Here is a 56761-nt window from a genome sequence, read left to right on the forward strand (position 1 = left end):
AAGGCACCAACTTTACCGATGTCACCGACCAAGAGGTCGCCGAGGCGGAAGCATTGCTGAATAACCGGCCACGGGTATTGCTCGACGGGTTAACTCCCCGGGAGGTAATCTCTGGTGTTATCCATGATGCAATGACCGCCTGACCCTACCAGCCATTTTTCGGGCCATTTTTGTCATAAACGTAGTCAGTAACTCGGATTGACCCACTGCCCCCAGAAACACAAAAAACCCCACGCAGAAATTACTTTCCACGTGGGAGAATCAAGGCTCACCCCATGAACACAACATGGACCTTGAAAAAGCCAAAAATTCCGCGAGCCAAACTGAACAAAAGCCCAGTTCAGAACCGAACTCAGCCCCGAACTACTTAGCCTTACAGAGGCTTCACGTCCAGAGCCTGCGGACCCTTCTGGCCCTCACCAATCTCAAACTCGACTGCCTGGTTCTCTTCCAGCGTCTTGAAACCAGTGCCCTGGATCTCGGAGTAGTGAACGAACACGTCGTTGCCACCGTCAGCTGGGGCGATAAACCCGAAGCCCTTCTCCGAGTTGAACCACTTCACAGTACCCTGTGCCATTACAAAACTTCCCAACTTCAGGATTCGATAAAACAAGTATTCGCCACACACATTTGGCCACTCACGATGAAGTAAACACGGCCAAAGCACCCTTTCGCCTCGTGCGAGTTTTTGCTGGGTGCCCGTTGGCGGGCGATACACTCAAAAAGTCTGCCACGTTTGGGGCGCGAGCGCCGATTAGGAACAGCTTCTTGCCACCCCCGTAAACCCGTGTTCGAGACCCTGACAAACTGGGGTGTCGAATAGCGAGAATGTGGCTGATAGGAAGCGTCGTCAAGCATATGAAGTGCGCGTTTACAGGAAAGGGTGGTGTCAATGGAGTCGTTTGGGCGGGAGCTGCTGGGGCCGGTTATTCGTGCGCATCCGCGGGCGACGGTGACGCACATTGCGGATCTTCCTGCGCGCGCTGGCGTGACTGCGCCTTGGCCTGAGTGGGTGCCAAGTTGGCTGAGAGAAGTGCTGGTAGATCGCGGAATTGAGAACCTGTGGACTCATCAGGCGATAACCGCGAACCTCGCCCGCGAGGGCGTGCACTGCGTCGTCGCGACGGGCACGGCGTCGGGTAAATCGCTCGGCTACCTGCTGCCCGTGCTCACAGAACTGTCCGCCACCCCCGCGGCCACCGCGCTGTACCTCTCCCCGACCAAGGCGCTGGGCGCCGATCAGCTGGACACTGCACGCGCGATGGCACCGGCGTCACTGAGTTCGCTGATTTCGCTTTACGACGGCGACACCCCACAAGACGCCCGGCGCGCCATCCGCGACCACGCCCGTTGGTTGTTTACCAACCCCGATATGCTGCATGTTTCGGTGCTCGGCAACCATGTTCGGTGGACGCGGATGCTGCGCAACCTGCGCTATATCGTCGTCGACGAATGCCATGCCTATCGAGGCGTGTTCGGCGCCAACGTCTCTCAGATTCTGCGTCGCCTCCTGCGGCTATCCCGCGAGTACGGCGCCTCGCCGACCGTGATTTTTGCCTCTGCGACGACCAACGACCCCGCTGACCAGGCTCGTCGCCTCATCGGCGAGCCTGTCGAGGCCATCACCGAAGACGGCGCCCCGGTCGGCGAGCGAACGATCGCCCTGTGGGAACCCGGCCTGCTCCCCGACCTCCAAGGCGAGAACGGCGCACCCGTGCGCCGCCCCGCCCCGACCGAGGCCGCGGATATCATGGCCGACCTGCTTGTCGAGGGCGCCCGCACCCTGACCTTCACCCGTTCGCGAAGCAGTGCTGAGAAGGTAGCGCTCGGCGTGCGTGAGCGCCTGGAGAAGCGCCACCGCAGCGATATCGCTGAGCGCATCGAGTCTTACCGGGCCGGCTACCTGGCCGAAGAGCGCCGCGACATCGAGCGCATGCTCGATGACGGCACTCTGCTAGGTGTGGCCACCACCAATGCACTGGAGCTGGGCATTGACGTCGGCGGCCTCGACGCGGTGGTACAGGCCGGTTTCCCGGGCACGGTCGCTTCGTTCTGGCAGCAGGCCGGCCGCGCGGGCCGTCGTGGCCAGGGAGCGCTGGTGGTGTTGGTGGCTCGCGATGACCCCATGGACACTTACTTGGTCCACAACCCGTCCGCGCTGCTGGGCCGACCGGTGGAGAAGACCGTCTTCGATCCCCGCAACCCGCATGTGGTGTGGTCACATCTCTACTGCGCGGCTGTGGAGAAACCCGTCACCACCAGCCAGCTTCAAGCGTGGGGAACCATGCCCGTAGCCGAAGACATGGTGGCCGCGGGATGGTTGCGCAAGCGCACCTGGGACGGACAAGAGCCCGTCTACTACCCGACCGACCGCGATGAGGGACCGCGCATTGCCACTGCCCACGATGCCGTGAACGTCCGTGGCGGCGATGGTCAGGAAGTAGCTATCGTCGACCAGACCGATGGTCGACTGCTTGGCACCATCGATCTTGGCCGTGCGATGCAGCAGGTCCACGACGGTGCCGTCTACTTGCACCGCGGTGAGTCCTACCTTGTCGACCAGCTGGACTTCGACAGCCTCGTCGCCCTGGTCCACCCCGAGCAGCCACGCTATTCCACCAGCTCACGCATGGACACCACCATTCGCATCCTCGATGTTGACGACATGCGCCACTACCAGGGCTTACAGGTCGCTTCCTGCCAGGTCGAGGTTTTTCATCAGGTCACCTCCTATCTTCGTCGCTTGGATACCGGCGAGATTCTCGACAGTGTTGAGCTTGACTACCCTCCGCAGCGTTTGGTCACGCGCGCCGTGGCCTACACAATGCCCGAGTCCACACTGCGCTCGTGGGGCGTGGGCTCCGACATCGCGCCGGGGGCTCTCCACGCAGCCGAGCACGCGGCTATCGGCATGCTGCCGCTGATTGCCACCTGCGACCGCTGGGACATCGGCGGCGTTTCCACGATCATGCACGCCGATACCCAGCAGCCCACCGTTTTTGTTTACGACGGGCACCCTGGTGGTGCAGGATTCGCCGACCGTGGCTACGAGGCCTTCGCGCAGTGGATTCGCGCGACCCGCGATGCTGTCGCCGCCTGCGAGTGCGAATCCGGTTGCCCATCGTGCATCCAGTCGCCCAAGTGCGGCAATGGCAACGATCCGCTGGACAAGGCCGGCGCAATCAAGGTGCTCAGTGGGGTGTCGCGCGCGCTTAACGACGGCCAGTAGCAGCATCCTCCACCGCTACCGGCCCTGCTCTGGACGTGGCTTTTCTCTCCTTTCGTTGGACGCTGACCTGCACATCCTCCCCATCAATCTCACAGGTCACAAGGCGTGCGTGGTTAGCTTTTGCGATTGACCCCGCAGCTTTGCAGGCGTCGTCGCTCTCTTGCGCAGCCACGGCGCCGGCCACCGCGGCCAGGTCCGCTGCTACCGCTGCCTGCCGCGCCTGCACCACCCTCACCCCGGCCGTAACTCCGACCAAAGTCAGAACGACGAAAGCGGCGATGAACAGTGCGGCTGCGACCGTGGTGGAACCTTCTTCTTCGCGGAGAAGGCGGGCTGTCACGTTTCTCATGACGATGCCGCTCTTTCCCGCAGTGCGACCGCGCGTGCTTCCAGCGAAAATGGCCCCGCTGAGCGCCGAATGGTCACGCGCACGGTACCGGAGGTTTCCGATATCGCGACCTGCCCATCCGCGTCTGCGCGAAGCTCGGCTACTGTCTCCGCATCGCCCCGCGCCTCAGCCCGTGCGATGGCTCCGGCTGCGTCGGTAAGCCCTAGGTACATTGCGATGGTGACCAGCCCGGACAGAGCCGTGACCATGACCGTGACCAGCGCCGCGAGACCGAAAGCGGTTTCTACCGTCGTTTGGCCTTCGTCGCCGACGCACAGGCGATGAAGCGTAGAGCGGATGCGGCTAGACATCGGTGTTGAGCGCCCTTTCGATGATGTCGGTGAGCGCCTGGGTGATATCGCCGCCGGTCACGACGGTGTAGAGCAGGGCTCCGAAAGCGGCGGCCGCAATAGTTCCGAGAGCATATTCCACGGTTGACATGCCGTTTTCCTCAGTTACCAGTGCGCGCAGACGCTTGTGCAAATACGAGCGCAGCTGGGACTGCGCAGCGGTCAGCGGATTGGTTGAAGAGTTGGTTGGAAGGTTGGTCGGATGGTTGGAGTTTTGAGTGGTCATGAGTGTTTTCCCCTGTGTGGATGTCGAGTGACAGGTCAGTTGTGAGGTGTGATGTGCATTGACGCGCGTTGATGCGCGTTGATGCATGTTTGGATTGCAGCGCGGCAGGCGGCCCGCGCGCGCAAGCGAGTACGCAACCGAGAAAACAACCAGTACCGCATCCGGCGCGTGCCAGCGCGCGAGGCTGGGCGCAGAAGTGTCCACGCTTCATGACGGCATCAGTCCTGCAAACATTTCGTCGGCAAGCCCAGCGATGGTGGGCACCAAACCCAGCACCACAAACGCGGGTAGAAAGCACAACGCCAGAGGCCCGGCAATGAGGACACCAGCCTTTTCGGCGACGGCTTGCGCCGCATCGTGCGCTTGACTGCGGTACGTGGCAGCGGTGTCCTCCAAGGCCTGCGCCAGAACGGTGCCGGATTCGCTTGCGCGGCGCCCAGCCGTCGCCAGAGGCACGAGCGCGGGTGTGGCAGCAAGGCTGTCCCAAGCTGAGTGCGCGCCCACGGACAACCTGGCGGAACACTGTCGAAGTGGCTCGGCCAGCTCAGGGTTTGCACCATCGGCAGCTGCTGCCATGGCCTGCGACAACGGCATACCGGAGCTCAAACAAGCACCAATGATGTCGAGGGCCGCTGCGGCATCGAGCAGCACAGCCGGGCTGATGCGCTCACCGCCAATGACAGTTCGCACACGTTCCCGCACCTGTGCGGCAATCTGCGCCACCCGATTGGTCACCTGTCGGCGTACGCTTCCTCGCGCGCGAGCATCCGACTCGGCTACCAATTCGGGCAGTCGGCTGCGGACGGGATTGAACGTCGGCAAGCAGAGGTAGACGGCGATGAGAAGTGCGGCGGCAATCATTGTCCGGCCTCCGCACGATCGATGATGACGACCGCCCATTCGATGCCCGCGCACACCAGCCCGACACCGATGACCAGCACAATTCCTCCGATGCCGCGACTGAGGAACTCGAATGGGGAAGCCCCGAACGCTTGCCCCATGACCAAACCGAACACCGGCAGTGAAGCCAAGATGGCGATCGTCATGCGTGGCCCCGCCAGCGCGGCAGACGTCTGTGATCGATGCGCCTGACGAGCCTGCAAATCACCCCGCGCGCAGTCCAGCAACCCAGCCAAACTCAGACCGTGTTGCTGCGCCACCGTCCACATACGCCCAATCCGGCGCAGTTGCTCCGAAGATTCTTCGCCCTCCCACGGGTCGGCGAAGTTCGCGCGATGCGCCGCGTGCGCGAGATGATCAGCCAACACAGTCTCATCCCCTGACCTGCGCAATTCCGCTGCTGCCGCGTTGAGCGCTCGTGAAGCCGCCGCTCCTGCGCGCAACTGCGCGGTCAAGGTCTCCAGCACTACCGCAGCGCTGTCCGCTTCCCGACGTTCACAGCGCCTCTCCCCCACAGCGCGCACTACTGCCCCTGCGGTGCGACCCAGCAACAGCCCGGCTACAACACCTGGAATCCCGGCGAGCCACAACAACACGAGCGCCGGGCCTGCAGCGATGATGATTGATAGTCCTGCAGTTCTATTCGCACTGCCAGTGCTTACTGCACTCGACCCCGTGGAACCAGCACCAAGTCCAACCATGCGCTGCAACCACTTCAGCCCGCCGGACACCTCGCGGCCACGGCCTGCCAGTGCTCGCGAGCGCACCGCCGCCGAGCTGTCCGGCCAGATAGCGACCGCCGCAGCCGCTCCCCCAATGAACATCGCCACGCTAAACCCTTCCCCCATAGCTGTTAATCTCCCCGTCTAATCCCCTGACTTTTCCTCTAGTCATTCCATCGGGTATTCCACCGGTTATTCCACCGGTTATTCCCCGCCAACCAGCAACTTCTGCAACGCTTCCCAACCCGGCCCAGGCCCATCCCGAGCAGTCCAAACCTCCACCACCTCCGGTGGGTTACCGCGCAGCAGCCCGATCTGTGCCAGCCGGCGAACATCAGCACGTTCGACCACCAACACCACCTGCACCGCAGAGACCAACTGCGCATGCAGCCCGGCGCGACCAAGGCCACCGATCAGCCCCAGGGCCTCAAAGCGCGCGACGACATCCCCGATGCGGTTGGCGTGAATTGTCCCCGCCCCACCGCGATGCCCCGTGTTCAACGCAGCCAGCAGATCCACCACTTCGGCACCACGAATCTCACCGACGACAATGCGGTCGGGACGCATGCGCAACGCCTGCTTCAGCAACTCCTGCTGCCCAATCGCACCGGCCCCCTCCAAGTTGGCGGCTCTGGTCACCAGCTTCACCACATGCGGATGCTGCGGTTGCAACTCCGGAGTGTCCTCGATGCACACAATGCGCTGATCAGGATTAACTTCTGAGAGCATCGCCGCCAATAGCGTCGTCTTTCCCGCACCCGTACCTCCGGCGACAATAAACGACAGCTGTCCCGCCACGATTCCCCGCAACACCGGCAGAATCTCCGGTGGAAACAGCCCGACATCGCACAACTCCGCAAGCCCGCGACGAGCCGGACGCAGCACCCGCAGGCTAATCTGAGTGCTGGTCGCCGACGGTGGTGAAAGCACCGCATGAACTCGCACACCACAGCCGCCGACACCGCCAGGAATATGGCCGTCGGCCCAGGGTTGCGCGTCGTCAAGCCTTCGTCCGCACCGCGACGCGAGCCGCACCGCATACGCGCGCACCTCGCCCTCGTCCGCGAAGGAAATCTCGGCCCGCTCCAGTCCGTTGCCGGCATCGACCCAGACCTCGCCGGGCGCGGTGACCAGCACATCGCTGACACCCGGGCGGCGCAACAGCGCATCCAACACGCCCGCGCCCACTGTTTCCTCACGAATCGTGCGCAGAATCTCCAACACCTTCACATCGGAGACAACCCCCGCGGTCTCCGCGCGAATGATGTCGGCGACCTCGCTATGCGATGCCACCCCAGGCCGCTCCGCAAGCGCCGTCCGCACCGCCGCCAACAGCCTGACATCATCCATCGCCACCACCGCCGACAAGGGCAAACATCGCTTCCAATCCCCGCGTCAGCTTGCCGACGGCCCCAGCGAGCCCGCCCACATCTATCTCGTGAGCTACTTTCTTGCAGTACTCAATCTCACCAGCAATGGGCAGATCGAGCGCGTACTCAACCTCTTCGACACTGATATCGCGGTACTGCTGGTGCCGAACCGCAAGACTTGGCGTGAATCCTGCCTGTGCACAGACGCTGGCCAGGTGTCCACCGGCTGCGATAGCTCGGACAGAGGTGGGCAGGATGATGACGGTGTCATCGGCAAGCGCGCCGAGAGTGGTGACGTACTCCACTTGCTTCGGGCAGTCCACGATGACCGTAATTCCGGCATGAATAAGGCAACTAATGGTGCTGGCAATGTGCCGGACATCGTCGGGCCTGTCGATTCTGTCGGTTCTGTCGGCGCTGTCGAATGTGTTGTTCGCAGAGGCGTGGTTGTAAGTCGTCTCGGGCGTGCGACTGCGAGTCCACGTCAACACTTTCAGAGCGGGTGATCGCGGGCAGGATGGCAGTGCTTCGTAGAGTGCCGCTCCGTCGAGACGACCATCAGCAGCCGAGAAGTCCTGCCACCTCAGTCCCGGTTCCGTTTCCATCCCGAGCACCAGATCAATGCCTCCTGCCAGTGCGTCCGCGTCCACCAAACAGACTGGCTTTTCACGGGATAGAACCAATGCACTCGCCGCCGCAACAATGGAAGCCCCGGCACCGCCGACCGCAGGAACCAACATCAGGCACGTTGCCGTGGAGTCGGTTGTAGTCGCCGGCGTGTTCGATACGGGCTCTGTACCCGGTGCCGTAATCACGTCGGTGCTTGCAGGTGACGCTGGGTTCTGATGGTGGTTCAGGAGGCTCGAGCCGTTTTGGTGATTGGTGGGATTCGGAGCATCCGGGCGTACGTCGCCACGGCCGAGCAGCTCGACAATATCGACGTTATCCGCGGGCAAACTAGCACTGTAAACAGGAGCTAAAACCTTCGCTACCTGCGCATCTTCCGCCTCAGTATCACTGCGGACCAGAAAGATTGCTCCCTCACAATGAGGCCGCCCGGCTAATCTTCGGGCTGCCGGTGCATCGACGAACACCGCTGGTGCCCGACGCCACAGGGCCGATGAAACTCCCGCTCCTGTCGATACTGACGATGGGGAAGGCTCTGGGGCTGATGATGATAGTGATGCTGGCGGCGAAGCAAATGTTTGTGCGGCCACTGGCGCTGCAGCCACAGGTGGCACGGTCTCCTGCACACAGTCACGACCGGTAGCAGCGACTATGAGCGCAACCTCTTCACGCAGCGCCTCATCATCGACGGCGTTGACTACTGGATTTGCTGAAGCCTCGGTTCGCTGAGCCATGGACAGTTTCTTGATTGCCATGGCCATAGCGTGCACTACAGGGCGGATTCAATGATGCCCGCAAGGGGCCAAAACCTCGCTGTCTGTGGATAATTTTCAGACTGTGGATAACTGCAGAACGCCATGTCGCCTTTGCCTTATGGCTACTGCGCGGCATGACTACTGCGCGGCCTGGCCAATGCAAGTTAGTGACTGCGTTTATGACAAAAATGGCACGAAAAATGGCTTGAAAGTGTCATAAACTCATACAGTTTCACATTTGCAGCCTGTAACTTTTTCTACATAACCCTCAACATTGGGCAAAAAGGGGCGACGCCCCGCGCCGGGGGGGGATTGGCGCGAGGCGTCTTTAACCGGCTCGGGGGGGGGGATTGAGCCGGGGCGGCCTCGCAGTCTGTTTCTAAAAAGAACAAGAAGGGGCCAGCCACGTCCAAGTATTACATATCCCGAGGAATCTGCAAATACCTTTCAAAGGATTTAATGCCCAATATGTTCGATGTCACGTTTCCTCGATTAATCGCGCCCAGGAAATGCCGCGCCCCAATCGCCGCCAAGCCCCCACGACCGCCACCGCCCCAATCGCCCCAGTCCCCCACCCAGCAGTTAAACACTCATAATGCTCTCCCCGAGCCCGACATCCATGGGTAAGCTCGGAGTCTATGAACACCGGCGAGAACAAGGCTTCAACAACGCCGCAGCCGCGCGCTTCTACGGACACGAGCAGCTCTAAAGATGCCCAAATCGCTGCAGGCCTCCACGCCACCGCTGACTCTCGCGTCGCTGCGTTCTTTGACCTGGATAAAACCATTATTGCCAAGAGCTCGGCATATGCGTTCAACAAGCAATTCCTCGAGCGCGGCATCATTTCGCCGACAGACATGCTGCAAATGGCGCTCAGCCATGCCCTATACATGTCGCAGGGGCACGATGAGGCGCAAATGGAGGCCACCCGCGAGCAGTTTTCCGCCCTTATCGCTGGTCACAGCGCCAGGGAGCTGCGCCAGGTCGCCATCGAAACCCTAGAGCAGAACATCACGCCGTACATCTACGCCGAGGCATTGGAGCTCATTCGTGAACACCGCGCACAGGGGCATCAGGTGTTCATTATCTCGGCATCGGCTCGGCAGATTGTTGAGCCCATTGCGCAGGCGCTCGGTGTCTACAACGTGGTGGCCACCGAGCTGGAGGTCCGCGATGGGCTCTTCACGGGTGAAACGGAGTTCTTCTGCCGGGGCGAAAACAAGGCTGTGCAGATGCGTCGGATAGCGGAAAAGCGCCAGTTCGACCTGGCCGAATGCTTTGCGTACTCGGATTCCATCACTGATGAGCCCATGCTGTCTGCAGTCGGCCATCCCGTTGTGGTCAATCCCGATCGCGCTCTGCGCAAGATTGCGACGGAACGTGAGTGGCCTGTGCGCCAATTCCGGAATCCCGTCCCGTTGTTTCGCGCGCCGTCGAAACGCAATGCTGCAATTCTTGCCGGCGTCACACTGGTGCTTGGCGCGGGTGCGACGCTGTTGGCACTGCGCAACAACGACGACGAGTCAAAGGCCGACTAACCCACCATCCGGCAGCCGGCCCGCCTACACCGCTTCGGCGATACCGCGCGCTTCCACGGCACCGGCCTTCAGCCCCTCCAGGTGCAGGAGAATCCACGCACGCAGGCCATCGGCGCTTCCCGACGCAAACCCCTCTGCGGCCTCGACATACTCCTGGCGGTGGCGAGTCCAGTAGACCTCGGGCACGGCCAAGCCACGCGGATCCAGGCCGGTTGCGACAGTTGTCAGTCGCGAGGCGGCGCGGGCGATGATGCCGTTGTGATACTCGAAGGGGCGCAGAGTCAGCAGCTCACCGTGCACAATCGCCGAGAGCACGCCAGCATGGATCTGGCTGCGGCCAGTGATGAAGTCACCGAGCACGTGCAGACGCTGCTCCTTCATCGCGGACGAGAGCTTGTCGTCACCGACCGGACGGCCGGCCTTCATCCGCGCTTCGGAACCGTCTTCAGTCTCACCTGCGGGCGATGCGTTCAACGCAAACTTGGCCAGCACCTGCTGCGGAGCGCGCTGCCACACGCGGGTGGTCTCACCAATTGACTCCGGGGAAATGGTGTCGGCAACCCGAAGGGCTGCTGCGAGTACGGGATCGGTGATGTTGCCGTCGTCGGGAAGCGATGGCTCGCCGCCTTCTAGCCACGCCGATGCCCGAGCGCCACGCAGGACCGACTCGGAGCCGGTGACGTTGTGCTTGCGCAGGTTGGCCTTGTGCCTATGGACGGACTGGATGGCCTTGGCCGCGACATCAGCCGCGTGTGCAACGCCGTCGAGCTGCCACAGGGGCGCGAGGGGGTCCTTGGGGTCAAGCTGCGGAATAGCAGCGGCGGGAGCACTGTCAGCGCGACCGGCACCCGATTCAGATGCCTTCGCCTGCGCTGCCTCACGCTCTGCGCGCTTCTTCGCCGACACGGAGGACACACCCAGACTCATGCCAGCTAGGCCACCCTTTCCGACACCGGCGCCATTGCCGTCACCATTGCCAGCACCGGCACCAACTCCATCGGCTCCACGCACGTTCTCAGGCTGATTGTTCATATCCCACACCCTAATTCTTCACCGCTAAGTAAGTGACAAACTTATATAGAAATGGTCAAAGATGAGAAAAACTTCAACGAGTTCTTGGCTTTTTCGCCCTTATGGCGCGCCCTACCCACAATCAGAGGTAGTATGGCAGTTTGTAACTGCAGTTTTAAAGTTTCAAACCATCTTTTCCAACCATCTGCGTAGGAGGAAGTACACGTGAGCAACGACGATACGAAGGGTCTCTTTACCGACGGCACCGAACCGCGTGTTACCGCTATCCCGCTGAGTGATGTGGATAGCAACGCATCGGGTGATGCTAGCGTCGGCCAGCTCGTGTCTAATGCTTCTTCGCAGATTTCCGCTCTGGTTCGCTCTGAGATTGAGCTGGCCAAGGCCGAAATTGCTGGCGAGGCTAAGAAGGGCGCAGTTGGCGGTGGCTTCTTCGCGGTTGCCGGCGTCGTCGCGCTGTACTCCTCGTTCTTCTTTTTCTTCTTCCTCGGCTGGCTGCTGGATGTTTGGCTGCCAACCTGGGCTGCGTTCCTCATCGTTTTCGTTCTGATGCTGGTCATCGCCGGTGTTGCAGCACTGCTGGGTCTGAAGAAGGTCAAGTCGATCCGCAAGCCGGAGAAGACCATCGAGTCGATGCAGGAGCTGAAGGGGGTCGTGCCGTCGGGGTCCGCGAAGAAGTCTTCGCAGTCGAACGGCCTGTACACCTAAAGGCTTGAAAGAAAATGGGCGGGACTTTGTTGGTCTCGCCCTTTTGTTTTATTCAGTCCCGGTTCAAGCCCTTCGGATAAGGTATTTTCCCCTCATGACCTCCCTCAGCGATTCTCTTACCGGCCCCTGGCGTCATCGTCTCATTCACGTCCGCGGCCAGCGCCTACACATCGCCGAGTGCGGCCGCCCCTCCGATCCGCTCGTGTTGTTTATTCACGGCTCGACTGGCGGTTGGTTTGAATGGCGCGAGGTTTTGCCAATGCTTAACGACGACTCGGGAGACCCCCTCCCCGTGCACGCTGTGGCTATTTCTATGCGTGGCTACGGTCAGTCCGACCGAACACCGCATGGCTACGATCCGTTCGAGGCGGCCCAGGACATCGCCTCGTCGATTCGCTCGTTGGGGCACTCGACCGCACTGCTGGTCTGCCAGGGGTTCGGCACGGGGGTGGCATGGACGCTGGCCTCGCGGCAGCCGAATCTTGTTGCCGGAATTATTGGTTGTGGTGCTGCGCATCCGAAGGTGTGGCTCAACCAGTTGAAGAGCCCGTGGTCGGAGGACTTCCGCAATAGCCTTGCCCCGCTGCTGCGCCGTTCGTGGTGGGACTCGCGGCCACGGGTACCGCGGTTGCGTCGCAATAAGTTCAGCACGCAGGCCGCTGAGGCTCGCCAGCAGCGGCTCATTGAGCGCATCGTGCGCGAGTCCATGTCCACCGCCGGGGAGGGGTTCGCCGAGACCTCTGAGGGGAAACAGACCGCGGAACTCATGGCTGACAGCCTGGCCAGTGGTGCACTCCGCCCTGCACTGGCTCACATGAACTGGTGGACGCGACCGGCTCCGGCTGCCTTCCGCAAGTGGTTGGATGCGATGGAGGGTTCTTCGAAAAGCGATGAGCGCACTGTGCTGCTCGTCGGCGAGCAGGACACTCGTACCCCACCTGCGCTGGTGAAGCTCAGCTCCACCCACGTGCGCGTCATCCCGGGCTGTGGGCACTTCCTGCCGGTAGAAAAACCGCAGGCTGTGGTGCAGGCAATCAGGGATCACCTGCACTGGTTGCCGGAGGGATCTTAGGCTCCGGCTCGGCTGAAGCTAGCCAGAACTCTCCTGCGGCTGGGGCTGGGGGCTGCCCTGCCCACAGACACACAACTTGCCGCTTACCCCGCCACGCACTCTTGCGTGCTGATGGCCCCGTAGTTATCCATCGCCTCATCAATGTGTGGCTGGACCTCGGCGTGCGTCAGCGCGTAACCAGTCTGGTCATTATTCACACCGGCACCGAAGACCAAGCCCAGGATCTGCCCCTGTGGCGTAATCAGTGGTCCGCCCGAGTTGCCGTGGCGCACATCTGCCTTCAGAACATAGGACTGGCGCTCGTGTCGAGTCGACGAATAAATATCCGGGCCTCGAATAATGATGTTCTCCGTCACGCGCGCAGGCGTGGCTTTAAAGGGCCCGGATTCGGGAAAGCCCAGCACTACCGCGTCATCGCCCGGACTAGCTTCCTGCTCCGCCCACTGCATGGGTTCCAGGGGTAGGTCGGTGGTCCGGAGCAGGGCGACGTCGTCAAGCGGATCGTAGTGCACGACATTTGCGTCAGCCATGCCGACCACAGTTTCCAGCCGAACAGTGGTGGCGCCGGCGACCACGTGCGCGTTGGTGAGAATCAGATCCGGTGCGATGACAAAGCCCGTGCCCTGCAGCAAGCGTTCGCACTGCGGGGCCTCGCCCAAGACGCGGACGATGGACGGTCGAATACTGTCGACGACACCTTGTGAAATCACATTGGGGTCGGCGGGTTCATCGGGGACGTTCTGCTTGTAGCCGAATGGCGGAGCGATGGCGGGCATTCCATCGTCGCGGAGTTGACGGAGGATGCCACTGAAGCCGTCACTCCATTCGTCGGGAGCGACCTGGTCAATGAGGTTCATGCCCTTGGATTCACGCACCCAGTCGGCGAATTGCCCGGGCACGGCGGTGGCCAGGGGCACGGCGATCATCCATGTCACTACCAGCGCAGTCACGGACTGCACGATGGCACCGAGGCTCGAGTCCAGGCCGACTGCCAACGGCGAGCGAATGGTATTCCGCAGCGACTGCCCTGCCACTGTTCCCACCGCGTGACCAATCAGGGCGAACAGAATCACCGTGCCGAGGCCCAGAAGAACCTTTCCCGACTGGTTCTCGACCTGTGCCATAGCTAGCGGCGCCAAGGGCACACCAATAACCAAGCCCAGGACAACGCCCAAAATGGCCATAATCGACGAGACGGCGCCCTGCTGCCAGCCAACGACGAGCGCGAAAATGAAAACCGCCAGCAGCGCAACGTCAAACACAGCGATTGCAGGCATCATCGTCGGCCTCCCTTCAGTACGGACAGTTTTTCACCATTAGCGGAACGCGCGAGTACCGGCAAAAGTTTCTGCACGTTGGTGTCGTCCCACGGTTCCGACCAGCCGGCCACATCCAGCAAGTAGGACAGCACGCCGCCGGTAAAGCCCCAAACGACGAAGTCACCAACCTTAAATGCCGGCCCTGTCCAGCCGTGATACCCCAGCATCATGCGGTTGTCCGGATTTGTCAGGTGGCTAATTGGCACATTGAGCACCGATTCCGTCTCCCCCGGGTCGACTACACGCAGCGGATGCGGTGCGTGCCAATACGCCAATACCGGATTGACCGCGAAGCCCGTTCGCGAAATGTCAATCGAGTCCAGCACCCGCACCGGCGTCACAGTCTCTCGGTTCAGCCCAGTCTCTTCCTCGGCTTCACGCAACGCGGTATCGACCTCATCTACATCCTCGGGGTCAACGCGACCGCCCGGAAACGCCATCTGACCTGCGTGCTTACGCAGCGTTGTCGCTCTGTGTGTGAGCACCACGCTGGCATCCTCCGGCCGCTGGTGCGCCTCCGCATCACCGCTGAGCAGCACCAACACCGCCGACCGGGCAGGGTTCCGCAACGGTTTCTCCTGCGTCGAGGAGTCTCGCCGCAACTTCGCAAACGCGCGCTTCACGCTTGACGACGAATCGGAGCGACCGGCCACCTTCTGCTCCGAGTGGCCTGTTGCGTCGTGGCTGGCGCTGCTGGCGCTGCTGGCGTGACCTGCCGCGTCGTGATCAGCGCTGACCAGGTGCGGCGGCAAACTATTGGTCAACCATTTCGGCAGATACAGCCCCGAGCTTGCGTCACGATTCCACGACTGTCCCTGAGTCACTTCAATGCACCTCGCACGAGATCCGTAATCTGCTGCGCATCGGTGAATTCACCAGGATGAATGGTCGCCACCGTGCCATCTGCCTTAAACACCACGGTGATGGGCACAACTCGCGGTAGATTCAACGCTGGTCCGACCACGTCGACCGTGTCCGAGTAGGTCGGTAGCTTCACTCCGATTTCCTGCAGGAAGGCCTGGCCACGCCCCGCCTCGCGAGCCGCATGCACCGTCGCCACCTGCACGTCCGGATTGTCCTTGGCCCATTGCTCAATAAGCGGTAGCTCTTGGCGACACGGCGCACAGTTCCACGCCCAGACATTAAGCACTGTCGGCTTGCCCTCGACGACCTGGCCCATGTCTACCAGTTCCGTTCGGCCAGCCTCGTTGTCCTGGCCTGCCGAGTCTCCCGACTCCGCCAACAGCGGCAAGCGCACACCGGTCAGCGAGCCACTACCCGCTACCGCCGCGATCTCATCCTTTGACATCGCTGGCGCTGCCGGTGCACCATCCACTTCACCATCACTGCCAGCGCCATCACCATTGCCAGCGCCATCCGCACCGACACTCACACCAGATCCGGTCCCACCACCGTCGGCCTCGTCATTGCCATCAGTGGTATTCACAATCGCGAAAATCACCAGACCCACAATGCTAACTCCCGCGATGAGCAGCGTAATCAGCGATGCCGAACGGTTAACGTCCACCTGCCGATCCTCATAGTGGCCACCATTGTGACTATGACCGCCCTGCTCATTCACGAAAAGTGCTCCTCGACTAGTCCTGTGTCGCTGTGGTGTTGCGCGCGCTATCCCCGTCGTCAAGCGCGGAAAGTTCCTCCCCACTGTAGCCGTCATTAAGACCGGCCAGGTAGAGAAGCCATTCCCTGTCGTCTGACTTAATCAACTTCTCCGCAGTCTCCGGCTCCGCCGGACCCTCGACGCCATACGACGGGCAATCCGCCGCCAAGAAGCACGCCCCGCACGCCGCCCGGCGCGAATGGCACACCCGGCGACCGTGGAAAATCAGCCGGTGCGAAAACCACGTCCACTCCGCGCGCGGTAGCACCTCCATCATCTCGTGCTCAACGCGCACCGGATCTTCCTGCTCTGTGAGACCCATGCGCCGCACCAGACGCCCAAAATGCGTATCGACCGTCAAACCCGGCACCCCAAAAGCATTCCCCAGCACCACATTTGCCGTCTTTCGCCCCACGCCCGGCAGCTTCACAAGCTCCTCCAACGTGCCCGGCACCTCGCCGCCGTGCTGCTCCATCACCCCCTGCGCAAAACCGATGATGTTCGCAGCCTTATTCCTGTAGAAACCCGTCGGCCGAACGAGCTCCTCGACCTCTTCCTGGTTCGCAACCGCCAAATCGGCTGGGCTGGGGTACCTAGCGAACAGCGCCGGCGTGGTCATATTCACCCGCACGTCCGTACACTGCGCCGACAGAATCGTCGCCACCGCAAGCTCATACGGATTACGAAAGTCCAGTTCACAGTGCGCATTCGGGTACGCCACCGCCAGCGTGCGGTTAATCCGCCGCGCACGCCGCACCATGCCCAGGCGCGTCTCCTTCCCCCGCGCCGCCGGATGCGCCCCCACCGCCCGACGCTTCTTCGACGTCAGGGATCCCTGCGGGTGCGTGGGTTGGGGTTTGCTCGTCGCCTGGTGCTTGCTTATCTGGTGCTTGCTTATCGACGATGCCTTGCCGGTCGTATCCATGGTCGTAGTGTATCGGCTACCCCGGATTGCAATTCGCGTGCGCACCTTTCGCGGGCCGAATCCTTCGATTCGTCCGGGATGCGGATGGAACCGGTAGCAGCTCGGGCATATTCGGTCAAAAACCAAAGAAGTCATGCCCCACCACATCTTGGAACACCGTTAGCGAATTATTAGTTATAAATACACAGTTCAGCGGCTTTTCACCAGAATTCCCCACAGGCGCAGTGGCTCGTTTGCTACAGTGGTGCTTATCACATCTTGGTGACGGCGTAGTTTTGGGATGCATCTGTAGAGGCGATTTGTCGTGAAATTCGCCCAGGGATGAACCTGCCTTGAAGGCTGGCAGCGGCGTTACCGGGAAAGACCGAAAGTAGTGGGACTAGTGGGACGGGGTAGTTTCTCTTCCTGTTTGGCCACTGCAATCTGTAGTCGAGTGCTAATTTGGCGGCTGCTGGCCTGTATTTACGGTGGTTAGTGGCCCAAGACAGGAGAATTTTACCGTGGATGACGTCAAGGAGATTCTCTCCCGGGCCGGTGTATTTCAGGGAGTCGACCAGGAGGCTGTGCAGGCCTTGCTCGGCGAGCTCGAGACGGTTCGCTTCCCGCGTGGAACCACCATCTTCAATGAGGGTGAGCCGGGCGATCGGCTCTACATCATTATTGATGGCAAGGTGAAGCTGGCTCGTCGCTCAGCCGACGGTCGTGAAAACCTGTTGACCATCATGGGCCCGTCCGACATGTTCGGCGAGCTCTCCATCTTCGACCCGGGCCCGCGCACCTCTTCGGCGGTCTGCGTCACCGAAGTTTCCGCCGCGTCCATGAGTGCCGATCAGCTGCAGGAATGGGTTGGTTCGCACCCTGATGTTCCAGCTCAGCTGCTGCGCATGCTGGCCCGCCGTCTGCGCCGCACCAACAATTCACTGGCTGACCTCATTTTCACCGACGTCCCTGGTCGCGTTGCTAAGTCCCTGCTTCAGCTGGCCAATCGCTTCGGTGTTCAGGAAGGTTCTGCTCTCCGCGTGAACCACGACCTGACTCAGGAGGAAATCGCACAGCTCGTCGGCGCCTCCCGAGAGACCGTTAACAAGGCTCTGGCAGAGTTCGCCCACCGCGGCTGGATTCGCCTTGAGGGCAAGTCCGTGCTCATCTCCGATACGGAGCGTTTGGCCCGCCGCGCACGTTAGCTTGTTGCGCACGTTAGCTTGTGGCGCACGTTAGCTTGTGGCGCTTGCGGCGCTGCCCAAACGACTCACATCCCGCAGCCTCTGCTTTTGGATCCTCGGTTCCCGTAGGAGCACATGAAACGCATGAGGCTCGCGGGATTTTTGTTGTCTTCCCCCGCTGGCCTGGCATGCTGACCTGGTATGCCGGCCTGCCATGCTGACCTGGCATGCCGGCCAAGTTTGGCGCACTTATCGATGCTTTCCCGGCACCTATCGATGCACCATTCACCGATTTCTCCTTGCATCAATCACTTATCGATGCGCTGTTCACTTGTGCGCGCGCTATAGCTCATCGACAAGTGGATACCTCATCGATAAGTGATTGAGCTGGCCCCGACGAGGCCAACCCACCCAACCGGCACTAGCCCACCCCAACCAGCACTACCCCAAACAAAAAGCGCGCAACCCGCAAAACTGCAGGTCACACGCTCTTTTCATGCGGTGAGTCAAGCTCAGCTTCACTCAAGCTCGGCTTCAGCCAAGCCTCAATTAAGCCCAGCCCAGACCAGCCCAGCAACTGGCCAAAGCCCAAGCCGAAGCCAAAACCCAAGCCAAAACCCAGCAACTACTCCCCGTGATCGCGCAGGTAGCGCAGGGTCACACGCGTCGACTGCTCAGCAGCATGACGCAGCACCGGATCGACATCGGTGTAAATCTCATCCACAATCTGGTCCACCGTAGCTTCGTCACCCAGCTTGGCAACGGCATCCTTCACCTGCTGCAGGCGCAGCTTACGACGCTCAATGTACTTCTGCGTCATTACAGTGATGTCCGGCAGGTCAGCACCATGACCAGGCAGCAGACGAACACCCTTGCCGCGCGAATCCAGCATTTTCAGGGTTTCCATGTACTTACCCAGGTCGCCGTCGGTCTCCGAAATCATAGTGGTGTGGCGGCCAGCGATTGTGTCACCGGTAACGATGCCTTCAACATCATCCTCGCCATCACCAGTGTGGATGAAGTAGCAGACAGAATCAGCGGTGTGACCAGGGGTTGCCACGACCTCAATCTGCGGAGTCACTCCGTCGAGGACGATACGTTCACCGTCGACAAGCGGATCCTGACCTCCCGCGCAGTACTGAGACTCCAGCTCACGAATCGGCGCGCCGGTGAGCTGACGGAAACGTGCGGCGCCATCAGCATGGTCGCCATGACGGTGCGTCAGCAGAATCAACGCAACGTCGCCGGCATAGCGCTGGAGGACGTTCAGGTGTCCCTCGTCCTCCGGACCCGGATCGATGACAATGCTGCGGCTATCCCCCTCAGCCTTAATAACGTAGGAGTTCGTACCCTCCAGCGAAGAGTAGCTGGGGTTCGGGCACAGAACGACGCCCACGGACTGAGAAATCTGACGCAGTTGGCTATACGCAGGATGCTCCATGTCCTCTATCCTACGTGGTTGTGCAATCCGGGGAGCGGGCTACGCCCTCCAATTCGGCTCATTTGGGTGTAAGCACGCTTTACGACGACCCGGAGAACGCAGCATCCCCGCTGCTCACGGCAGTAAACACAGCAGCTACTGGGCTACTTCAACGATGATTTCGACTTCCACGGGAGCGTCCAGCGGAAGCTGATTCACACCCACTGCTGAACGAGCGTGCTGGCCGCGTTCACCGAAGACCTCGCCGAAGAGTTCCGAGGCTCCATTGATAACGCCCGGCTGACCAGTGAATCCGGCGGCGGAGTTGACGAAGCCGACGACCTTCACGATGCGGGTGACATTGTCGAGGCCAACCTCAGCATCGACTGCGGCCAAAGCGTTAAGAGCGCAGGTGCGGGCTGCCTCCTTGGCCTCCTCAGCAGTGACTTCTGCGCCGACGTGGCCGACGTGGGTGAGCTCGCCGTTAACGAATGGGAGCTGACCGGAGGTGAAAACGAGGTTGCCCGTGCGCGTTGCGGGTACGTAGGCCGCCACTGGCGCGGCAACTGCAGGCAGGGTAAGCCCCAGGGCTTCGAGGGCCTGGGAAGGAGTGCGAGATTCAGAGTTGCTCATTTAAGTTAAGCCTTTCCATGGCGGCTGGGGGCCGGGCGAATAAAGCCGGACAAAGCAAGATGGCAGCCAACAGTGAGTCAGCTGCCAATCGAAAGCACAACCGCCGTTGTTAGTTAGGTGCTAGACACCGAGGTAATTAGTCAGCCTTCGGGCGCTTGAAGTAACCGACGTGGTTTTCGCCGGTCGGGCCCGGGAGAACAGTGACAAGTTCCCAGCCGTCCTCACCAAAGTTGTCCAGGATGGCCTTGGTGTTGTGAATGAGCAGCGGTGCGGTGAAGTATTCCCATTTAGTAGTCATGGAAGCTACTTTATCTGTCCCCCAGCCTCGCGCGCTGGGGGTTTAGTTTTACTTCGGTCTAAGTTCGGTTTTTACTTAGCCAGCTTTGCCTTGCGCTGAGCTGCGTACTGCTCAGCGTAGAAGTCGGCCCACGAAGTAATTTCCGGGTGCTCGCGCAGCATTGCGCGGCGCTGACGCTCGGTCAGGCCACCCCAGACGCCGAACTCGACGCGGTTATCCAGAGCGTCGGCACGGCACTGCAGAACCACTGGGCAGTGGCGGCAGATAACTGCGGCTTCGCGCTGTGCGGCGCCGCGAACGAACAACTTATCCGGGTCAATATCGCGGCACTTAGCGCGCGGGACCCACTCCTGACGATCGCGGAAGCTCTCTACACCGAGCTCGTAGTCTGGCGTAGTAGCAGTGCGGTTGCGATCGGGAATCGTGGCGGTCATTGTAGCCTCCTCGTGCCTGCGATTTTCGTTATTTCGAAATAGTTTCAACTAAATAGTGCTGAAATTTTGTTGTAAGTCTATTCACACCACCCAAATAATGTCGATTGGGTCACACTGGGAGGGTGGACGTGGCGCAGCTCTAAATACAACAATGCAGGTGGGGCAACTTTTTCCAACAAAAGCACGGGGGTGATTTGCGTCACTATGAAAATCTTTTTCCGGAAACCACCACACGACGAGTTGCCCGGTATTGTAAGGGCGCTCGTAGCACTCCGCCCCCGCTCGCCAGGCGTTTTTCTGGGCTCGCCGGGCATGCCTCTAGGCGGATTTTCGAAAACTCACTTCGGCTCAATCCGCCCTACCTTGTAGTGTGATTGCTGTGAATAAAGGTTCGACGCTGTTCAAGCTCTCCGTTGCCACTGTGTTGGCTGCGTTGATTGTGGCCAGCGCCCTCTTTCCTCTTGTGGGCGGCTCGGCCTACCTCGTCGCGCGCACGGCTGATGAATTCGCGTCGGCGTCGCGGTCGGTGATTTCTAAGGACGCACCAGGGGTCACCACTATTACGGATCGGAATGATCAGCCAATTGCGTGGCTCTATGATCAGCGGCGGTTTAATGTGCCGTCGGAACGCATCTCGCCCGCTATGAAGGACGCGCTGGTCAGCGTGGAAGATAGGCGCTTTTATGAGCACTCTGGTGTGGACTGGAAGGGCACTGCTCGTGCGGCGGTAAAGAACTTCATGTCCCAGTCGGTGCAGGAAGGCGCCTCCACAATTGAGCAGCAGTTGATTAAGAACCACACGCTGCTGGTGGACGCAGAGTCGGAGTCGGAGCGCCGCGCTGCTACTGCCACGGATTATGGTCGCAAGATCCGCGAGATTCGCATCGCGTTGGATCTGGAAGATGAGCTGACGAAAGACGAGATTCTGACTAAGTACCTGAACTTGGTCCCCTTCGGCAATGGCGCTTTCGGCGTGGAAGCTGCAGCTCAGACATACTTCGGCATTCCCGCGTCCGATCTGAATGTCCCGCAGGCCGCTCTGCTCGCGGGCATGGTTCAGCAGTCCTCCGGGCTCGATCCGTATACAAATCCGGAAGGTGCGCATGCACGGCGTAACGACGTGCTTGCGGCTATGGAATCCACGGGGGCAATTGGCCCGCAGGAGGCTCAGGACGCCAAGGCAGCTGATCTCGGCATCCTCCCGGAGCCCCAGCGCCTGCCGCAGGGTTGCATCGCGGCGGGCGATCGCGGTTTCTTCTGTGATTATGTGGTCTCCTACTTGGAGAACCACGGTATTGAGACCGAGAAGCTCAAGCGCGGTGGCTTCCATGTGAAGACCACACTGGACCCGCGTGTGCAGGACAGCGTGCAGGAGTCTCTGCGTCAGCAGGCGTCACCGACTGCGGATGGCGCAGCCGAGGTTATGAGTTTGCTTGAGCCTGGGGATGACTCCAGGAAGTTGCTCGCGATGGCGTCGTCACGCGTATACGGCCTCGATGCGGAACAAATGCAGACCGTGCAGCCTCAGCCATTTACGCCGGTGGGCAATGGCGCGGGCTCGATTTTTAAGATTTTCGCGGCGACGTCGGCGGTGGAAAAGGGGCTGGGTATTGATACCAACTTCCCGGTGCCGCGTCGTTATGAGGCCTCCGGGCTGGGCACCGGTGGCGCAGAGGGCTGCCCGCCGGGCCTGTACTGCGTGGAGAACGTGGGTAGTTTCCCGCCGTCGATGTCGCTGCGTGAGACGCTCGCACGGTCGCCGAATACTCCTTTTATTCAGATTTCGGAGCTGGTCGGCGTCGATGGCGTGATGGACATGGCGGTACGCCTGGGCATGCGCTCATACACGGAGCCGGGCAGTTTTGATGGTGAGTCCTCGGTGGCGGACTATGTCTCGGAGCATAAGCTCGGCTCGTTCGTGCTGGGTCCGACGTCGGTGAATAACCTTGAGCTGTCCAATGTCGCTGCCACCCTGGCCAGCAATGGCCGCTGGTGCGAGCCCTCTCCGATTGAGTCAATCACGGATTCCAAGGGCAATGCGGTCAAGCTGAATGTGCCACCGTGCGAGCAGGCAGTGGAGCCGGGTGTCGCGCACGCGATTGCTAATGCGCTCAGCAATGACGCCACCGATGGCACCGCGAAGGATGCCGCGAAAGAGCTGAATTGGGAAGGCCCAGTCGCGGCTAAGACCGGTACCACCGAGTCGAACCAGTCTGCGGCATTCCTGGGCTTCACCGGCGGCCTGGCCGGATCGGTGTACGCCTACAATGACACCCCGACTGTCACGGAGCTGTGTACGTCACCGCTGCGCCAGTGCCCAAGCGGCAACCTCTTTGGTGGTCGCGAGCCCGCGCGGACATGGTTCGGCGCAGTCGGCCCGGTTATCGAGGATTATGGCGGAAAGAACCTCCCACCACTGGATTCGGACTACGGCCTGGGCACCTCGATCACCCAAATGCCGAATGTGGTGGGCATGCAGAAGGCCGAGGCCCGGGAGACCCTTAAGAAGGCCGGCTACAAGGTAGAGGAACGCACAGTCTCCCTCACCGGCGAGTCGCGCGGAATCGTGGTCGGGTTGGATCAGCCGCCGCTACTACTCAAGGGTGGCACCGTCACAATCCGCGTGGCCGATGGCACCCGCCGTCCGACCCCGCCACCAGCGCCGTCGCCACGACCGGACTCGACGACGACCCGGCCGGATCCGCTACCGCAGTTCCCTCGCCCGAACACTCCGCCAGCGCCGAGCTTGCGGGATCTGATTCCGCTGCTGCCGTTCTAGTTCACCCTAGAAGGCAGCTCCAACGCTTATCGCCGAAAAAGGAAACGGCGAAAGGTCGCGCTAGCCCTGCAGGGCAGCCTTAACGGCCTCGGAAAGCCGCTTGCCATCGACCTGGCCAGCGGCCTTTTCCTTAGCCACCTTCATAACCTGGCCCATGATCTTCATGCTCGGCGCGTCATCGCCAGCAACCTCGGCCACAGATTCCGCGACGAGGTTCTTCACGGCGTCGTCGTCAAGCTGTTCCGGCTGGTAGCGGGCGAAAACCTCTGCTTCGGCGAGTTCGGCGTCGGCAAGTTCCTGACGGCCGTTCTGGGCGTACATCTCAGCGGACTCGCGACGCTTCTTGACCTCCCGCTCAATCACACGCAGCACCTCGTCATCGGTGAGCTCGTGCTTGGAGCCGGAAACCTCCTCGGTCTGGATGGCGGCCTTCAGCATGCGCAGCGCCGCAACGGTTTCCTTGTCGCGGGCCTTCATCGCGGCGGTCATATCGGAGACAATTGTGTTCTTCAGTTCACTCATACGCCCTAGATTACCGCTGTAGTTGATAGTGTCTCTGTCATGACATCGCGCGCTTTTTCCAACCAAATTCTGCGGTCTGCCGCAGCTCTCGCCACGCTTGGCTTGACGACGTTCCTCTACGCGAACCAAATCGAATTGCGTGCATTTAAACTCCACCGTGTGCAAGTTCCCGTGCTGGCACCCGGCACGCTCGCCCGGGCGGGAAAGCGCGAGGGTGAGCCTTTCCGGATTCTGCATGTCTCCGACTTCCACATGCTCCCCGACCAGAAGCTGAAGCAGAAGTGGGTTGCCAGCCTCGATGCTCTGAACCCTGACCTGGTGATTAATACCGGCGACAACCTGGGCAGCGACAAGGCCGTTCCCAGTGTCCTCGCAGCGCTCGGCCCCCTACTGAACCGTCCGGGTGCCTTCGTGTTCGGTACGAATGACTACTTCGCGCCGCGGCCTGTCAATCCGCTGAAGTACCTGACGGGCAAGAAGCGCAAGCCCTCGCGCGTCGAACTGCCGTGGCGCGGCATGCGTGCTGCGTTTATCGAGCACGGCTGGCAGGATGCCACCCATGCCCGGCTGGAGTTTGTGGCGGGTGGCGTGAAGGTGGCGCTGTCCGGTGTGGATGACCCTCATCACGAGTTGGAGGATTATTCGCAGATCGCCGGTGCTCCGAATGCGGATGCCGACATCGCTATCGGCCTGTCGCACTCGCCAGAGCCCCACGTGTTGGATGCTTTTGCGGAAGACGGCTACGACCTGGTGCTTTCCGGCCATACCCACGGTGGCCAGGTGTGCCTGCCCGGCGGGAAGGCCATTGTGACCAACTGCGGTATCGACCGCTCGCGGGCCTCGGGGTTGTCGCGCTGGACCGAGAAGACATGGCTGCATGTCTCCAATGGCCTTGGCACTTCCCCTTACGCTCCGGTGCGCTTGTTCTGCCGCCCATCCGCGACCTTGATTGAGGTTGTGGAGCGGGATTCGTAGTTCGTAGTCCGTCGGGGTGCAGTTCGTAGTTTGTAAGGGCGCGGCGGAGACCGCGGCTTGTTCCCACAGCCCGTTAAGCAGGCGTTTTGCATTCTGACTCAGCGTCGGGCTAAAGTAAGTCCTCGCAAGCACAGCACTGAGACGTATGTTCCCAGTTCGTGTCTGCGGCCTCGGGGTATGGCGCAGCTTGGTAGCGCGCTTCGTTCGGGACGAAGAGGCCGTGGGTTCAAATCCCGCTACCCCGACCAAGTAGAAACCCTCTCTCACCTGGAGTTATCCGGGCGAGGGAGGGTTTCGTCGTTGGCTGCTGAACCCTACTTTTTGCCGCGGTTCAGGGTTGATAGCCAAAGAGTGCGTCCAGTTCTCAAGGTAGCGACTAGTCAGGCCCCAACTGCGGCAGCACCACAGCCCGGAGTTACGTGGCAAAACTGTCAACCCGAAAACTCCGGGGCTGCAAATGTGAAACTGTGTGAGTTTATGACACTTTCAAGCCATTTTTCGGGCCATTTTTGTCATAAACCTAGTCAGTAACTCGGATCAATCCAACGTCACCAGACATAAACGCAGTCAGTAACTCCCACCGACGCCCCGTTCATCACTCGTTCCTATGTATTTTCACTACTGGATCCACAGAGACTTTCCCCGCTCCCCCAAATGCCCCTTTCACCCCGCGTGAAGCAATTTCGTGGCTGTTAGTCTGTAGAAGTACGAACCTTTTTAACAGCAATGTGAAAGTAGCCCCCAAGTGACGCACCTGGCAGCAGCTCTGGCATCAGCCAGCTCCTTTACAGCCAGTCCGCCGTCGGCGACCGCACCACCAGACCAGACATTGGCTTCTGAGTTTGCGTCCGGCGGCGTATCGGCAACATTGAATTCTTTAGATTCCGTTCTTTCTGCCCCGGCAACGATTACCGCCCAAGCAAGCAGCTCCGCAGAGCACGCGACAACGCTCGCAGCCCAAGCAGCCCAAGCAGCCCAAGCAACCCAAGCAGCTCAAGCCGCTCAAGTCTCCGCCGACAGCCTGACCCTCCTTTCGGTCCCGCTGTTGGTCGCGGTTGCCCTGGCGCTGACCCCGCTGTTTGTGAAGCTCCTTGGTCGTCACGCAGGCTGGCCCATCGTCGCGTTTTTTCTCGCGTCGGTGGTCCAGCTTTCGCGTGTAACGGACGATATTCTCGACGGCACCACCTTCACCTGGTCCCGCGTCTGGTCCCCGGAACTGAACGCGGCGTTTGCGCTGAAGCTCGATCCCCTCTCCATGGTGTTCAGCTTCTTGGCGCTGTTGGTGGGCTCGATAGTCTTCATCTACTCCACCGCGTATTTGCCGCCGAAGAAATCCGCGATGAGCTTCTACGTCCTGATGACGGCGTTCATGCTGGCGGTTTTGCTCCTCGTGCTTGCCGACGACATCATGCTCCTCTTCATCGGGTGGGAACTGGTCTCGATGGCGTCGTTCCTGCTCATTGCGAGGTCGGGCTCGTCGGGCGAGCTGGGCTCGTTGCGCACACTCCTGCTGACCTTCACCGGTGGCCTGCTGCTTCTGGCCGCCCTCGGCGGTGCGGTGTGGCTAACCGGTTCCACGAATCTCACCGAGGTTTTGGCTTCGCCTGAGTGGGAGGCCAACCCGGCAGCGCGCAGCCTCATTGCCGCGCTGGTGGCCCTGGGCGCTTTCACGAAGGCAGCTCAGTTCCCCTTCCACGCCTGGCTTCCAGAGGCCATGGCGGCGGCAACTCCCGTCTCGGCTTTCTTGCACGCTGCGGCCGTCGTCAAGGCAGGCGTTTACCTGCTGATGCGTTTTTCCACGGTCTTCGCGGACGTGCGCGTGTGGCAGTTGCTGCTGATCGTCATGGGTATGTGGACGGCTGTTGCCACGGCCTACTTTGCGCTGCAGCAGACTGACCTGAAGAAGCTGATTGCGTACTCGACGGTCTCGCAGTTGGGTTGGATTGTCGCCACGATTGGTGTGGGCACGAAGTTCGCGATTATGGCTGCGGTTGTGCACACCATTGCGCACGCGATGTTTAAGTCTTCGCTGTTCATGATGGCTGGTGTGGTTGATCACCAGGCAGGCACGCGCGATATTCGTCGCCTCGGTCCGCTGTGGAAGCAGATGCCGTGGAGCTTTGGCTCGATGATTTTCGGTGCGGCATCGATGGCGGCAATTCCGCCGTTCTTCGGCTTCATGTCGAAGGAAGGCATGCTGACCGCATTCGAAGGTGCGCCGCTCAGCAACACCGGTGTCGTCATTCTGCTGACGGTGGCGGCGATTGGTGCGATTGGTACTTTCGCGTACTCGGCACGTTTGGTGTTCGGTGCATTTGTGGATGGTCCGCGCAACGTGGACCACATCACTGAGGCTCCAATTTCGCTGTGGCTCCCGGCTGCCATCCCTGGCGTGCTTAGCCTTCCAGCCGCCTTCGCTGCCGGCGCTATTTTGAACCGCCCGCTGGACCGCGTGGCCGATACGGTCGGTCAGCTTCCGGCTGGCACGACTCAGGAATCGCACTTGAGCCTGTGGCACGGCGTGAATGTGCCGCTGATCATCTCTGTGGTTGTGCTGGCTGTCGGCGTGGGCTTCATCTTCACTCGTGCCCGCGTAGGCGCCGTCATGGCAGACCGCAAGCTCTTCCCGTTCACTGGTGTGGAGGCAATCAACGCGTCGCTGAGCGTCTCGCAGCGTGTGGGGCGCGCGATGGGCAAGGTGGCGCGTTCGCATCAGCCATCGCGTCACCTGTTGCCGCTGCTTGGTTTGCTCGCGGTGTACGCCCTGGTTATTGCAATCGCTCCGGGTGTCGGGGGCGCTCCGGTGCTGCCGAAGATCGACGGCATCGATCACCTGACCGATCTGATTCCGCTGGTTGTTGTCGTGATTGGCGTGTGGGCCACGCTTCGGGCGAAGAACCGTTTGCAGGCGGCTGTGCTGCTCGGCGTCACCGGTGTTGGTGTCACGCTGCAGATTCTCCTGCTGGGCGCACCGGATGTGGCATTGACGCAGTTCATGGTGGAAATCCTGACTGTCGTGCTGATGATGCTGGTGCTGCGCTTCCAGCCGCGTGCGTTCTCTGAGACCTCGAAGAACCGCCGTGCCTCGGCGGCGGTTGTGGCAGTTGCCGTGGGCTTGGCTACGTTCGGCGCGGTGTGGTTCCTCACTGGCCGTCGTCAGATGCCTGAGGTCGCGCAGTGGTACATCGATAACACTGAGAAGGTCACGGGCGAGACCAACATTGTCAACGTGATCCTGGTTGAGTTCCGTGCTTTCGATACCATGGGTGAGCTGGCGGTTCTCGGTATGGCGGGTGTCGCGATGGCGGCGGTTGTCACGTCTATGCCTCGCTTCCCGCACCTGCTCGATCAGCCTTCCCCGCTTGCGGAGCCCGCTCTGAACTCCATCATGATGCGTTGGCTGGTCCGCTGGTTGGCTCCGCTTCTGTTCGCCCTGTCCGCTGTGGTTCTCTACCGCGGCGGTACCGCTCCGGGCGGCGGCTTCAACGCGGCGCTGATTGGCGCCGCTGCCGTCATGCTGATTTACCTGTCCAAGGACCGCGACGAGCTGGTCTTTGGCGAGAAGATCCCGGCAGTGCTCAGCGCTGCGGGTGTCATCACGGCTATCGGCACGGGCTTCATCGGTTTCGCCAAGGGGTCGTTCTTGGCACCGCTGTACGGCGAGTTCCTGGGTCAGCACCTCACCACGGCATTGCTTTTCGACGTCGGCGTGTACCTGGCCGTCATCGGCATTGTGGCAACCGCGCTGAATCTCCTGGGCGGCCCGAACCGTCCTGGTGTGACCGGGTCGGACGATGTGATGCAGGATCTCTACTCAGACCGCTCAAGCTTGCGGGTGCCGCCGGAGATGGGCGTGTTCGCCTCAGAAGCGGAGAGCGCTCCAGCCCCCGCCCCAGCTCATACCACCGTTGAGGAGGCCAAGAAGTGATTATCGCCATCATGGCTGCCGTCCTCGCAGGCGGTGGCACGTACCTGGTGCTACAGCGCGGCATGCTGCGCACCATCATCGGTATGACTCTGATTTCCCATGCCGCCAACCTGATTATTTTGTCCACGGGTGTCGGCGCCTGGCGCGGCGAACCGCTGCTGGGCAACGAGACCACTGCGGGCGCTGGCGCTGCCGAGCAGATGGCTGACCCGCTGCCGCAGGCATTCGTGCTGACGGCCATCGTAATTACCATGGCCGTCACCGCGTTCATGCTGGCTCTGTCTGGTTTGGGCCGCGATGACGACACTCGTATCCATGAGGACCGCGAGGCTATGCGACAGCTGTCGACGGCTGGTCGTCGTGCAGGTAAGCACATTCCGGCTGACTCGGACTCCACGGTCACCGGCACCCCGGGAGTCACTCCGGCTCCGGATAAGTTCCCGCGCGAGACCCCATACGGCGGTGACGAGAAATGGTAGAAGCCTCTGCAATGTCCCCTTCAACTCTGTCTTCGCTACTGCCGCTGTTTGCGGCACTGCCGCTGATTCTGTCGGCGGTCGCAGCCATTCTGCCGAAGCTGTGGATGCGCGCGACGATGGGCATCGCCGTTCCGGCACTGTCGTCGCTGGCTGCGTTTTGGGTGATGTTCTACGTCGCTGACAACGGCCCGGTCGGCCACGGTGTGGGCGCGTTCCCCGGTGGTATCTCGATTCCTTTCTTGGCGGACACGTTCTCCATGCTGATGCTGGGTGTGGCCGCGGCTGTGGTTGCCATCGGTAACTGGTTCGCCCACGTCGCGGGCGAAAACACTTCGCGGTTCTTCCCCTCCCTGACACTGATGATGTTGTCCGGTATGTCGGGTGCTTTCCTGACTGCCGATTTGTTCAACTTCTTCGTGTTCATGGAGGTCATGCTGCTTCCCTCCTACGGCCTAATTGCGGTCACCGGTACCTGGCACCGCCTGGCTGCTGGCCGTAACTTCGTGCTGGTCAACCTCTTGACCTCCACGGTGCTGCTGATTGGTGTCGCGCTGATCTACGGCTCGGCGGGCAATGTGAACATCGCAATGCTGGCCGACATGGCCAGCGAGGGCGGCCCTGGCGGCACGGGTGTGGTCGCGCTGGGAATTGTCATCATTGCGCTGTGTGTGAAGGCTGGTTTGGTTCCGGCGCACACATGGCTGCCGAGGACGTACCCGTCGACAAGCCCTGCGGTGATGGCACTGTTCTCTGCGGTGCATACGAAGGTTGCGGTGTACATGCTCTTCCGCATTTACGTCGTGATTGTGGGCATGAATCCCTCCTGGCACTGGCCGATCATTATCATCATGGCGATCTCGATGCTGGTCGGCGCGTTTGCTGGTCTCGCGGAGAACACCATGCGTGAGGTGCTGGCCTACCAGATGGTCACGGGTATGCCGTTCATTCTGATTGTGCTGGCGTTCACGGACGCTAACGACGGGGGCGGCGCCAAGGTTGCCCTGGCTGCGGGCATTTTCTACGCAATCCACCACATGGTGACTGTCGGCGCCCTCATTCTGGGCTCCGGCGCGGTGGAAGAGACCTACGGTACGGGTACGCTCTCTAGGCTTTCGGGGCTTGCTCGCCGCGACCAGGCGGTTGCCTGGGTGATGGCGGCAATGAGCTTCTCCATTGTGGGCTTCCCACCGTTTTCCGGCGTGTGGGGCAAGGTGGGCATTGTCTTTGCCTCTGCCGCCACTGGCGATGCTCGCTCGATTGTTGCAATCACCGCAATCATCGTTGCCTCGCTGGGCTCGCTGCTGGCCATGATTCGCCTGTGGCGCGCGGTCTTCTGGGGCCGACCCATGCAGGGCGTGGATGATTCGGTTCGTGTTCCGGGAACGCTGGTTGCGCCGTCCGCCATGCTGGCAATTGTTTCTGTGGCCATGTTCGTCGCGGTCGGCGCCGTCACTTGGGCGACCACCGGCGCGGCTGATGCGCTGCTGAATATTGATGGCTACCGCGAGGCGACTCTCGGCGGAGTTGAAAACGCCATCGGAGGTATTTACTGATGAAGTTTCTGCATGTTATCCGCTATTCCCTCTGGCTGGTCTGGCAGGTTGTTGTAGCTGCGACGGACGTGGTGCTCGATACTCTGCGCCCGAACCAGAAGCAGCAGCCGGTGCTCATTGGACTGCCGCTGCGTGTGAAGTCTGACCTTGAGGTCACTCTCTTTGCCGAGTCCATCACCATGACCCCGGGCACGCTGGTCTGCGGCGTCCGTGAAACCGATGCGGGACGGTTGTTTATCATCCACGCGATCTTCGGTGCCGACCTGGACGCGCTGTACGACTCCCTCTACGACATGGAGGAGCACCTCGTCCCCCGCCTCCGCGATGTCCCCCGCCCGAAGGCGTTCGTCTTCGAGGAATACAACGCAGACCAGTTCATTGACCCGGATGCCGTCGTCGGTGTTGCCGCTGAGGTCGACCATGGTCTGCCACTGCCGGATGGCATTGCCTCCAATGGCGAAGACAAAGGAGCACGCTCATGAATGACACATTGATCGATCCCACCGCAGTACAGGTAATTAGCGGCATTGGCATTGCTCTGTGTTCAGTGGCGCTGCTTGTGGGCGTGGTGCTGATCTTCCGGGTCAAGGGCAATGTCTCACGCGCAGTGCTTTCCGACGCCGCCTTCTACCCCATGGTGGGAGTGTTCCTCACAACTGCCATGCTGCGGACTACGGCCATTACTTTCGATATTGCAATGCTGGCGGGCTTACTTGGCATTTTGTCGACCGTGGGCCTGGCCCGAGTTATTTCCCGTGGCCGCCGCTAAGACCGATTAAGGACGAATCGCAATATGAGTATCGCTTCAATCCTTGTAACTATCTTGTTTGCCGTGCTGGTCATTGGTGGATCTTTGTACCTGCTTCTGGCGGGTGTGGCCATGTGGCGCTCTAAAGATGCCCTGAGCCGGTTGAACCAGCTTTCGGCCGGAATCATGGTGGGCATCCCCGCGCTGGTGATTGCCAACTTGGTCTTAGAGGCCGACCAGGGAGTCCTGACGTGGGGCAAAACCCTCACCGCCATTCTGGCCATTGTTGCTGTTCTGGTCGTCGCTACCGTCGCCTCCGAAGTACTTGGACGCGCGGTGCTGGGTGCCCGTGACGGCTCCGCTGAGGACTACGTCCCGGAGCGGTAGCTAGTGGCGCGGGAAACGTCCTGAACACACCGTTAGCGGCCAGTTTCACAGCGACCCCTCAGCGCGCTCCGACACCCCCTTTAGGCCACCCGGCCTACCCAAAAGGGGGTATATTTCCCCACACTTTTGGCCTCCCACAATGTGATGTACCTCTCATAGGCTATGGCCCGCTCGTTAACTCCGTTTATGCCCCTAAATTGAGTGGCAGTTTTTGCCGTTAACTAAGCTTTGGTTTTCCTTACTTAGGGACCCCTTAGTTATCATTTTTGATGAATTCGCCGTTTGCCTGCACCTTTGTGACACCAAGAACAAAACAATCAATGCAATTCCGGTAAATTTTAAGAAAACAACACTCTTGTCATCCGATATTCAGGCAGAGACCGGAGTCGTCCCGACCGACTCAAAACCGCCCTCTTTCCAATATTTTTAGGCGAATTTGAGCGAGCTTTGAGGGACGCAACCGACCGGAAGCGGATCGAGGCACTTATTTTTTCATTGCAGCCCCTTGCCCCATCGGTTAACTTAATTTCTGTGAGTTCGCCAAGAGCGACTCAAAATCTTTACCCCCGAGAACCTAAGGATTTTCTCATGTCCTGCTCCGCAGAAGATATCGCAACCATCCTCGAAGCCCTTCCGGCCGTCACCGTCGAGAGCCCGCTGCCGGCTTTCGAGCAGCTGGCTGGCAACGACGTCAACTTCGCTAACGTTGGCGGCGACCTGAACCTGCCGTTCGGTAACGACTTCCTGGACATCTCCGTCACCGACGACCACTCCACCCACGACTCCCACGACACCGAGGTTTCGGACTTCCTGAACCCGGAGACCACCGTCGACCAGTCCAAGGACTTCGACTTCCTGAACCCGACCATCTCTGGCCTGGCCAACGGCTAGTAAACCCCGGGCTTCATGGCAGGACAATAGCTCCGCCAATCCTTGACACAATAAACCGCGAGTCTCTAAAAAAGACTGCGGTTTATTGTTCAGTTAAAACCGATATTCTTCATTTCGTTACTGTCTAAAAGGAACACCAAAAATGGACGTCACTCCTATCGTTGAGGTTCTGGAAGCAATGCCTTCCGGCCCGACCGTCAACGTCACCTTCGAGATTAACCCGACCATCGATGGTGATCTGACCCTCCTGGAAACCGGTGACTGGAACGCTCCGTTCGGCCGCGACTTCATGGACATCAACATCACGAACGATCAGTCCACTCACAATGACAACTCCACCCACGTCTCCGGCGTTGAGGCTGATAGTGTCTCCGACGCTGCCGAACAGGGCCGAGAGGTGTCCGAGTCCGCCGAAGAGGCTGACGAGGCTGCAGCTGCTCCGAAGTCGCTTTTCAACGGCTCCCCGAGCCTGCCGGGCATCGGTGCCTAAAACAGCTCACACTTAGGGTTGTTCCTTAGCCGCCCAAACCGGGCCGGCGTGCAGGCAACCACAAAGCCGTGGCTGTCATGCACAGACAGAAGTTTTAAATAAAGCGTTGGCCCTGCAGATGGTTTGACCATCTGCAGGGCCAACGCTTTTCTATTTACTGTGACCTACCGCGTGACTGTGCAGCTCTACTCTGCGGTTTTACTGCACAGCCCTACGCGGTTGCTTTACTTCGTTGCCTGAAAGCGCTTTTCCACCTCGGCACCGAGCCAGGAATCAACGTTGGTCCAGTACTGGTAGACACGCTGCTCCACCTCTGGGGAAACACCCTGCATGGCACCGACGATGTTGTTTGCCAAGCGATCGCGCTCGGCATCGTCCATCACGTTGCGAACAAGGTCGCCTGGCTGCGAGAAGTCATCATCCTCAGGGTGCTGCACGTAGGCGCCAGCGTAGAACTCTTCGCCCACGCTCTCCCACTGACCAAAGGCACCAGCATCGACCTGGCCGGCGTGACCGGAGCGCACTGGGCAGCCAGCGGCCTTAGCCGCAGCCGCGGTATCGGCCTCCGGGCCGCGAGCGGTGGCGTTGGAGCCGTGAACCGGCAGCTTCGGATCCGAGTAGTAGTACGTGGCCGCACCATCCTGCGAGAAGGAATTCACTGGGCAGCGAGACTGGTTCACCGGCAGCTCATCGCTGTTGACGCCAAGGCGGTAGCGGTGCGCATCAGCGTAGGAGAACACACGCGCCAGCAGCATCTTGTCCGGCGAGAAGCCGACACCCGGGACCGTATTCGACGGTGCGAAAGCGGCCTGCTCAACCTCAGCAAAGAAGTTGCCCGGGTTGCGGTTCAGGGTGAAGTGGCCGACCGGAATCAGCGGGTAGTCCTTCTGAGACCAGGTCTTGGTCAGATCGAACGGGTTCACCTTGTAGCTGGCGGCCTCGTCGTAAGGCATGATCTGCACCTTGACGTCCCAGGTTGGGTAGTCGCCGCGCTCAATTGCCTCGAAGAGATCCTGGCGAGCGTGGTCGGTGTTTTCGCCAACCAGCTCGGCGGCTTCATCATCCGTCAGGAACTCCCAGCCCTGGCGAGTCTTAAAGTGGTACTTAACCCAGAAACGCTCCCCTTCAGCGTTAATCCACTGATAGGTGTGAGAACCGAAGCCATCCATATGACGGAAGTCCTTCGGAATACCGCGGTCACCCATCAAGTAAGTGACCTGGTGAGCGGACTCCGGAGAGGCAGTCCAGAAATCCCACTGCATATTGGCGTCGCGCAAACCTGTGTCCGGCAGGCGCTTCTGAGAGTGGATGAAGTCCGGGAACTTAATGCCATCGCGGATGAAGAACACTGGCGTGTTGTTGCCCACGATATCGAGGTTGCCCTCTTCGGTGTAGAACTTCAGTGCAAAGCCGCGCACGTCACGCCAGCCATCCGGGGAGCCCTGCTCACCTGCGACAGTGGAGAATCGCGCCAGCATCGGCGTGACCGTGTTCGGCTGGAATACTGCAGCCTTGGTGTACTTGGAGACATCCTCGGTGATGGTCAGTTCACCGAAAGCACCTGCACCCTTAGCGTGAACAACGCGCTCCGGAATGCGCTCGCGGTTGAAGTGCGCGAGCTTTTCCAGCAGGTGGATGTCGTGGAGGTTAATACCTCCCTGTGGGCCATTGGTTAGCGAGTGCTGCTCTGTAGGAACCGGCGCACCGTTGAGGCGAGTGGTCGGACCATTGGAACCTTCATAGAGATTGGACATGGGGATTTCCTCCTAAAGACAGGGGCTAGATGGCAGTCACAACATGCCCTGACGTTTTCCACCCTACACGAAGTTTCATATTTTGCCTATTAGTCTCCCGCGATTGATATGTGGACTTAATTATTAGTCCGATTAGGTTCGCTGTATCAGCCGCAAACACCCGGCCCTAAAAAGGGCAAAATTCCCTCCGCGAAAACCACACGCGATGGCCGTCGAAAAGCACTTACCGCGCTTTCATGCAATACCTATCAGCACTGAATAAAAGGTATAGCCAGCACTACCACTGCCCGCGGAGGTTAAGGGTAGGATTTCACGCGTACCACGCTGTCAATTTGGATTCTGATCGGATACTTCTGCAGACATGAAAAAACAAGGGAGGGGCGCGAAAGCGCTCACAGTCTTCAAGTACACGCTGGCGTTGCTGGCGACCGTTGCGCTTCTCAAGATCGCATTCTTCCCCGCTAACGACGAGGACTATGCGCAAGCAACCGGTGATTTCTCCCAGCCCACCACGGAGCTATCCCCTCAGCGGATCAATAACACGCAGAAGCTGTCTGCCACCATCGTCCCGGACGAGCCCACCGTGATCCGCGCCAACGCTTCCGGTGAAATCACTGACGCCTATGTCAACAGCGGCGGCAACGCCGTAGAGGGGCAAAACCTGCTTCAGGTGAAGAAGACCTCGGTATCTGAGACTGCCAGCACCTCCGGCGGCGCGGATTCCGATGAAGAAGGCGCCGCAGCTGCCGCACCCGAAACCACCGTGACCTGGGGCAACATCACCGCCAAGGCTTCTGGCACTGTGCAGTGGGATATCGTCATTGGCCAGACGGTCGAGATCGGCCAGGAGATTGGCACGATTTCGCCGAATAGCTTCCACGCCGTAGCACCTATTAAGCCGAGCCAGCTGTACACGCTGGGAGACTCGATTAACAATGGCCGCCTCGCCATCACTGATGGCCCGGCACCATTTTTGTGTGATTCGGTGAAGACGGTCACGGGAAGTAGCGCGGGCTCGCAGAACACTGGCGCCGGGGATGGCGCTGGCATGGGCGCCGCCGCTGCTGGAAATTCCTCGGGCGGCCCACAGCTACGCTGCGATATTCCCGCAGATCAGACCGTCTACGAAGGTGTTCCTGCCACGCTGATTCTTGGCAGCGGCACCACCTCGGAGGTCCCGGCACTGCCGGTGACCGCGGTGGAGGGACGCTTCCGCGAAGGTGTCGTCTACGCTCCGGCTAAGGATGGCGGCAAGCCCACCAAAATCAAGGTTGAACTGGGCGCCAACGATGGCACTTTCATCGAGATTAAGCGCGGTCTGGAGGAAGGCCAACAGGTTTTGGAGTACGTGCCTTCCTACAAGGATGAGTCCGCCGGCGACGGCACTGGTGATGGCAGCGGCGATGGCAGCGACACTGGCTTCGATGAGTCCGGCGATGACGCTGGCTCTGAAAAGTAGGCCCGCGCCATGCTTAGTTTGACCGCAGTCACTCGAACAGTGACGCTCCCCAACGGCGAGGAGCTGCCTATTTTGAAAGGCATCGACCTCGAAGTGCCCCGCGGTGAGCACCTCAGCATTGTCGGCCAGTCAGGTTCGGGCAAGTCAACGCTGCTGAACATCATTGGCATGCTCGATTTGCCGGACTCCGGCACGTACACGTTCGACGGCACTGATATTTCCACCTTGTCGGACAGGAAACGCGCTGCTCTCCGGGGCGATAATTTGGGATTCGTCTTCCAGCAGTTCAACCTCTTCCCCTCCCGCACCACGCTGGAAAACGTCGAGGTTCCGCTGATGTACGACCGGGGCGAGAAGTTTTGGAATCGCACCGAGCTTGCCGCCGCGATGCTGGAGCGCGTCGGCCTGGGGGACCGCCTAGAGGCCACGCCTTCGCAGCTTTCCGGTGGTGAACAGCAGCGTGTGGCGATTGCCCGTGCGCTCGTGCGCCAACCGCAGCTCATTCTTGCCGATGAGCCCACTGGTGCGCTCGATGTCGACACCGGCAAAATCGTCATGGATCTGCTCGAAGAAGTCGCCACGGAAAACAATGCTGCGCTGATTGTGATTACGCACGATTTAGAGGTCGCCGAGCGCGGCGATCGGGCACTTGAGCTTCGCGACGGTCAGTTGCACGCCGACTCCGTCCTGCTATCTGCCGCCAACGCCATGCACGGCTTCGAGGAGGTTGCTGATGACGACGAATAAAGAAACCGAATCGAAGTCACGGCCTTCCTTCCTCTATGCAGCAACGCCTTATCTCGGCGCTCTGCTGGAAGCGTGGCATGAGCTGCGCATTAACCGTGGCCGCATCATGCTGTCGCTGGTCAGTGTGGCCGCCGCAGTGTGGGCGATGACCACAGTCATTGCGCTTGGCAATATTCTCACCAGCTCTCAGGATGCGGTAACCGCGCAGAGCACGGGTGTCGCCGGCACGGTCACGTTGACTGCCGGAGCGGGTAGTTCCGGTTCTGAGGATAGTGGAGACTTCGGCGATGGCGGCTTCGGTGACAGCAGCGCCGGCACAATGGCCGATAGCTTCGGCAGCTTCGGCGGCGCGGGCGTCGGCGGAAACGGACCGGACGATTTGAGCGTCATCAATCCGGACGGGTCCATCAACGACGCTTTTTCCGCTGCCACGCATCGCCTGGTAGAGACCACCCATGCCAACTTGTGGTCGCGGGTTCGCATGCAGCCAGCCACACCTGAGCACAATATGGATGACTGCGCACCGGATGATTACGAGTGCTTTTCGCCAGGTACTCCGGAGCTGATCGCCGCTGACCCGGGCTGGTTCGACATCTACGCCCGCACCATCGTGCAGGGACGCCGCTTGGAAGATGCCGATGGCCAGCGCTTGATGAACCCCGTGGTGGTCAACGACCAGTTCTACGAGAACCTGGGAAACCCAGCGCTAGCCGACCACCCAACCTTCACCTTGAAGGAAACCGGCAACACCACTTTCACCGTGGTGGGAGTGTATAAGTCCCTCGGATCGTGGGACGCCCCGAGCGTTGTCACGCACTACGATTCCTTCCTCAATGCCGGCTACGAGGGTCCGGTGGGTGAGCCGCAACTGCTCGTCGCAACGCCTGAAGAGTCCGCGAAGGAGAACCAGAAGGCGCTGCACAATATTTTCCAGGCGGAGCTCGGCCCCAGCTGGAAGGTGAATACCTCCCTGTCGGAGAAGGACACGGAGATTTCCCAGGAGATGAATAACACCATCACTACGGCGCTGGGCATTATCGGCGGCATCGTAATCGCGCTTGGCGCGTTGGGGCTGCTCACGGTCTCGATTGTCACCATCGGCCACCGTGTCCGTGAGATTGGTATTCGTCGCGCAATGGGCGCGTCGGCAGGCCGGATTTTTATCTCTGTGTTCTTGGAGTCGATTGTCGCCACGACGGTGGCGGGCGTGGTTGGCGTGATTGCCTCGATCATCACGGTCAAGCAGCTGCCGCTGGATAAGATGCTGGCGTTGCCGCTGGAGACCGGCGCCGTGGCCTACCCCGTCACGGCCGCGGTAATCGGCGTGTTGGTCGCGACATTCGTGGGCGCGCTGGCGGGTATTATCCCGGCCACCATCGCAGTCCGCGTCAAGCCCATCGACGCCATCCGCTTCTAGCTTTTCAGCCCCTCGTTCGCCTGGCTGCGTCACCGCCTGCTTTTTGCAGGTGAGGCCACGTGCAGCCAGGCGAATTATCTTTAGGCTTCAAGTTGCTAAGCTATGTCCATGACTCCCGCACGCCTCGTCTCTAATGACGAATACATCACGCAGCTGGCGCTGAAAGCCGGTCGCGGTGATCAGGCTGCGCTGACGGAGTTCGTGCGGCTGACGCAGAAGGACGTGTGGCGTCTGGTCGCACATCTGGGCGGCGTTGATGCTGCGGATGATTTAACGCAGGAGACGTATCTGCGTGTCATGGGGGCACTTCCCCGTTTTGCGGCGCGTTCTTCTGCCCGCACCTGGCTGTTGTCGCTGGCCCGGCGCGTGTGGGTGGATTCGGTCCGCCATGATTCGGCGCGCCCGAAGAAGTCCGCGGTGGAAGTGGAAAATGCTGCCGAGCAGTTTACGACCGGCGAGTCGTGGTCAGAGCTCGCTGACGCCCGCGTGCTGCTGGAGCAGCTGCCGGAGGAACGCCGCGAGGCACTCATTCTGACGCAGGTGCTGGGGTACTCCTACGCGGAGGCCGCGGAAATCGCAGGGTGCCGTGTGGGCACCATTCGCTCCCGCGTCGCCCGTGCGCGCCGCGATCTGGTTGCCGCGCTTGACGACGGCGACAGCGCCAACGACGACTCGGCTGCTGTTTAGGCCCGCTCCGGCTAGGGCACCTAGCCGTTGTAGTTTGTCTCCCCGCGAAGCTGGCTAACGGTCCAGTTCGATTTTGTAGGTCGAGGCAATATCCGCATGTCCGAGGGCATCACGCATATCGCGCTCCGCGTTTTTCAAGGCAGCTACAACAGCGGGGAGGCTCGCCTGCGGCGGCATCGCCACAGTCACTTCTAAGGTGGGGATTCCATTATCCCGGTAGACCCGCGACTCCGCCTGGTTGATGTGGACGTTGCGCTCTAGATCGGCGCACACCGCATCGGCAACATCGGCGACCGGCAGCGAAATCTCTCCTAGTTTTTCCTGTGATTCCGATGCGGCGACCGTGCTGAACCGGTGCGATCGCAGATTAGCGACCACCAAGCTGCAGCCGACAACCGCTAGAATCGCTGTGACGACACCGAGGACGGGAACATACCAGCTTTGCTCAGGTATTTTTTCCCAGGATTCCATCCGGCCGGTGTCGTGAAGCCACTGTGCGGGTGCGACGTCGAAGTAGCTTGCAATCGCCCATGTTGCTACCAGAAGTAGCAGTGCTGAGAAGAGGAACAACACAATTCGGTCGAATACGCTTACTGATGTTTTCACTTGTCATCACCTTCGTATCCGCCGTGAGTTCCGGAAGCAAGTGCCGTGCCATTCTGGATTTCTTGGTAGTCAGACTCATGCATCCAAACTGGCAGGTTGCCATCGTCATCGACGCGTACATACCGGCGCGGGGCAGGAAGGAACACCGCGATGAGCTGTCCCAGCCCATAGATTGCAGCGAGGATTCCGACGAGGAGCAACACCCATGACGCGGCTGAGCCCTGTGGGTTGCTGAACCAGTCGAATGCTGGCTGTAACCATGAGGTGTCACCTGAGCTATTGGCGCTAATGATTGCTTCTCTACCTGCGACTACGGCCGCTGCAATCATCAACAGACCGGTGAAAACTCCCAGCCCGCGGACCTTTGGTGATTGACGCGGGTCACGTCCCTGGCGAGTTTCGACTGACTCGTCCGAGACCACCGCGGCCGATAACCTCTCAGTCGGCGTCATAGGGTGTCACCTCAATCTTTTTCAGTGGGCGCGGCTCTGGCGTGCTTACCACCACGGTACGTGGCTGTGGCACGGATACCGGGCGCAGCTGCTCCTGTCGCGGTGCGCGAACTTGTTTCAGCCGAGTTGGACGCGGCATTTTAACCGGCCGCAGTAGCGCTGGTCGTGGCGTCTTAACGCTAATTGTGCGTGGCGACGGCACTCGTACCGGACGCAGCTTTGGTTGCCGGGGGACACTCACCTGTACCAAGGACGTCGGCTTTGGTGCTGTGACCTTTCGCAGCTGTATTGGCCGTGGAGTTGGTGTGCGACGCACCTGTACCGGCTTCGGTGCCGAGGTGCGAGCCACTGGCAGCGGCGGCGGCGCAACAATGCGACGGGCCGGTTGCGGCTTCGGTGCCTTAATAGCCACAGCTGGTAGCGGCTTCGGCGGGATGACGGAGTGCACCGGTTGTGGAGCAGGCGCTGGGACACTGCGTACTCGTTCCGGACGCGGCGGAGTAATGCTGCGTACCGGCTGCGGTGTCACCGGCTGAATGCTACGCACTGACTGCGGCTGCGGTACTGAAATACTGCGCACTGGCTGCGGCGTCGGCACGGCGATGGACCGCACTTCTGGGACCCGCCGCACCTGCGGAGCGGTCACTACCTGCTGGTTCACCCGGACAGGTGTCAACTGCGGGTGATCTGAAAAGTACGCTAAGTCCTGTCGGGTGACACGCACGTGCCCGGGTTCGACACTGTCGATGTCAACATCGACGGTGACATTTTCAAGACCGGCCATATCAGCGAGCCAGGCGGCGACGCTTGAACGAATGCGCACCGCAATTTCCGCTGTCGGCGCCGGCCATGATGCAACGGCGCGAACTGCGACTCGAACTGCACTAACGGCATTGGTCGTGGCAGAACTAGGGGCAATCTCACTATCGATAGAGACAATTGGATAGTCGCGCCCTAGCACACGGGATTGGTCGAGGGTGCCGGGAACCGCGCGCACGGCCATCTCTACGATGCGGCGGATTGCCTTTTCGCTTACGACGGTGGTGCCACGCGTTGCTGGAACGTGGATAGTCACCGTCGGCGGCCTCCTCGGTTGAACTTACGGTTGAGCTCGGGCGCATCGATTTTGCCATCGAGTACCGCACCGGCTGCACCGGCCAGACCTCCGAAGGCAATAACCGCAAGAAAACCCGTGAAACCACCAATCATTGCGGCGAAGCACAGGACAACGGCAATCGTCGCGAAGGTCTTTGTGTAATTATCGAACATGAAATTCCCCTTTATACGGGCTTAACTGCCCATCCTGCCCGGCCTCGACGCGCAATAGTTGTTAACTACTGAACGCGTGGCTGCTCCTTGGGCTCGTTAGCAGCCGCGATGGCCTTGCGCTGCTCTTCGCGCTGCTTAGCGGCCTCTTCTTCGCGCTCCTGCGGGGTCTGGTAGTCGGTGTGAACATCGGAAACATCAACATTGACTTCAGTGACCTCGAGGCCGGTCATACGCTCAACGGAGCTAATGACGTTCTGACGGATAGCCTCTGCCAGCTCGTGGATGGCAACGCCGTACTCAGCGATGATGGTGACGTCGACTGCAGCCTGGCGCTCGCCGACCTCAACGGCAATTCCCTGGGACACGTTGGCGCTGCCGCCGGAGACAAACTCACGGACGGAGCCAGCGAAGCGATCCATGCCACCACCAAGGTCATAGACACCGGAGACCTCGCGGGTAGCGATGCCTGCAATCTTGGAGACGACGCTGTCGTCGATAGAAGTGTGGCCGTGACCGGTTCCCTTATTCGCGGAGTCCGAGCCAGCCTGAGTTGCCGGGGTGTTCTTAGCAGTGTTCTTTGCGTTGTCAGCCATGATGTGCCGTTCCTGTTCTCAGTGTTGTAGACGAAATGTCTGGACAATGCCGATGCTATAGCCGCCACAGGCAATCTGCAGTGCGACTAGGAGTACATAGCTGCGTGAGACCCCCTCTAGTAGGGCTTTCGTTATAAAAAATTCTTAGATAACCGGATCGCAGATTTGATTTGTTTTTGCCCACAGCCTTCCGGGTATTTTTGTATTTTTGGATTACTCCTGCGTGACGGCAGTTTTTACCTGCCATTCACGGTTCTGATGTTACGAGCGGCCCCCACTTGCCTGCAGAATGCTAACAAATTCAACAACTTTGTATAACAAGGTGCAATTTGCGGCACTATTCCATATTTCGACGTTGGATTAGTACCGGCCCTGGTTGGAACTCGTGCGCGCCACGATTTGGTTGCCGCGCTTGACGACGGCGACAGTGCCAGCGGCGACTCTGCTGCTGGTTAGTGCAGCTGTTTAGCCATGCTCCCCCGATAGGCGTTGCCCTTTTTGCCACCCCATTTTTGGAGCGCTATCGCACATGATTGCTCAGTTGAGCGTAGGTTCTACCTTAACTGATAGTTTTATACATTTCCTTATATTCGCGATACGAAACGGGTATATAAACTGCCCGGCACGCTTAAGTTCCATCTTTTTCGACGAGATTAGCTTCGTTTTTGCGCATCTTTAGGATGATTGGACGCTTACCATGCGCGTTCGTATTCGCCCTCTAGGAAAACCAACCAGAGGAAATGCTTTTCAATGTGCGACCTGGAAGCGCCAGAACCAGTTTTTGGGCCGCCACCGACCAACTCACTGAGGAGCAGATTTCCCCATGAATAGACCTTCATGGATTTTCACTGTCACTGCCATCATCACGGCTACAACCGGACTACCGGCCTACGCTGCCACTATCAACCAAGGTGATCCAGTTGTTATCGTTCACGCTAATGGGCCACAAGCCAGTGTCTGTACAGCTGGCTACGTCGACAAAAGTAACTCTCAGATCTACACAGCAGGTCATTGTGGGCAAGAAGGAGACACGGTGACGGATGGGACCTTTCAGAAAATTGGAGTATTCCAACCGTCTCCCACCTATGACCATTCACTAGATACGGGAAACGATATCGGAGTTGTTTCGCTTGATGACCCCGCTATTGCCGGTGAGAATTCCTATTCGGGTGACTCAATAATATCCCCAACAGATGTTCAAACTGGTGAGACAGTCTGCATATACGGCAACACTACGGGGAAAGTGACCTGCGGTTTAGCCGCTGACCGAGAGGCATACCAAACCGAGGACAGTGCTCTACAGGTTCAAAATGTGCACGCTCAACGCGGCGACTCCGGTGGCCCAGTATGGGTCCCGGAAAGAGGCGCTGTCGGTGTTGTATCGACTACCTGGAACATCATCGATGGGAACGGGCAGCACCTTGGCTCATACATCACTGCTAACTCACCCTGGTAAGAGGGTTTGGTGATGTAGGGTTTCCTGATGGGTGGGAAGCCAGCCTAGTTCTTTTACTGCCAAATGGGTTCTGTGCAGGCAACTGCACAGATCCCATTATTTGTTATTAGGCCTGCTGGCGGCGAGTCCAGAACCAACCGCAAGCTGCGATTACCGCACCGAACAGCGTCCAGAGCAGGACTCCGTTTCCACCGGTCTTTGGTAGCGTTCCGGTCTTGGTGTCGGTCACCTGCATGATCATGAGCTCGCCGGAGCCTTCGGCCTTAATCAGCGGGCTACTGCCACCCACCACCGAGATGGTGTACTCCTTAGTCTCCTGGTCAACTGAGATTTCAAAAGCTACTGGCTCTGGCAGCAGGCTAAGCCCTGCCGGCGACTTAGTCTCTACCAGGTAGAAAGTACCAGTTTCGTTAATCTCAATTGACTTCTGATCTGGGGTGATGGTGTAGACCGGTCCTCCGCTGAAATCCGGCTGACCACCTGCCGAGGGGTAGATATCGAAAGTCGCACCACCAAGCCCCGGTAGAACCTTGACTCCTTCGCCATCGACATATTCCGCCTTTTCCAAGGTCAGCTTGCCTGGCTTGGTGTCCGGCGCTTCGTAGTTATCGACTACACAGGAAATGGAAGACAGGACCTTATTGGATTCCGACATCTTCACCCGGAAGCCGAACTCGCCGACGTTTTCGACCTTCAGTGGTGAGGTCTTCCCGCCTCGGGTTTGAGTACACACCGCGTTGAAATCACCGGTGGAATCTAACGTGTCACCGCGACGGAACAGGGTGTAGCCCTGCTTCTGCGTTTCGGTGAGAACCAGCGATTGCTCACGTTCGCTTTCAATGTTCCACGATGCAGTACCCTTGTCGGATTCGGATCCGGAGGTCACCTTCATCGACTGATGGACCAGCGGACCGGACCCGGTGCCGATGACATTGTCATTTGCGGCAAGGGTAAATTCCCAGCCAGGGGCACCGTCTTCGAGAACCTTGCCGTTTTCATCGACAATGCGCTTCTTGACCTTCACAACTCCGTTACAGCGAGAAGCAAGTTGTTCACCAATCTGCTTCATCTGCGCGGCGAGCTTGGAGTACTGCTCGACTCGGATGGTGTCACCGGTGCCAGAAATATCCTCACCCATGGTCTTGACCCCACGCGGACCATAGGTCCACTTGGATTGATCACGCGTAATCTCGATATTCCTGCCTTGTGGGGTTCGCTCCCAAACCTTGAAACCACCATTCTTATACGCAATCTCGAAGTTAGCAGTAGTATCATCGCCCACATAACTTGCTGCATCTACGTACTTATTCGTGAACTGCCAATAAAGTCCGGGCTCTGAAATGCTTGTGCCACTCTTCCACCAACGTACATTCTTTAGTACGAGATCCTGAGTAACAGTTGTGCGCTGAGCATACTTTCCACCTACAGTCAGGTCGACCATAATCGGGACGATGCGAGTTCCGGCCGCTTTCAGCTCATTAGCTGCATCAATTGCCTGGTTAAGGGCGGATTCTTGAACAAATTCGCCACCAAGTTTTAATCCGGGCGCTTTCGAGGAATATGTCGGCATACCGTCGGTGATGAAGTACACCACGTCATAGTTTCCTGCCGCGACCTGCTTGAGGCCTGCCTCCCAGTTGGTCGAGCCGTCGCCTTGCCAATTAGCGACAATGCTCTTTGCCCGGTTTACACCTTGTTCTGATTGCAACGAGATGTAAGGAGGGTTCTGCCCATAGGTTGAGCCGTTTGCAGCACGTGGCGCTCCACCCGCGAAGTTGTAGATACCCAGTTCTGCAGGGGTTCCAGCCAGCGAATCAATCAAAGCATTTGCCGCCCGCTTCGACTCGGTAAAGCCATTTGAATCAGCGTAATTCAGTGAGGTGGACAGGTCGGCCACCACAGCAATGCGCAGGCCACAGCGCTGCGGCATCGGCGGATTAGCGACACGTCCGTGAACCCACTGAGCTCCATCCGGCGGAGAGATAATCTCCGGTGGTTTTGGTGTGCTCTTTTTCTCTCCGTACACATCGAGCGTCACCTTCAGGTTCTTGTTCTGTGAAAGATTATTGGTGAAGGTAAACACTGCATCTTTAGGCACGAGAGCAGAGTCAACCGGCTTGCCGTCCTTTACCGGTACGACATCCATAGTGATGAACCCATTGCCGATGTTGACGTTGCGCTTCAGCAAAGTCACACCTGGTTCAATTTGGTCCAGCGTGAGGTTGTACTTCTGCGGATCCAAGAAAGTCGCGTCAGTTTCGATACGCACCGTTGCATACTTCATGTGAGACTCCTCAGTCACCTTAGCCGTAAAGGCATTGGGCTTCTTCGGATCTACTGGGTCAGCTTTAACTGCAAACTCGTGACCGATGGCGTCAAAGTGACGCCCTTCGACAGCCGGTGGCTTGGGGTCTTCGGAGGAATTTGAGCAGTTTTTAACTTCACCACTTAGATTGAAAGTCCACTCGGTACGCGCATTCGGAGCAAGCTTAAAACCTGGCTGCGCTACAGCAGTGACTTTGACAGTTCCTGGCTTGTTCTGCTCATACACATGAGGTCCGGCAGGCGCCTTTTTTGCGTTGAGGTAGTAATCAACTCCCTTGGTGTCCGGGATATTGATGTAAGCCTTCTCCACGCACTCCGGTGCAGTTGCAGGGTCGACAAGAGTCGGTTCTGCTGGAGTTATCGTTCCCGGCTCCGGTTCCGGCTCCGGGGTCTCTGGCTCGGTGGGCTCAGTCGGCTCTGTTGGATTTGTCGGCTGGGTAGGCTCCGTCGGGTCCGTTGACGGATCTGTTGGCTGACTTGGATTGGTGGGCTCAGTAGAACCTGCGGTAGTGCCACGAAGAGTCAGAGATACGCTGCCCGTTGCTGCGCTATTATTGATCCATAACTCTAAGTTAATTTTATCGCCCGCTTTCACCGTTTGATTTAATCCACTGTGCACAATTTCAAACGGTGCCCGTCGCGCCTCATAAGGCGGTCGACTCTGGTCGAACTGAGCTGGAATCATCCTGCCATTAATGCTCAATTCATAAGTTTGAAGCCACTCCGAGCCGCCAACATTGAACTGGAGACTGTCAATCGTCGCGTCACTATTAACTGTGAACTCAAACTTCGCGTCGCCCGGATTTGGCTTCGCCTTGATCTTCTTAAACTCATACTTCGGCGGGGTGGTCGGAATAACCTCCGTCTGTGCCTGCGCCTGTGGCGCGTTGGGCGCAAACGCCTGACCGCTGACAACGAGAGCTACCGCTAGCAAAGCAGCCAAGAACATGCGAAGCACAGTTCGCAGTGAATCCGGCAAGCGGAATGTTGTCGAAAACATTAGTTCTTCCTACTTTCTGAGTTCTTCCTGCTAGCGGCGATAATGACGAATCCTCCACCAATCAGGGCTGCGGCGAGAGCTACCAGCCCTGCCACCTGTACACCGGTAAGCGCCAGCGAGCCGGAACTTCCGCTGCTTCCGGAGCTCGACGAGGATCCAGAAGAGTCCGAAGGTGTCGAGGTCCCCGGCTCATCAGGTGGCGTGGAGGTAGTCGACGGGGTCGTCGAGGTTCCCGGTTCACCCGGTGTTGTCGGCGTCGTTGGCGGGGTCTTCGGCGGAGTCGATGTGCCCGGCGTCGTCGGTGGAGTCTTAGGCGGTGTTGCCGGCGGCGTCGTTGGTGGGGTCTTCGGCGGAGTTGTCGGAGGTGTCGACGGTGGTGGCGTCTCCCCCGGCTTATGCGACTTCGCCACAATGACTCCCTCTACCGGAGTGGAGTCATAATCCAGCCCATAGAACGGCACCGATACTAGAAAGGGATTAATCTCCCGGTAGCTGTCGTTCGGAGCCGTCGAGGTAACGAGGTAAATACCCTGCGGCAGATCGCTGAACTTCACGGAGCCGTTTTCATCAGTGACCTGGCTAAAGTGAAGGTCTTTCGGCCATGCAGCAAGCTCAGCGGCAGTGGCGTTTTCCACCTTCTCGCGGTCCTGCGGCCTAGACGGCGAGACTCCCTTGAGACGCTCCAGATGGACGGTCACACCAGAAATAGAACCCGAAGCTGGCGAATTATCATCGTCCGGGTTTCCTGGGCTCAAGGTAATGCGCACAATGTCCGTGCCGCTCGTTGCTGAAACGCCCGGGGCATCCTGATGCCCAACAATTCTGGCCGCGTTGGCGTCATTCGCGCCAACTGCACCCATTACTGAAACCAGAGCGCAGGCAGCTAAGAACGCAGCTATCCGGTTCCAGGGGGATGTCAAAGATTTATTCATTGTCGTTTTCCCACCACGAAGTGTTGTTATTATCCTCGGACGCTGATTCGCTGCCGTCAGCGAGTCCATCGCTGTCTGCGTCGCCATCAGCAGTCTCGACGTCCGCGTTCTCGGCGTCGTCGTCAAGCTCTTCGTCGGCATCGAGGCGCTGGCGCCAGAGCCACCACGCGAAGCCCGTGCCAAGCACAAGTACCGCTATAAGCAGGGCGTACATCCACCACTGCCATCCAGTTCCGTGCGTTTGGTCGAAGATTTTGCTTTCCGACGGATCCATCGGCACTTGGTGCCCACGCACTAGCAGACGGTGCGTGTTGATTCCGTAAGGAGTGCAAGTGATGAGGGTGATGTAGTCCTGGCCTTCAATGGGACGAAGATCATCGGTCTCATGCGGAAGTACAACCTTGATTTGATCAATCTCGTACTTCAGCTTGTGACCTGCGACCTGGATATAGAAGGCGTCTCCCTCTTTTGCTTTCCGCAGGTTATCGAAGAGCGTTACATTAGTAAGTCCGGTGTGTCCGGTAATGATGGAGTGGGTTCCAACACCGCCGACTGGAAGATCAGATCCGTATAGGTGTCCGAGCCCCTTGGCGAGCACCTCATCGCTGGTGCCGTGGTAAATCGGCAGGTCAGCCTGAATCTCTGGGAAAATCAGACGCGCCATCACGTCGGTAGCGTTTAGCTGATCGAGATAAGCGGCGTACTCGGGGTTGTGGTCATTAACTTCGTTAAGCCACGGGTCCAGAATCGGGCCGGTGGTTTGGCGCTCATTGTAAGAATGAGCGCGTTCCCACTGTTCATCTTTAACTTCTTGAGGTACGGACTTTTCCAGCTTGGCGAACTCTTTGGCCGCCTTAGAGGTGCCGTAATTGTTCAATGCCGTGGAGACAACCGGGTACAGCATCACAAGCAAGCCCACAATCACCAAAATTGCGGGGAGAACCATGCTGTTCTTTTTCGCCTGCTCAGGCTGTTCAGGCCGCTCAGCTGATGCGTCCCGCGTCAGAGTAGACGCAGAGTGTTTACCCACGGAGGAACTCCCAAGAAGTCAATCAAAAAGGGATGTGGCCTTTCTCTTTCTCACCGGCGTAGAGATGCCTGCTGTTGAAAAAGAGCACATCGAAAGGCCGCAACAGTAATTTCAGTGATGCGCAAACTACAGGAATGGCGTGCGCTGTTGAACGCACGCTATTCCCTCAACACTGGAGCTAAAGCGCTCCAGTGGCCGAGCCTTTACTCGGATTTAGTTCTTGGAACCGCGGCGGGCGAACCATGCACCAGCTGCGACGATAGCTGCACCGATAGCAGCCAGGATGCCAACACCGGCACCACCGGTCATCGGCAGGTTCGGGGTGGTGTCGTCGGAGTTAACAACCTCACCCGGGTTAGCGCCGACCTGGACGGATGCCAGCTCGTAAACACGCTCCGGGGCAGTCTGCTTAGCAACCAGCTTGAACTCGAGTGCCTCCGGCAGCAGCTCCTTACCCTTCGGAGCCTTGGTCTCAATCAGGCAGTAGTGGGACTGTTCGCCTTCGACAACCTCAGCGTTGTCTTCGAAGTCGTTGACGTGAAGACCGGTAATCTTGACGATACCGTCCTGGCCAGAGACGAAGGTGGTCTTCACCTCGTCACCCTGCTGGCCGTTAACCGGAGTCCAGGAGTCCTTCTTGGTGGTGTCAATGTCGGAGCACTTCTGGCCAGCAGCCTGGCGGACAATCTGGAACTCGGCACCTTCCAGAGCGTTGCGGTCGCCATCAACCTTCTTGAACTGCACGCCACCCCAGTAGGTCTTGACCTTCGGAGTCTCCTTCGGAGTGCTGTTCTCGGAACCGTCCGGGTTGTTCTGGAAGACCAAACCGGTGTTCGGCGCGATGTCGGTAGCTTCCTTGAACTGCGGCTTCAGCGTGGTGGTGATGGTAACGACGACCTTGTCACCAGTACCAAGAGTCTTTGCAACGTCTGGCTTCAGGTTGACATCGACATTGTTGCCCTCGAAGAACTTACCGTCGCGGTCGTCGGTTTCGGACAGAGCCCGCTCCGTACCATCTGCCTTGACAACCTTGACATCAACCTTGGTGACTTCCAGCTTCGGGTCAATCTGGTCAGTGATCTGGAACTGGGTACGCTCCGTGTTCGGCTTCAGCTGGCGAGCGGTACCCGTGACGGTGTAGACCAGCGCTTTGTCGCCGGCGTTCTGGTCCTTGTCCTTAACGGTCTTGGTCGGCTCTTCATCCTTGTAGTTCTTCGGGAATGCGTGAACGTCGTAGTTCCAGGTGGTGCCCTGAGTCTCGTCGCCTACCTTGCCATTGCTGGTCATCGGAACGAAAGCGATGAACGGAACAGCCGGGTCATAGCCTTCCTTCGGACCGGTCTCAACAACCAGGTAAGCGCCAAGAGCCAGATCCTGGCCAACGTTCCACTTGCCGTCCTGGTCGGTCGTGCCGGTTGCGACCTGCGTCAGGGTACCGTTGTCAATCAGAGCCTGAGTCGCCTGGGTACCAGTAGCGAACTCGCCAGCCTTCAGCTTCGAAGCAGCCAGCAGACCCTCGTTGGTGGTGACATCGATGGGGGTAGCGCCATCTGCAGTCTTGTTGATCTTGTAAACGGTGAAGCCGACACCTGCGAGCTTCTCGCCACCATTGGCAATAACGTCCTGGACGTCAGCTTCGGTACCAGACGGCTGACCTTCGCTGGTCGGGTTACCGAACTTATGAATGGTGAGCGAGCCCTTGGCGTCCTTATTTACCAGAGGGGAGTTGCCGGCAGCCTGGTTGACGGCAGTGTCCTGAGCGATTGCAGCCGGGGCGGAGACACCCATCGACAGACCGACGATGGCAGCGAAGGTTACCGAGCGGGCGGTACGAGAGAACTTATTCACGAAAACAGGTCCTTTACAGAAGTCCAAAATGAAGCGACAGGCTTCAATACGTCTCGCGATTCACTCCAGACGGCGACACCAACGTTCCCCGACTTGCCAAAACTGAGATTTTCCTTAAGGGAAAGACCAGTCTGTCTAACCTTTTAAGCCTAAGCGTTATGAACTTTAACGTTTACTGGCTGAAACATTGCAGTTCAAGCCCATTGCTCGCTCAGTTAATAGCGCTCAGTGAACCGCTTATAAATAACTTAACTCGTTTCACTTCCAATCGATACCCGACGGTTACACACCGCCAAACCAAGCATCCAAGAAACCTACACAAACATAAGAATTGCAAGAGATTAATATCTTTTTATCGAGGTCACAGCGGTTTTTTCCAATCGCGGCCAAACCCCTCTCAATTCCCCACACAATCAAACCCACCCAAAAATGGGGGTAGGCAATTGCCCTATAGCGATGGCTCCTATGTCTAACCATTACCGCCGCAGAGCACGCCGGGAAAATGAGGACTTATCAACCTTCTTGTGTTTGCTGTCACAGCATCGTCGGTAAGCGAAAGCAAAAACCGTTTGAAGCAAAACGCCCCGCGGTGCACCACCCTGTGCTAGGACCTGTAAAGCACAGAGGCAGTAAGCGACACGGGGCGCGCTGTGGCGTCACAAGAGGCGTTTAGAGAACCGCCCAGTAGTGAACATCGTTGTAACCGTTGAGCTTGAGGACGTCACCAATCTGATCGACCTTCTTCTTGCCCTCAGGGGTCATGCCATCCGGCATGATCTGCACGTCAGCGCTGTGATCGCCGGTGAAGGTGATGTTGACGTAGTCCTTGCCATCGCGGTGCTCAAGCTCGAAGACGTAGCGGTTGACGGCTAGCTTGCCCGAGTGGAGGAACCCACCCTTGCCCGGAGCGACAACTGCAGTGTCAGCAGAGTTTGCAGGTGCAGCTACTGCCTGTGCGGCAGTGGCAACCGGAGCGGCAAGCACGAGTGCGCCCACACCCCAGACACCGATTTTCTTCAACATGCTCATAGGTACTTCCTTATCTTCTGTGTTTCTGCAGGGTTTCTGCAGATTTGTTCTGTGTTTTTCTGCGACTGCCGGCGCCGCCGTTGTTCGACGGCGTTCAACAGCCACAGCCAATGAAATTGGTCAACTAGTTGAGGCTGAGCCCCAGCGCCCTAGTGCTCTGATCTAGCGCACTGGATTAGCGCACTGGAGTGGCCTCGACGATGATGTTGTCGGCGTAACCCAAGGTGCCGCCGACGAACTCGCCTCCGCAGGTGATGAGGACCAAGCGGTTCTCACCAACTGCGTCGTTGACAGCCTCGGGCATCTGGGCGCCCTTGACCACCTGGATTGGATCCTTGCTGACGGTGAAGTCTCGGCTTTCGCCATCTACCTTCACCGTGACAGTGTCACCAGCCTTCAGGTCAGCGAAACGTGCAGCGTAACCATCGCCCTGGTCCACCTCATTGACGTGGCCGGTAATGACGGACGATCCAGCAGCACCTTTCTCACCGGGAATCGCGGAGGCGGAATACCAGCCCAGGCGCGAAACGTCGGTCGGAGGAATCAGAGATCCCTGATCAGTCAGCTGAACGAAATCAATCGGAGCCGACTTACCATCAATGAGCATCTCCATCTCGTGCACAGCTCCCCGAGAACCCTGTGCTGGAGTAGGAAGATTCTCCTGCGCGCCATCGAGCGTCGAATCATTGCGATTGATCTGGGCAATCACCAGCAGAGCGATAACGCCGATTAATGCGATAGCGGCGATATACACCCGTGGCTGCTTCCACCAAGGCACGTCCTGCAGGTCTTCTACTTGGCCGTCGACCTGGTCTTTGTCCTGGTCAAACGGATCAACGTGGTCGAGTGCGCCGGTTTCGGTTTCCGGTTCGAATCCTGGTGTGTTGCCAGGTTCCTTGCCGGTCTCGTCCGAGCCAAACTGATCAGTCATGGGATCTCCTTAGTTCGTGGCTACCGTCGGCAGAGCGTGAGTAGCCAAACCGGTCGGGCCAGACGGAACCGAACTAATTGCACGTCGTTCCGAGTTCGGAGCCAACGGCTTTCCGTGATTCTTCTGCTTGTCCTGGCCAGTGCCACCGATGATGGTGACGTTGGTGTTGTTCTGCTCCGAGTGCTGATTAATCACAGTGGTCGGGGTGGCAGAGTCGCTGGTAGGTGCAGAGGAATCGTCGTTAGGCGTGTTCTGCTCGCCCTCATCCTTCGGCTGCTCAGATGGCGTGTTCTCCGGGGTCTTGCCGTTCGTGACAGTCTGCTCCGCAGAGTTGATGTCCTTGTGAACAGCAACTTCCTTGCCATTGGCATCGGTCAGAGTCTCGAAGGCAACCTGAGAAGCGCAGTCGCCGTCGGTGATGATGATCGGAACATCAACCGTGCCGGCGGATGCCGTCGGCACAAAGTGCAGGCGGCTCCTAGCGCCAGTGGACTTGCCCGTCTCCTTGCACATCAGCTCACCGGTCAACGTGTACTTCGTGCCCGGCTTCAGGCCAGTGAAGTGCACGGTGTCGATAACGACAGCACCCTTCTCAACCAGACCCTTCCCGGCAATGCCGGCAGTAGTCGTGATGGCTGGGTTGCCCTCAGACTGAGCTGGGGTGCTCGGGTTGCTCGGCTTCTCCGGCTGGGCAGGCTTGATCGGCTTGCTCGGCTTTTCCGGCTGGGCAGGCTTCGTCGGCTTGCTCGGCTTCTCTGGCTGAGCAGGCTTAGTCGGCTTGCTCGGCTTGCTCGGCTTTTCGGACTCGGACGTAGACGGAGTTGTCGTCTCAGACGGCTCTTCCGGCTGTGTCGTCTCCGGCTGCTCGGACGGCTCATCCTCGCTCGGCGTTGCCGGAACCGTGGACGTGGTCGGCTCAGTCGAGCTGGTCTCCGGTGCGGTCGTCTCCTCGGACGGAGTTTCGCTTTCCTCAGTCGGAGTGTCTTCCGGATTCTCCGGAACCTCGCCGGTCACGGTCTGGCTAGCGTCGTTGATATCTGCGTGGTCGGCAATCTCATTGACCTGACCAGCGCTTTCCTTACCAGTCGAGTCAACCTCATCAGAGGTCAGGTGCTCGAATACGACGGCCTCAGCAACCGGAGTCTTAACAGAGTCAGACACCTCAAGAGTGACAGTCACAGTACCGCTTGCCGACGTCGGCTTGAACGTCGCCTCGCCATGACCAATCACAGAGCCATCAGCCTTGTTAACCAGTTCACCGGAGAGGGTGTAGTTCTTACCAGGGACCAGACCCTCGAAATGCACGGTGTCGACGACCTTGGCATTAGCCTCAATGCGATTGCCCTGAAGCTCGGCTACCGTGCGCAGCTCCGGCTCCAGCGGCGTATCAGCGGGCTCGCTCGGCTTAGACGGTTCGGTAGTCTCAGTCGGCTCGCTCGGCTCCGCGGTCTGCGACTCAGTGCTGTCAGTCGGCTCGGTCGGTTCCGTCGGAGCGGCCGGCTTCGTGGACTCGGAGGTGTTAGGAGTAGTCGTCGAAGAGCTCGGCTGCTCTTCGCTTTCCGACGTCGTCGGAGTCTCAGACTCACTGGTCTCAGAAGTAGTGGTCTCGCTGGACGACGGCTCCGTTGTCTCTTCGGTCGTCTCCTCGCTCGTCGGGGTCTCCTCGGAGGTCGACGGCTGCTCTGGCTTTTCGCCGTGAACAGTCTGAGCTGCGTCGTTGATGTCCTCATGGGTAGCGATTTCTACCCGCTGACCATCGGTGTTGTCCTGGCCATCGGCGGTGACCTCTGTCGAGGTCAGCTTTTCAAATGCAACAGCAGCGGAAACCGGCTCATCTACATCATCGGAGACGGTAATCATGACAGCCTGCTCACCCGAAGAGGTCTCCGGAGTGAATTCCACGCTGCCGGTCCCCAGGATGCGATCAGCATTGGTCTTGTCCACCAGGGTGGCGTCCAGGCGGTAGTTCTTACCCGGAACCAGGTCGGTGAACTTCACGATGTCCTTAACCACAGCGCCCGCAACAATCTTGTTGCCGTTCAGGCGAGCCTGAGTGGAGATCGACGGCTTACGCGTGGTCGGCTTCTCCGGCTCGGACGGCTTGGTCGACTCGGACGGGGTCGTGGTCTCCGCAGGCGTGGTCGGAGTAGTCGGCTTTTCCGGTTCGGTTGGCTGCTCCGGTTCGGTCGGCTTTTCTGGCTCGGACGGCTTCGTCGGCTCTGCCGGAACTTCACCGGAAGACGGAGTGACATTGTCAATCACAATGATGTCTTGTTTCTTACCATTGTTGAAAATGTAGCCAGTGCGGTTCGTACCGTCGACAGTGCCCTGACCGACGTTAGCCGGACCAGTGAGGTAGTAGTAGACAGCCTTCGTCGATGGGTTGTGAATGCCCTGGGAGAAGTCAATGTCATCGGAGAAGTGCCACAGAGCGAATTGAGTTGCGTTATTGGCGTCCAGCACATTCAGACGTCCTTTAACTCCAGCTGCCTTCCCCAGTTCATCCAAACCAACAGCTGGAGAACCGTGGTGCGCAATCCAGTTGAGCTTCCGGTATCGGTCAAAGTCGTTCCGCAGCTTGTTATTGGTATCTGTACTGCGCGAGAACTGACTGAAGTTCTGCACACGACCGGTGTCATAAAGATCACCGGCGACGCTGGCCTCAATGCAGTAACCCATTTTGTGGCTACCAAATGGAGTTGCAGCCTCGTCAAATGCCGCAATGAGTGGCCCAAAATCACGGACATTTCCATTGGCTTCAACACCCTTAACGGTTCCAGGAACACTCAGAATCTTCTGAATCGTCAGGGTTTCGCCAGTGTCTTCTGCATCCTGCGCATGCGCAATTATTGGAGATTTAGCGAAGAAAAGAGCGAGCACAGCCATGAAGCTAAATAGCGCCAACCAGCGCTTCTCGTTTGTAAAACGACCGAACATGAGCCCTCCCCCTTCCTTCGATTTCAGTGCGTTATACACCTTTCGCTACCTTTCCAGCCTTCAATGAACAATCAATGACCACGCATAAGCGTCTCCAGCCCCCATCACAGGTAGCCCAGTTGACATCGCCTTCTAATTCTCATTTATAGCGTTGGCCGCCCCCGAATATAACAAATACATTTTATGTTTGTTGAGCCATTTAATTGACACCCCTATTTCCCTTTATTTCAATGCCGATAATTGTTGTTTGGATATTTTTTCAGGGGTAGCCATATGGACAACGGACAAATACCAACATTCCACCTTCCTCTACGACGCCTAGCCATTCAGCCCAGATAAACCTCCATTACCTGCAGATATGAAGATTTTTCAATAAATTTCCACCCATTAATTCGGGTTGAAATGTCTCCCATGTCACGATTCTTATAATTGTGAGATAAGGCACAGCCGACACCCCACCCCCATCTAATGAAAATGCACCCCAATAATTTTCCGAACGCAATAATGACACCTCTGAGCCATTTGCAAAAACACCCCCTAGGCGCATTTAATAAGCCACATAATTGTGCGTTAATTGCGGCTGCGTAAATAATCGCCTCTCCACCCCCAGCCCTCTCCATCCGCAGTTAATAGACAAAAGTGGATCCGATTCAAGACATTCCAACAGATCACGTTATGTAAATCGCGCCCGAATAGAGGGCTGCAAGTGTGAAACTGTGCGAGTTTATGACACTTTCAAGCGGTAGGGTCAGGCGGTCATTGCATCATGGATAACACCAGAGATTACCTCCCGGGGAGTTAACCCGTCGA

51 protein-coding genes and 1 tRNA gene are annotated in these 56761 nt (G+C 59.0%); 21 read left to right on the top strand and 31 right to left on the bottom strand.

All coding sequences use genetic code 11. The features are described 5' to 3' along the window. Nucleotides 1-373 precede the first annotated feature (373 nt). Nucleotides 374-577: a cold-shock protein gene (locus tag QP978_RS08715; RefSeq protein WP_005511370.1), complete on the bottom strand. Its 204-nt coding sequence runs from the start codon at nucleotides 575-577 to the stop codon at nucleotides 374-376. Between the two features lie 315 nt (nucleotides 578-892). Between QP978_RS08715 and QP978_RS08720 the strand changes: the two genes are divergently transcribed. Continuing rightward, entirely contained in the window at nucleotides 893-3229 is a 2337-nt protein-coding gene (locus tag QP978_RS08720) for a DEAD/DEAH box helicase (protein ID WP_284857073.1), read from the top strand. Here the strand turns inward: QP978_RS08720 and QP978_RS08725 are convergent. The 7 genes from QP978_RS08725 to QP978_RS08755 form a co-directional block, all read right to left on the bottom strand. Then, the gene (locus QP978_RS08725) at nucleotides 3213-3578 is read right to left on the bottom strand and encodes an Rv3654c family TadE-like protein (RefSeq protein WP_070603587.1); all 366 of its coding nucleotides are present in this window, start codon (nucleotides 3576-3578) and stop codon (nucleotides 3213-3215) included. The two genes, QP978_RS08720 and QP978_RS08725, sit on opposite strands and share 17 nt — an antisense overlap. After that, nucleotides 3575-3928, bottom strand: coding sequence for a TadE family type IV pilus minor pilin (locus tag QP978_RS08730; protein ID WP_053092999.1), 354 nt, complete (start codon nucleotides 3926-3928; stop codon nucleotides 3575-3577). The genes QP978_RS08725 and QP978_RS08730 overlap by 4 nt, the downstream gene beginning before the upstream one ends. Then, on the bottom strand, nucleotides 3921-4193 hold the full coding sequence (locus QP978_RS08735; RefSeq protein WP_049193086.1) for a DUF4244 domain-containing protein: 273 nt from the start codon (nucleotides 4191-4193) through the stop codon (nucleotides 3921-3923). The genes QP978_RS08730 and QP978_RS08735 overlap by 8 nt, the downstream gene beginning before the upstream one ends. 207 nt (nucleotides 4194-4400) lie before the next feature. Next, a complete protein-coding gene (locus QP978_RS08740; protein ID WP_049171054.1) occupies nucleotides 4401-5054 on the bottom strand; it encodes a type II secretion system F family protein in 654 nt (217 codons plus the stop codon). Beyond that, a complete protein-coding gene (locus tag QP978_RS08745) occupies nucleotides 5051-5941 on the bottom strand; it encodes a type II secretion system F family protein (RefSeq protein ID WP_284857074.1) in 891 nt (296 codons plus the stop codon). The genes QP978_RS08740 and QP978_RS08745 overlap by 4 nt, the downstream gene beginning before the upstream one ends. Nucleotides 5942-6019: 78 nt before the next feature. Further along, on the bottom strand, nucleotides 6020-7165 hold the full coding sequence (locus QP978_RS08750) for a TadA family conjugal transfer-associated ATPase (protein WP_284857075.1): 1146 nt from the start codon (nucleotides 7163-7165) through the stop codon (nucleotides 6020-6022). Beyond that, nucleotides 7158-8567: a CpaE-like family protein gene (locus QP978_RS08755; RefSeq protein ID WP_284857076.1), complete on the bottom strand. Its 1410-nt coding sequence runs from the start codon at nucleotides 8565-8567 to the stop codon at nucleotides 7158-7160. The genes QP978_RS08750 and QP978_RS08755 overlap by 8 nt, the downstream gene beginning before the upstream one ends. A gap of 638 nt (nucleotides 8568-9205) precedes the next feature. On the opposite strand from QP978_RS08755, the gene QP978_RS08760 reads away from it, so the two are divergent. Then, nucleotides 9206-10105 (top strand): HAD family hydrolase, encoded by a 900-nt coding sequence (locus QP978_RS08760; protein ID WP_147765998.1) that lies wholly within the window; start codon nucleotides 9206-9208, stop codon nucleotides 10103-10105. A gap of 24 nt (nucleotides 10106-10129) precedes the next feature. Here the strand turns inward: QP978_RS08760 and QP978_RS08765 are convergent, their stop codons facing one another. Beyond that, nucleotides 10130-11137 (bottom strand): Fic family protein, encoded by a 1008-nt coding sequence (locus tag QP978_RS08765; protein WP_350309308.1) that lies wholly within the window; start codon nucleotides 11135-11137, stop codon nucleotides 10130-10132. A 204-nt stretch (nucleotides 11138-11341) separates the two neighbouring features. Here QP978_RS08765 and QP978_RS08770 point away from each other — a divergent pair, with 204 nt between their 5' ends. Beyond that, nucleotides 11342-11842, top strand: a complete 501-nt coding sequence (locus QP978_RS08770) for a phage holin family protein (protein ID WP_284857077.1) — start codon at nucleotides 11342-11344, stop codon at nucleotides 11840-11842. A gap of 94 nt (nucleotides 11843-11936) precedes the next feature. After that, entirely contained in the window at nucleotides 11937-12914 is a 978-nt protein-coding gene (locus QP978_RS08775; RefSeq protein ID WP_049171077.1) for an alpha/beta fold hydrolase, read from the top strand. 83 nt (nucleotides 12915-12997) lie between these two features. Here QP978_RS08775 and QP978_RS08780 read toward each other — a convergent pair whose 3' ends face one another. From QP978_RS08780 to nth, 4 genes are read right to left on the bottom strand one after another with little or no spacing between them, the layout of a single operon-like run. Beyond that, the gene (locus tag QP978_RS08780; RefSeq protein ID WP_284857078.1) at nucleotides 12998-14194 is read right to left on the bottom strand and encodes a MarP family serine protease; all 1197 of its coding nucleotides are present in this window, start codon (nucleotides 14192-14194) and stop codon (nucleotides 12998-13000) included. Then, complete coding sequence (locus QP978_RS08785; protein ID WP_284857079.1) at nucleotides 14191-15057, bottom strand: NUDIX hydrolase; 867 nt, start codon at nucleotides 15055-15057, stop codon at nucleotides 14191-14193. The genes QP978_RS08780 and QP978_RS08785 overlap by 4 nt, the downstream gene beginning before the upstream one ends. Continuing rightward, a complete protein-coding gene (locus QP978_RS08790) occupies nucleotides 15054-15815 on the bottom strand; it encodes a TlpA family protein disulfide reductase (protein ID WP_284857080.1) in 762 nt (253 codons plus the stop codon). The genes QP978_RS08785 and QP978_RS08790 overlap by 4 nt, the downstream gene beginning before the upstream one ends. A 16-nt stretch (nucleotides 15816-15831) precedes the next feature. Continuing rightward, nucleotides 15832-16659, bottom strand: a complete 828-nt coding sequence (nth, locus tag QP978_RS08795; RefSeq protein WP_370647674.1) for an endonuclease III — start codon at nucleotides 16657-16659, stop codon at nucleotides 15832-15834. 620 nt (nucleotides 16660-17279) lie between these two features. On the opposite strand from nth, the gene glxR reads away from it, so the two are divergent. Then, nucleotides 17280-17963: a CRP-like cAMP-activated global transcriptional regulator GlxR gene (gene glxR / locus QP978_RS08800; RefSeq protein WP_005511668.1), complete on the top strand. Its 684-nt coding sequence runs from the start codon at nucleotides 17280-17282 to the stop codon at nucleotides 17961-17963. 604 nt (nucleotides 17964-18567) lie between these two features. On the opposite strand, the gene QP978_RS08805 is transcribed toward glxR, so the two are convergent. The 4 genes from QP978_RS08805 to QP978_RS08820 all read right to left on the bottom strand — a co-directional run bounded on the left by QP978_RS08805 (nucleotide 18568) and on the right by QP978_RS08820 (nucleotide 20727). Continuing rightward, a complete protein-coding gene (locus tag QP978_RS08805; RefSeq protein ID WP_070432015.1) occupies nucleotides 18568-19383 on the bottom strand; it encodes an MBL fold metallo-hydrolase in 816 nt (271 codons plus the stop codon). Between the two features lie 135 nt (nucleotides 19384-19518). Next, the gene (locus tag QP978_RS08810; protein ID WP_070642814.1) at nucleotides 19519-19995 is read right to left on the bottom strand and encodes a RidA family protein; all 477 of its coding nucleotides are present in this window, start codon (nucleotides 19993-19995) and stop codon (nucleotides 19519-19521) included. Nucleotides 19996-20131: 136 nt separating this feature from the next. Further along, complete coding sequence (gene sp36, locus QP978_RS08815) at nucleotides 20132-20293, bottom strand: Sp36 family protein (RefSeq protein WP_005511670.1); 162 nt, start codon at nucleotides 20291-20293, stop codon at nucleotides 20132-20134. 71 nt (nucleotides 20294-20364) lie between these two features. Beyond that, nucleotides 20365-20727 (bottom strand): WhiB family transcriptional regulator, encoded by a 363-nt coding sequence (locus QP978_RS08820; protein ID WP_005511664.1) that lies wholly within the window; start codon nucleotides 20725-20727, stop codon nucleotides 20365-20367. A 370-nt stretch (nucleotides 20728-21097) separates the two neighbouring features. Here QP978_RS08820 and QP978_RS08825 point away from each other — a divergent pair, with 370 nt between their 5' ends. Beyond that, nucleotides 21098-23506: a transglycosylase domain-containing protein gene (locus QP978_RS08825; RefSeq protein ID WP_049193074.1), complete on the top strand. Its 2409-nt coding sequence runs from the start codon at nucleotides 21098-21100 to the stop codon at nucleotides 23504-23506. 60 nt (nucleotides 23507-23566) lie between these two features. Here the strand turns inward: QP978_RS08825 and QP978_RS08830 are convergent, their stop codons facing one another. Further along, nucleotides 23567-24028: a GatB/YqeY domain-containing protein gene (locus QP978_RS08830; RefSeq protein WP_016421920.1), complete on the bottom strand. Its 462-nt coding sequence runs from the start codon at nucleotides 24026-24028 to the stop codon at nucleotides 23567-23569. Nucleotides 24029-24067: 39 nt separating this feature from the next. Between QP978_RS08830 and QP978_RS08835 the strand changes: the two genes are divergently transcribed. The 10 genes from QP978_RS08835 (at nucleotide 24068) to QP978_RS08880 (ending at nucleotide 33479) form a co-directional block, all read left to right on the top strand. Beyond that, nucleotides 24068-25003 carry a metallophosphoesterase gene (locus QP978_RS08835; RefSeq protein WP_150961456.1) on the top strand — a complete coding sequence of 312 codons (936 nt, stop codon included), beginning with the start codon at nucleotides 24068-24070 and terminating at the stop codon, nucleotides 25001-25003. A 171-nt stretch (nucleotides 25004-25174) separates the two neighbouring features. Beyond that, nucleotides 25175-25251 (top strand) — tRNA-Pro (locus QP978_RS08840). A gap of 497 nt (nucleotides 25252-25748) precedes the next feature. Beyond that, nucleotides 25749-28931: a DUF4040 family protein gene (locus QP978_RS08845; protein ID WP_284857081.1), complete on the top strand. Its 3183-nt coding sequence runs from the start codon at nucleotides 25749-25751 to the stop codon at nucleotides 28929-28931. After that, nucleotides 28928-29410: a sodium:proton antiporter gene (locus QP978_RS08850; RefSeq protein ID WP_147719227.1), complete on the top strand. Its 483-nt coding sequence runs from the start codon at nucleotides 28928-28930 to the stop codon at nucleotides 29408-29410. The genes QP978_RS08845 and QP978_RS08850 overlap by 4 nt, the downstream gene beginning before the upstream one ends. Nucleotides 29411-29421: 11 nt before the next feature. Continuing rightward, nucleotides 29422-30963: a monovalent cation/H+ antiporter subunit D family protein gene (locus QP978_RS08855; RefSeq protein ID WP_284857082.1), complete on the top strand. Its 1542-nt coding sequence runs from the start codon at nucleotides 29422-29424 to the stop codon at nucleotides 30961-30963. After that, the gene (locus QP978_RS08860) at nucleotides 30963-31445 is read left to right on the top strand and encodes a Na+/H+ antiporter subunit E (protein WP_016421915.1); all 483 of its coding nucleotides are present in this window, start codon (nucleotides 30963-30965) and stop codon (nucleotides 31443-31445) included. Before QP978_RS08855 ends, QP978_RS08860 begins: the two co-directional genes overlap by 1 nt. Next, entirely contained in the window at nucleotides 31442-31732 is a 291-nt protein-coding gene (locus tag QP978_RS08865) for a monovalent cation/H+ antiporter complex subunit F (RefSeq protein ID WP_005511667.1), read from the top strand. The genes QP978_RS08860 and QP978_RS08865 overlap by 4 nt, the downstream gene beginning before the upstream one ends. A gap of 24 nt (nucleotides 31733-31756) precedes the next feature. Continuing rightward, the gene (locus tag QP978_RS08870; RefSeq protein ID WP_070644162.1) at nucleotides 31757-32098 is read left to right on the top strand and encodes a monovalent cation/H(+) antiporter subunit G; all 342 of its coding nucleotides are present in this window, start codon (nucleotides 31757-31759) and stop codon (nucleotides 32096-32098) included. A gap of 588 nt (nucleotides 32099-32686) precedes the next feature. Beyond that, nucleotides 32687-32989 (top strand): hypothetical protein, encoded by a 303-nt coding sequence (locus QP978_RS08875; protein WP_284857083.1) that lies wholly within the window; start codon nucleotides 32687-32689, stop codon nucleotides 32987-32989. Between the two features lie 142 nt (nucleotides 32990-33131). Beyond that, nucleotides 33132-33479, top strand: coding sequence for a hypothetical protein (locus tag QP978_RS08880; RefSeq protein ID WP_016421912.1), 348 nt, complete (start codon nucleotides 33132-33134; stop codon nucleotides 33477-33479). A gap of 224 nt (nucleotides 33480-33703) precedes the next feature. Here the strand turns inward: QP978_RS08880 and QP978_RS08885 are convergent, their stop codons facing one another. Continuing rightward, nucleotides 33704-35233, bottom strand: a complete 1530-nt coding sequence (locus QP978_RS08885) for a catalase (protein WP_284857084.1) — start codon at nucleotides 35231-35233, stop codon at nucleotides 33704-33706. A 361-nt stretch (nucleotides 35234-35594) separates the two neighbouring features. On the opposite strand from QP978_RS08885, the gene QP978_RS08890 reads away from it, so the two are divergent. The 4 genes from QP978_RS08890 (at nucleotide 35595) to QP978_RS08905 (ending at nucleotide 39543) form a co-directional block, all read left to right on the top strand. Continuing rightward, the gene (locus QP978_RS08890; RefSeq protein ID WP_284857085.1) at nucleotides 35595-36692 is read left to right on the top strand and encodes an efflux RND transporter periplasmic adaptor subunit; all 1098 of its coding nucleotides are present in this window, start codon (nucleotides 35595-35597) and stop codon (nucleotides 36690-36692) included. Between the two features lie 9 nt (nucleotides 36693-36701). Then, complete coding sequence (locus QP978_RS08895; protein ID WP_038627399.1) at nucleotides 36702-37439, top strand: ABC transporter ATP-binding protein; 738 nt, start codon at nucleotides 36702-36704, stop codon at nucleotides 37437-37439. Then, on the top strand, nucleotides 37426-38856 hold the full coding sequence (locus tag QP978_RS08900; protein WP_284857086.1) for an ABC transporter permease: 1431 nt from the start codon (nucleotides 37426-37428) through the stop codon (nucleotides 38854-38856). The genes QP978_RS08895 and QP978_RS08900 overlap by 14 nt, the downstream gene beginning before the upstream one ends. Nucleotides 38857-38958: 102 nt before the next feature. Then, nucleotides 38959-39543, top strand: coding sequence for an RNA polymerase sigma factor (locus QP978_RS08905; RefSeq protein WP_284857087.1), 585 nt, complete (start codon nucleotides 38959-38961; stop codon nucleotides 39541-39543). 54 nt (nucleotides 39544-39597) lie between these two features. Here QP978_RS08905 and QP978_RS08910 read toward each other — a convergent pair whose 3' ends face one another. The 5 genes from QP978_RS08910 to QP978_RS08930 form a co-directional block, all read right to left on the bottom strand. After that, nucleotides 39598-40149, bottom strand: a complete 552-nt coding sequence (locus QP978_RS08910) for a hypothetical protein (RefSeq protein ID WP_005511704.1) — start codon at nucleotides 40147-40149, stop codon at nucleotides 39598-39600. After that, on the bottom strand, nucleotides 40146-40601 hold the full coding sequence (locus QP978_RS08915; protein ID WP_040361864.1) for a hypothetical protein: 456 nt from the start codon (nucleotides 40599-40601) through the stop codon (nucleotides 40146-40148). Before QP978_RS08915 ends, QP978_RS08910 begins: the two co-directional genes overlap by 4 nt. Then, nucleotides 40588-41676: an Asp23/Gls24 family envelope stress response protein gene (locus QP978_RS08920; protein WP_070852196.1), complete on the bottom strand. Its 1089-nt coding sequence runs from the start codon at nucleotides 41674-41676 to the stop codon at nucleotides 40588-40590. The genes QP978_RS08915 and QP978_RS08920 overlap by 14 nt, the downstream gene beginning before the upstream one ends. Next, nucleotides 41673-41870 (bottom strand): hypothetical protein, encoded by a 198-nt coding sequence (locus tag QP978_RS08925; protein ID WP_005511694.1) that lies wholly within the window; start codon nucleotides 41868-41870, stop codon nucleotides 41673-41675. Before QP978_RS08925 ends, QP978_RS08920 begins: the two co-directional genes overlap by 4 nt. A gap of 65 nt (nucleotides 41871-41935) precedes the next feature. Continuing rightward, nucleotides 41936-42463 (bottom strand): Asp23/Gls24 family envelope stress response protein, encoded by a 528-nt coding sequence (locus QP978_RS08930; protein WP_016421902.1) that lies wholly within the window; start codon nucleotides 42461-42463, stop codon nucleotides 41936-41938. An 823-nt stretch (nucleotides 42464-43286) separates the two neighbouring features. Here QP978_RS08930 and QP978_RS08935 point away from each other — a divergent pair. Further along, a complete protein-coding gene (locus tag QP978_RS08935; protein WP_284857088.1) occupies nucleotides 43287-43919 on the top strand; it encodes a trypsin-like serine protease in 633 nt (210 codons plus the stop codon). Nucleotides 43920-44025: 106 nt separating this feature from the next. Here the strand turns inward: QP978_RS08935 and QP978_RS08940 are convergent, their stop codons facing one another. From QP978_RS08940 to QP978_RS08970, 7 genes are all read right to left on the bottom strand, one after another. Next, nucleotides 44026-47244 carry an LPXTG cell wall anchor domain-containing protein gene (locus QP978_RS08940; protein WP_070827620.1) on the bottom strand — a complete coding sequence of 1073 codons (3219 nt, stop codon included), beginning with the start codon at nucleotides 47242-47244 and terminating at the stop codon, nucleotides 44026-44028. Further along, nucleotides 47244-48176, bottom strand: a complete 933-nt coding sequence (locus QP978_RS08945; protein ID WP_284857089.1) for an isopeptide-forming domain-containing protein — start codon at nucleotides 48174-48176, stop codon at nucleotides 47244-47246. The genes QP978_RS08940 and QP978_RS08945 overlap by 1 nt, the downstream gene beginning before the upstream one ends. Further along, nucleotides 48169-49182, bottom strand: a complete 1014-nt coding sequence (locus tag QP978_RS08950) for a class C sortase (RefSeq protein WP_284857092.1) — start codon at nucleotides 49180-49182, stop codon at nucleotides 48169-48171. The genes QP978_RS08945 and QP978_RS08950 overlap by 8 nt, the downstream gene beginning before the upstream one ends. Before the next feature lie 237 nt (nucleotides 49183-49419). Continuing rightward, nucleotides 49420-51054, bottom strand: a complete 1635-nt coding sequence (locus QP978_RS08955; RefSeq protein ID WP_049190894.1) for a SpaH/EbpB family LPXTG-anchored major pilin — start codon at nucleotides 51052-51054, stop codon at nucleotides 49420-49422. Between the two features lie 669 nt (nucleotides 51055-51723). Continuing rightward, entirely contained in the window at nucleotides 51724-52083 is a 360-nt protein-coding gene (locus QP978_RS08960; protein ID WP_005511660.1) for a hypothetical protein, read from the bottom strand. A 175-nt stretch (nucleotides 52084-52258) separates the two neighbouring features. Continuing rightward, on the bottom strand, nucleotides 52259-53014 hold the full coding sequence (locus QP978_RS08965; protein ID WP_284857090.1) for a class F sortase: 756 nt from the start codon (nucleotides 53012-53014) through the stop codon (nucleotides 52259-52261). Between the two features lie 9 nt (nucleotides 53015-53023). Then, a complete protein-coding gene (locus tag QP978_RS08970; protein WP_284857091.1) occupies nucleotides 53024-55951 on the bottom strand; it encodes a VaFE repeat-containing surface-anchored protein in 2928 nt (975 codons plus the stop codon). Between the last annotated feature and the right edge of the window lie 810 nt (nucleotides 55952-56761).

It is taken from the genome of Corynebacterium sp. MSK035, from assembly GCF_030232615.1.
Classification (GTDB): Bacteria; Actinomycetota; Actinomycetes; order Mycobacteriales; family Mycobacteriaceae; genus Corynebacterium; species Corynebacterium jeikeium_D.

Excerpts from the sequence above, each read along its gene's own strand:
- QP978_RS08715 (WP_005511370.1), bottom strand. The coding sequence starts at position 577 with ATGGCACAGGGTACTGTGAAGTGGTTCAACTCGGAGAAGGGCTTCGGG.
- QP978_RS08720 (WP_284857073.1), top strand. The coding sequence starts at position 893 with ATGGAGTCGTTTGGGCGGGAGCTGCTGGGGCCGGTTATTCGTGCGCAT.
- QP978_RS08725 (WP_070603587.1), bottom strand. The coding sequence starts at position 3,578 with ATGAGAAACGTGACAGCCCGCCTTCTCCGCGAAGAAGAAGGTTCCACC.
- QP978_RS08730 (WP_053092999.1), bottom strand. The coding sequence starts at position 3,928 with ATGTCTAGCCGCATCCGCTCTACGCTTCATCGCCTGTGCGTCGGCGAC.
- QP978_RS08735 (WP_049193086.1), bottom strand. The coding sequence starts at position 4,193 with ATGACCACTCAAAACTCCAACCATCCGACCAACCTTCCAACCAACTCT.
- QP978_RS08740 (WP_049171054.1), bottom strand. The coding sequence starts at position 5,054 with ATGATTGCCGCCGCACTTCTCATCGCCGTCTACCTCTGCTTGCCGACG.
- QP978_RS08745 (WP_284857074.1), bottom strand. The coding sequence starts at position 5,941 with ATGGGGGAAGGGTTTAGCGTGGCGATGTTCATTGGGGGAGCGGCTGCG.
- QP978_RS08750 (WP_284857075.1), bottom strand. The coding sequence starts at position 7,165 with ATGGATGATGTCAGGCTGTTGGCGGCGGTGCGGACGGCGCTTGCGGAG.
- QP978_RS08755 (WP_284857076.1), bottom strand. The coding sequence starts at position 8,567 with ATGGCAATCAAGAAACTGTCCATGGCTCAGCGAACCGAGGCTTCAGCA.
- QP978_RS08760 (WP_147765998.1), top strand. The coding sequence starts at position 9,206 with ATGAACACCGGCGAGAACAAGGCTTCAACAACGCCGCAGCCGCGCGCT.
- QP978_RS08765 (WP_350309308.1), bottom strand. The coding sequence starts at position 11,137 with ATGAACAATCAGCCTGAGAACGTGCGTGGAGCCGATGGAGTTGGTGCC.
- QP978_RS08775 (WP_049171077.1), top strand. The coding sequence starts at position 11,937 with ATGACCTCCCTCAGCGATTCTCTTACCGGCCCCTGGCGTCATCGTCTC.
- QP978_RS08780 (WP_284857078.1), bottom strand. The coding sequence starts at position 14,194 with ATGATGCCTGCAATCGCTGTGTTTGACGTTGCGCTGCTGGCGGTTTTC.
- QP978_RS08805 (WP_070432015.1), bottom strand. The coding sequence starts at position 19,383 with ATGGAGCATCCTGCGTATAGCCAACTGCGTCAGATTTCTCAGTCCGTG.
- QP978_RS08810 (WP_070642814.1), bottom strand. The coding sequence starts at position 19,995 with ATGAGCAACTCTGAATCTCGCACTCCTTCCCAGGCCCTCGAAGCCCTG.
- sp36 (WP_005511670.1), bottom strand. The coding sequence starts at position 20,293 with ATGACTACTAAATGGGAATACTTCACCGCACCGCTGCTCATTCACAAC.
- QP978_RS08820 (WP_005511664.1), bottom strand. The coding sequence starts at position 20,727 with ATGACCGCCACGATTCCCGATCGCAACCGCACTGCTACTACGCCAGAC.
- QP978_RS08830 (WP_016421920.1), bottom strand. The coding sequence starts at position 24,028 with ATGAGTGAACTGAAGAACACAATTGTCTCCGATATGACCGCCGCGATG.
- QP978_RS08835 (WP_150961456.1), top strand. The coding sequence starts at position 24,068 with ATGACATCGCGCGCTTTTTCCAACCAAATTCTGCGGTCTGCCGCAGCT.
- QP978_RS08855 (WP_284857082.1), top strand. The coding sequence starts at position 29,422 with ATGTCCCCTTCAACTCTGTCTTCGCTACTGCCGCTGTTTGCGGCACTG.
- QP978_RS08860 (WP_016421915.1), top strand. The coding sequence starts at position 30,963 with ATGAAGTTTCTGCATGTTATCCGCTATTCCCTCTGGCTGGTCTGGCAG.
- QP978_RS08865 (WP_005511667.1), top strand. The coding sequence starts at position 31,442 with ATGAATGACACATTGATCGATCCCACCGCAGTACAGGTAATTAGCGGC.
- QP978_RS08870 (WP_070644162.1), top strand. The coding sequence starts at position 31,757 with ATGAGTATCGCTTCAATCCTTGTAACTATCTTGTTTGCCGTGCTGGTC.
- QP978_RS08875 (WP_284857083.1), top strand. The coding sequence starts at position 32,687 with ATGTCCTGCTCCGCAGAAGATATCGCAACCATCCTCGAAGCCCTTCCG.
- QP978_RS08880 (WP_016421912.1), top strand. The coding sequence starts at position 33,132 with ATGGACGTCACTCCTATCGTTGAGGTTCTGGAAGCAATGCCTTCCGGC.
- QP978_RS08885 (WP_284857084.1), bottom strand. The coding sequence starts at position 35,233 with ATGTCCAATCTCTATGAAGGTTCCAATGGTCCGACCACTCGCCTCAAC.
- QP978_RS08890 (WP_284857085.1), top strand. The coding sequence starts at position 35,595 with ATGAAAAAACAAGGGAGGGGCGCGAAAGCGCTCACAGTCTTCAAGTAC.
- QP978_RS08895 (WP_038627399.1), top strand. The coding sequence starts at position 36,702 with ATGCTTAGTTTGACCGCAGTCACTCGAACAGTGACGCTCCCCAACGGC.
- QP978_RS08900 (WP_284857086.1), top strand. The coding sequence starts at position 37,426 with ATGACGACGAATAAAGAAACCGAATCGAAGTCACGGCCTTCCTTCCTC.
- QP978_RS08905 (WP_284857087.1), top strand. The coding sequence starts at position 38,959 with ATGTCCATGACTCCCGCACGCCTCGTCTCTAATGACGAATACATCACG.
- QP978_RS08915 (WP_040361864.1), bottom strand. The coding sequence starts at position 40,601 with ATGACGCCGACTGAGAGGTTATCGGCCGCGGTGGTCTCGGACGAGTCA.
- QP978_RS08925 (WP_005511694.1), bottom strand. The coding sequence starts at position 41,870 with ATGTTCGATAATTACACAAAGACCTTCGCGACGATTGCCGTTGTCCTG.
- QP978_RS08930 (WP_016421902.1), bottom strand. The coding sequence starts at position 42,463 with ATGGCTGACAACGCAAAGAACACTGCTAAGAACACCCCGGCAACTCAG.
- QP978_RS08935 (WP_284857088.1), top strand. The coding sequence starts at position 43,287 with ATGAATAGACCTTCATGGATTTTCACTGTCACTGCCATCATCACGGCT.
- QP978_RS08940 (WP_070827620.1), bottom strand. The coding sequence starts at position 47,244 with ATGTTTTCGACAACATTCCGCTTGCCGGATTCACTGCGAACTGTGCTT.
- QP978_RS08945 (WP_284857089.1), bottom strand. The coding sequence starts at position 48,176 with ATGAATAAATCTTTGACATCCCCCTGGAACCGGATAGCTGCGTTCTTA.
- QP978_RS08960 (WP_005511660.1), bottom strand. The coding sequence starts at position 52,083 with ATGAGCATGTTGAAGAAAATCGGTGTCTGGGGTGTGGGCGCACTCGTG.
- QP978_RS08965 (WP_284857090.1), bottom strand. The coding sequence starts at position 53,014 with ATGACTGATCAGTTTGGCTCGGACGAGACCGGCAAGGAACCTGGCAAC.
- QP978_RS08970 (WP_284857091.1), bottom strand. The coding sequence starts at position 55,951 with ATGTTCGGTCGTTTTACAAACGAGAAGCGCTGGTTGGCGCTATTTAGC.